Source organism: Glaciecola sp. HTCC2999, assembly GCF_000155775.1.
GTDB lineage: Bacteria > Pseudomonadota > Gammaproteobacteria > Enterobacterales > Alteromonadaceae > Opacimonas.
Genome location: NZ_DS989810.1, coordinates 697,843 through 755,513 on the forward strand (window position 1 = coordinate 697,843; position 57,671 = coordinate 755,513).

The 57,671-nt window shown below is 38.4% G+C and carries 51 protein-coding genes and 1 tRNA gene; 21 read left to right on the plus strand and 31 right to left on the minus strand.

All coding sequences use genetic code 11. The features are described from left to right. Window positions 1–34: 34 nt before the first annotated feature. On the minus strand, window positions 35–928 hold the full coding sequence (gene galU / locus G2999_RS03040; RefSeq protein ID WP_010178593.1) for a UTP--glucose-1-phosphate uridylyltransferase GalU: 894 nt from the start codon (window positions 926–928) through the stop codon (window positions 35–37). A gap of 608 nt (window positions 929–1,536) precedes the next feature. Here galU and G2999_RS03045 point away from each other — a divergent pair. Next, window positions 1,537–3,054 (plus strand): peptide MFS transporter, encoded by a 1,518-nt coding sequence (locus G2999_RS03045; RefSeq protein WP_010178595.1) that lies wholly within the window; start codon window positions 1,537–1,539, stop codon window positions 3,052–3,054. Window positions 3,055–3,171: 117 nt separating this feature from the next. Here the strand turns inward: G2999_RS03045 and G2999_RS03050 are convergent, their stop codons facing one another. Genes G2999_RS03050 through G2999_RS03060 form a run of 3 tightly spaced genes read right to left on the minus strand, consistent with a single transcriptional unit; the run spans window position 3,172 to window position 7,160 of the window. Further along, window positions 3,172–3,567: a diacylglycerol kinase gene (locus G2999_RS03050; protein WP_010178597.1), complete on the minus strand. Its 396-nt coding sequence runs from the start codon at window positions 3,565–3,567 to the stop codon at window positions 3,172–3,174. 15 nt (window positions 3,568–3,582) lie between these two features. Beyond that, the gene (locus tag G2999_RS03055) at window positions 3,583–5,208 is read right to left on the minus strand and encodes a phosphoethanolamine transferase (protein WP_010178600.1); all 1,626 of its coding nucleotides are present in this window, start codon (window positions 5,206–5,208) and stop codon (window positions 3,583–3,585) included. Between the two features lie 2 nt (window positions 5,209–5,210). Further along, window positions 5,211–7,160: a sulfatase-like hydrolase/transferase gene (locus G2999_RS03060; RefSeq protein WP_010178602.1), complete on the minus strand. Its 1,950-nt coding sequence runs from the start codon at window positions 7,158–7,160 to the stop codon at window positions 5,211–5,213. Between the two features lie 220 nt (window positions 7,161–7,380). Here G2999_RS03060 and G2999_RS03065 point away from each other — a divergent pair, with 220 nt between their 5' ends. Both G2999_RS03065 and galE read left to right on the plus strand, forming a co-directional pair. Next, window positions 7,381–7,680 carry a DUF6170 family protein gene (locus G2999_RS03065; RefSeq protein ID WP_010178604.1) on the plus strand — a complete coding sequence of 100 codons (300 nt, stop codon included), beginning with the start codon at window positions 7,381–7,383 and terminating at the stop codon, window positions 7,678–7,680. Between the two features lie 11 nt (window positions 7,681–7,691). Further along, on the plus strand, window positions 7,692–8,711 hold the full coding sequence (gene galE / locus G2999_RS03070; RefSeq protein WP_010178606.1) for a UDP-glucose 4-epimerase GalE: 1,020 nt from the start codon (window positions 7,692–7,694) through the stop codon (window positions 8,709–8,711). 59 nt (window positions 8,712–8,770) lie between these two features. On the opposite strand, the gene G2999_RS03075 is transcribed toward galE, so the two are convergent. From G2999_RS03075 to G2999_RS03130, 12 genes are all read right to left on the minus strand, one after another. Then, a complete protein-coding gene (locus G2999_RS03075) occupies window positions 8,771–9,565 on the minus strand; it encodes a VacJ family lipoprotein (protein WP_010178608.1) in 795 nt (264 codons plus the stop codon). Further along, window positions 9,562–10,812, minus strand: a complete 1,251-nt coding sequence (ccmI, locus tag G2999_RS03080) for a c-type cytochrome biogenesis protein CcmI (protein WP_010178610.1) — start codon at window positions 10,810–10,812, stop codon at window positions 9,562–9,564. The genes G2999_RS03075 and ccmI overlap by 4 nt, the downstream gene beginning before the upstream one ends. Continuing rightward, window positions 10,809–11,285 (minus strand): cytochrome c-type biogenesis protein, encoded by a 477-nt coding sequence (locus G2999_RS03085; protein WP_010178613.1) that lies wholly within the window; start codon window positions 11,283–11,285, stop codon window positions 10,809–10,811. The genes ccmI and G2999_RS03085 overlap by 4 nt, the downstream gene beginning before the upstream one ends. Then, complete coding sequence (locus G2999_RS03090; protein WP_010178614.1) at window positions 11,282–11,863, minus strand: redoxin family protein; 582 nt, start codon at window positions 11,861–11,863, stop codon at window positions 11,282–11,284. The genes G2999_RS03085 and G2999_RS03090 overlap by 4 nt, the downstream gene beginning before the upstream one ends. After that, window positions 11,860–13,830, minus strand: a complete 1,971-nt coding sequence (locus G2999_RS03095) for a heme lyase CcmF/NrfE family subunit (RefSeq protein ID WP_010178616.1) — start codon at window positions 13,828–13,830, stop codon at window positions 11,860–11,862. Before G2999_RS03095 ends, G2999_RS03090 begins: the two co-directional genes overlap by 4 nt. A 23-nt stretch (window positions 13,831–13,853) precedes the next feature. After that, window positions 13,854–14,342 (minus strand): cytochrome c maturation protein CcmE, encoded by a 489-nt coding sequence (gene ccmE / locus G2999_RS03100; protein WP_010178618.1) that lies wholly within the window; start codon window positions 14,340–14,342, stop codon window positions 13,854–13,856. 4 nt (window positions 14,343–14,346) lie between these two features. After that, the gene (ccmD, locus tag G2999_RS03105; protein ID WP_010178620.1) at window positions 14,347–14,550 is read right to left on the minus strand and encodes a heme exporter protein CcmD; all 204 of its coding nucleotides are present in this window, start codon (window positions 14,548–14,550) and stop codon (window positions 14,347–14,349) included. Further along, complete coding sequence (locus G2999_RS03110) at window positions 14,550–15,314, minus strand: heme ABC transporter permease (RefSeq protein ID WP_010178622.1); 765 nt, start codon at window positions 15,312–15,314, stop codon at window positions 14,550–14,552. The genes ccmD and G2999_RS03110 overlap by 1 nt, the downstream gene beginning before the upstream one ends. Further along, the gene (gene ccmB, locus G2999_RS03115; RefSeq protein WP_010178624.1) at window positions 15,314–15,988 is read right to left on the minus strand and encodes a heme exporter protein CcmB; all 675 of its coding nucleotides are present in this window, start codon (window positions 15,986–15,988) and stop codon (window positions 15,314–15,316) included. Before ccmB ends, G2999_RS03110 begins: the two co-directional genes overlap by 1 nt. Continuing rightward, on the minus strand, window positions 15,985–16,674 hold the full coding sequence (ccmA, locus tag G2999_RS03120; RefSeq protein ID WP_010178626.1) for a cytochrome c biogenesis heme-transporting ATPase CcmA: 690 nt from the start codon (window positions 16,672–16,674) through the stop codon (window positions 15,985–15,987). Before ccmA ends, ccmB begins: the two co-directional genes overlap by 4 nt. A 301-nt stretch (window positions 16,675–16,975) precedes the next feature. Next, window positions 16,976–18,010 carry a recombinase RecA gene (gene recA, locus G2999_RS03125; RefSeq protein ID WP_010178627.1) on the minus strand — a complete coding sequence of 345 codons (1,035 nt, stop codon included), beginning with the start codon at window positions 18,008–18,010 and terminating at the stop codon, window positions 16,976–16,978. Between the two features lie 170 nt (window positions 18,011–18,180). After that, complete coding sequence (locus tag G2999_RS03130; RefSeq protein WP_010178629.1) at window positions 18,181–18,681, minus strand: CinA family protein; 501 nt, start codon at window positions 18,679–18,681, stop codon at window positions 18,181–18,183. A gap of 35 nt (window positions 18,682–18,716) precedes the next feature. On the opposite strand from G2999_RS03130, the gene mutS reads away from it, so the two are divergent. From mutS to leuD, 8 genes are all read left to right on the plus strand, one after another. Continuing rightward, complete coding sequence (mutS, locus tag G2999_RS03135; RefSeq protein ID WP_010178631.1) at window positions 18,717–21,341, plus strand: DNA mismatch repair protein MutS; 2,625 nt, start codon at window positions 18,717–18,719, stop codon at window positions 21,339–21,341. A gap of 113 nt (window positions 21,342–21,454) precedes the next feature. After that, window positions 21,455–23,086, plus strand: coding sequence for a CTP synthase (locus tag G2999_RS03140; protein ID WP_010178633.1), 1,632 nt, complete (start codon window positions 21,455–21,457; stop codon window positions 23,084–23,086). A gap of 16 nt (window positions 23,087–23,102) precedes the next feature. Continuing rightward, the gene (gene eno / locus G2999_RS03145; protein ID WP_010178636.1) at window positions 23,103–24,395 is read left to right on the plus strand and encodes a phosphopyruvate hydratase; all 1,293 of its coding nucleotides are present in this window, start codon (window positions 23,103–23,105) and stop codon (window positions 24,393–24,395) included. A 130-nt stretch (window positions 24,396–24,525) separates the two neighbouring features. Beyond that, a complete protein-coding gene (locus G2999_RS03150; RefSeq protein ID WP_010178638.1) occupies window positions 24,526–25,167 on the plus strand; it encodes a hypothetical protein in 642 nt (213 codons plus the stop codon). Window positions 25,168–25,473: 306 nt separating this feature from the next. Next, window positions 25,474–27,027, plus strand: coding sequence for a 2-isopropylmalate synthase (leuA, locus tag G2999_RS03155; RefSeq protein WP_010178640.1), 1,554 nt, complete (start codon window positions 25,474–25,476; stop codon window positions 27,025–27,027). Continuing rightward, the gene (gene leuB / locus G2999_RS03160; RefSeq protein ID WP_010178641.1) at window positions 27,028–28,122 is read left to right on the plus strand and encodes a 3-isopropylmalate dehydrogenase; all 1,095 of its coding nucleotides are present in this window, start codon (window positions 27,028–27,030) and stop codon (window positions 28,120–28,122) included. It begins immediately after the preceding gene. 11 nt (window positions 28,123–28,133) lie between these two features. Beyond that, window positions 28,134–29,540, plus strand: a complete 1,407-nt coding sequence (gene leuC / locus G2999_RS03165; protein ID WP_010178643.1) for a 3-isopropylmalate dehydratase large subunit — start codon at window positions 28,134–28,136, stop codon at window positions 29,538–29,540. After that, window positions 29,537–30,136 (plus strand): 3-isopropylmalate dehydratase small subunit, encoded by a 600-nt coding sequence (gene leuD / locus G2999_RS03170; RefSeq protein ID WP_010178645.1) that lies wholly within the window; start codon window positions 29,537–29,539, stop codon window positions 30,134–30,136. Before leuC ends, leuD begins: the two co-directional genes overlap by 4 nt. 93 nt (window positions 30,137–30,229) lie before the next feature. Here the strand turns inward: leuD and hemW are convergent, their stop codons facing one another. The 4 genes from hemW to G2999_RS13765 are packed head-to-tail and all read right to left on the minus strand — an operon-like array spanning window position 30,230 to window position 34,424. Further along, window positions 30,230–31,378, minus strand: coding sequence for a radical SAM family heme chaperone HemW (gene hemW / locus G2999_RS03175; RefSeq protein ID WP_010178647.1), 1,149 nt, complete (start codon window positions 31,376–31,378; stop codon window positions 30,230–30,232). Beyond that, window positions 31,371–31,985 carry an RdgB/HAM1 family non-canonical purine NTP pyrophosphatase gene (gene rdgB, locus G2999_RS03180; protein WP_010178649.1) on the minus strand — a complete coding sequence of 205 codons (615 nt, stop codon included), beginning with the start codon at window positions 31,983–31,985 and terminating at the stop codon, window positions 31,371–31,373. Before rdgB ends, hemW begins: the two co-directional genes overlap by 8 nt. After that, entirely contained in the window at window positions 31,978–33,246 is a 1,269-nt protein-coding gene (srmB, locus tag G2999_RS03185) for an ATP-dependent RNA helicase SrmB (protein WP_010178651.1), read from the minus strand. The genes rdgB and srmB overlap by 8 nt, the downstream gene beginning before the upstream one ends. A gap of 41 nt (window positions 33,247–33,287) precedes the next feature. After that, entirely contained in the window at window positions 33,288–34,424 is a 1,137-nt protein-coding gene (locus G2999_RS13765) for a metal-dependent phosphohydrolase (RefSeq protein WP_010178653.1), read from the minus strand. Window positions 34,425–34,586: 162 nt separating this feature from the next. Here G2999_RS13765 and G2999_RS03195 point away from each other — a divergent pair, with 162 nt between their 5' ends. The 3 genes from G2999_RS03195 (at window position 34,587) to G2999_RS03205 (ending at window position 36,857) form a co-directional block, all read left to right on the plus strand. Further along, window positions 34,587–35,516, plus strand: coding sequence for an ExeA family protein (locus G2999_RS03195; RefSeq protein WP_010178655.1), 930 nt, complete (start codon window positions 34,587–34,589; stop codon window positions 35,514–35,516). Next, on the plus strand, window positions 35,506–36,582 hold the full coding sequence (locus tag G2999_RS03200) for a general secretion pathway protein GspB (RefSeq protein ID WP_010178657.1): 1,077 nt from the start codon (window positions 35,506–35,508) through the stop codon (window positions 36,580–36,582). Before G2999_RS03195 ends, G2999_RS03200 begins: the two co-directional genes overlap by 11 nt. Before the next feature lie 198 nt (window positions 36,583–36,780). After that, window positions 36,781–36,857, plus strand: a tRNA-Ile gene (locus tag G2999_RS03205). A 476-nt stretch (window positions 36,858–37,333) separates the two neighbouring features. On the opposite strand, the gene G2999_RS03215 is transcribed toward G2999_RS03205, so the two are convergent. The 8 genes from G2999_RS03215 to G2999_RS11710 form a co-directional block, all read right to left on the minus strand. Next, window positions 37,334–37,645 carry a hypothetical protein gene (locus G2999_RS03215; protein WP_010178661.1) on the minus strand — a complete coding sequence of 104 codons (312 nt, stop codon included), beginning with the start codon at window positions 37,643–37,645 and terminating at the stop codon, window positions 37,334–37,336. Window positions 37,646–37,655: 10 nt separating this feature from the next. Then, complete coding sequence (locus tag G2999_RS03220; RefSeq protein ID WP_010178663.1) at window positions 37,656–38,573, minus strand: ATP-dependent Clp protease proteolytic subunit; 918 nt, start codon at window positions 38,571–38,573, stop codon at window positions 37,656–37,658. Window positions 38,574–38,586: 13 nt separating this feature from the next. Next, the gene (locus G2999_RS11705; protein ID WP_010178664.1) at window positions 38,587–39,192 is read right to left on the minus strand and encodes an ATP-dependent Clp protease proteolytic subunit; all 606 of its coding nucleotides are present in this window, start codon (window positions 39,190–39,192) and stop codon (window positions 38,587–38,589) included. A gap of 57 nt (window positions 39,193–39,249) precedes the next feature. Next, on the minus strand, window positions 39,250–40,218 hold the full coding sequence (locus G2999_RS03230; RefSeq protein ID WP_010178666.1) for a DNA-processing protein DprA: 969 nt from the start codon (window positions 40,216–40,218) through the stop codon (window positions 39,250–39,252). Window positions 40,219–40,228: 10 nt separating this feature from the next. Further along, a complete protein-coding gene (locus G2999_RS03235) occupies window positions 40,229–40,846 on the minus strand; it encodes a hypothetical protein (protein ID WP_010178668.1) in 618 nt (205 codons plus the stop codon). 3 nt (window positions 40,847–40,849) lie between these two features. Beyond that, entirely contained in the window at window positions 40,850–41,422 is a 573-nt protein-coding gene (locus tag G2999_RS03240) for an HAD family hydrolase (protein ID WP_010178670.1), read from the minus strand. Between the two features lie 9 nt (window positions 41,423–41,431). Continuing rightward, entirely contained in the window at window positions 41,432–41,842 is a 411-nt protein-coding gene (locus G2999_RS03245; RefSeq protein WP_010178672.1) for a DUF4258 domain-containing protein, read from the minus strand. Window positions 41,843–42,757: 915 nt separating this feature from the next. After that, a complete protein-coding gene (locus G2999_RS11710; protein WP_010178675.1) occupies window positions 42,758–43,000 on the minus strand; it encodes a hypothetical protein in 243 nt (80 codons plus the stop codon). A gap of 249 nt (window positions 43,001–43,249) precedes the next feature. Between G2999_RS11710 and G2999_RS03260 the strand changes: the two genes are divergently transcribed. Genes G2999_RS03260 through G2999_RS03270 form a run of 3 tightly spaced genes read left to right on the plus strand, consistent with a single transcriptional unit; the run spans window position 43,250 to window position 50,486 of the window. After that, entirely contained in the window at window positions 43,250–43,942 is a 693-nt protein-coding gene (locus G2999_RS03260; RefSeq protein ID WP_156780192.1) for a hypothetical protein, read from the plus strand. Beyond that, window positions 43,942–44,490: a hypothetical protein gene (locus G2999_RS03265; RefSeq protein WP_010178679.1), complete on the plus strand. Its 549-nt coding sequence runs from the start codon at window positions 43,942–43,944 to the stop codon at window positions 44,488–44,490. The genes G2999_RS03260 and G2999_RS03265 overlap by 1 nt, the downstream gene beginning before the upstream one ends. Window positions 44,491–44,501: 11 nt before the next feature. Beyond that, on the plus strand, window positions 44,502–50,486 hold the full coding sequence (locus G2999_RS03270; RefSeq protein WP_010178681.1) for an ATP-binding protein: 5,985 nt from the start codon (window positions 44,502–44,504) through the stop codon (window positions 50,484–50,486). Between the two features lie 271 nt (window positions 50,487–50,757). On the opposite strand, the gene G2999_RS03275 is transcribed toward G2999_RS03270, so the two are convergent. The 3 genes from G2999_RS03275 to G2999_RS03285 form a co-directional block, all read right to left on the minus strand. Continuing rightward, window positions 50,758–51,969 (minus strand): hypothetical protein, encoded by a 1,212-nt coding sequence (locus G2999_RS03275; RefSeq protein ID WP_010178683.1) that lies wholly within the window; start codon window positions 51,967–51,969, stop codon window positions 50,758–50,760. Window positions 51,970–51,986: 17 nt separating this feature from the next. Continuing rightward, window positions 51,987–52,892: a hypothetical protein gene (locus G2999_RS03280; RefSeq protein ID WP_010178685.1), complete on the minus strand. Its 906-nt coding sequence runs from the start codon at window positions 52,890–52,892 to the stop codon at window positions 51,987–51,989. A gap of 249 nt (window positions 52,893–53,141) precedes the next feature. Next, window positions 53,142–54,659, minus strand: coding sequence for a hypothetical protein (locus tag G2999_RS03285; protein WP_010178687.1), 1,518 nt, complete (start codon window positions 54,657–54,659; stop codon window positions 53,142–53,144). 182 nt (window positions 54,660–54,841) lie between these two features. Between G2999_RS03285 and G2999_RS03290 the strand changes: the two genes are divergently transcribed. From G2999_RS03290 to G2999_RS12565, 4 genes are all read left to right on the plus strand, one after another. Continuing rightward, the gene (locus G2999_RS03290; RefSeq protein ID WP_010178689.1) at window positions 54,842–55,144 is read left to right on the plus strand and encodes a hypothetical protein; all 303 of its coding nucleotides are present in this window, start codon (window positions 54,842–54,844) and stop codon (window positions 55,142–55,144) included. A 10-nt stretch (window positions 55,145–55,154) separates the two neighbouring features. After that, window positions 55,155–55,529 (plus strand): hypothetical protein, encoded by a 375-nt coding sequence (locus G2999_RS03295; protein ID WP_010178691.1) that lies wholly within the window; start codon window positions 55,155–55,157, stop codon window positions 55,527–55,529. Window positions 55,530–55,770: 241 nt separating this feature from the next. After that, window positions 55,771–56,442 (plus strand): recombinase family protein, encoded by a 672-nt coding sequence (locus tag G2999_RS03300; protein ID WP_010178695.1) that lies wholly within the window; start codon window positions 55,771–55,773, stop codon window positions 56,440–56,442. A gap of 69 nt (window positions 56,443–56,511) precedes the next feature. Next, window positions 56,512–57,663, plus strand: coding sequence for a tyrosine-type recombinase/integrase (locus G2999_RS12565; RefSeq protein ID WP_010178697.1), 1,152 nt, complete (start codon window positions 56,512–56,514; stop codon window positions 57,661–57,663). Window positions 57,664–57,671: the final 8 nt, after the last annotated feature.

Sequence of the window (57,671 nt, forward strand, 5' to 3'; positions counted from 1 at the left end):
TTGAGGGTTATCATGAACATCTAGTGAAGTGAAATTATCCCTTCATCTGTGCGAGATACTCTTGAAATGCTTCTCCTAATTCGGGATGTCTTAACGCATACTCAACATTCGCTTTCATGTATCCCAATTTAGATCCACAATCATGACTTTTGCCCTTCATGTAATAAGCATCCACCTGTTCAATATTCATTAATGTCGCAATCGCATCCGTTAATTGAATTTCACCACCAGCACCTGGTGGAGTGAATGCAAGTAAATCCCAAATCTTCTCAGATAATACATAACGACCAACAACCGCTAAATTTGAAGGGGCTTCATCCTGTTCGGGCTTCTCTACCATAGCATGGATCTTAGCTGATTCGCCTAAACCAATTGTGGCACCATCTAAATCAACGACACCAAACTTACTCACATCTTCCTCTGGCACTTCTTCTACTAATACTTGAGATACACGAGAGGTGTTAAAACGCGAAACCATATCCGCTAGGTTATCTTTTTTGAGGTTACTTGCCGCGTCATCCATAATCACGTCAGGAAGAACAACGGCAAAAGGGGCATCACCCACAACCGGATGTGCACACATGATTGCATGTCCAAGACCGTTAGCCACCCCTTGACGCACTTGAATAATCGTCACGCCCTTGGGTACGATGGATTGTACTTCTTCTAACAATGAACGTTTAACCCGTTTTTCAAGGGTTGATTCAAGTTCATAAGACGTGTCAAAGTGGTTTTCAATGCTATTTTTAGATGCATGCGTCACAAGTACAATCTCTTTGATCCCTGCAGCAACACATTCATTAACAACATATTGAATGAGAGGTTTGTCTACCACTGGTAGCATTTCTTTTGGAATGGCTTTTGTCGCAGGCAACATTCTAGTACCTAGACCCGCTACCGGTATAACAGCCTTAGTAACTTGGCTCATAAATCTTTATCCTTAATTAATAATTCACAACCTTATCTGTATAGTGAAATAAAAACGACACTTTACTATAAATAGGTTTATATAAATTACGTCCATCAAATAGTACTTTAATTAAAAAGTAGTGACTAACGCATTAAAAAATAAGTGACACCATATGTTTCATATCGAAAGGATGAGACCACTATTTAATAATAGATGCTAAATGCATTTTCTATGCCTATTAAGCATATTCGTCAATACAACTCACTAATATACATAATTTCATATTTTTAACTTTATCACTTTTCAATAAATACCACCATCTCATTGATATCCCACACCTACAAAAAATGTCCCTATTCTAAGAATCATTACAAAACACTCAAGTACGCTCAAGGAACATGTTCTATTTATGCACTAAAAATAGGCAGTTGCACATCAGTATGAGCAACAACAGGCTTGCAATAACCGCTATATGAAATGTCAGTACCAACCTACTTTGACATCATTCACATATCTTAAACTAGTCGAATCTATGATATTTGTACAATACAGTGTCATGGGGTAACATGTTTTGCTCTAAAAAGACCTTATATTCATAAAAATAACATCCAGTCTTAGGAACAATAATGACAACAAATACAAACGACACGGGCTTTTTTGGCCATCCTCGCGGTTTACAAACCCTCTTCATGACAGAAATGTGGGAACGTATGAGTTATTACGGTATGCGAGCTCTATTAGTACTTTACATGACCCTCTCACTACAAGAAGGTGGCTTAGGCATAACCGTTGCTTCAGCTGGCGCTATTTATGGCCTTTATACTGGTGCGGTTTATTTCATGGGATTACCCGGTGGTTGGCTAGCAGACCGACTGATCGGCGGGCAAAAAGCCGTTTGGTATGGTGGGATCATTATTATGATTGGGCATATCATTCTTGCCATTCCTGCTGCATCTACATTTTACATTGGATTAATTTTTGTGGTGTTAGGCACCGGGTTATTAAAGCCTAATATTGGGGCTATTGTCGGTCAGTTATATGCACCAGAAGATCAACGTCGTGATAGTGGTTATACCCTCTATTATATGGGTATTAATATCGGTGCTGTGATTGGTTATACCGTCTGCGGTTATTTACAAGTTAATATGGGATACCACTGGGCCTTTGGTGCTGCGGCTGTTGGCATGGCGATTGGTCTTGTTCAATACAAAATGACGTTGAGCAATTTAGGTGAAGTCGCTGCCACCCCTACTCAACCTTTGACGCTTAAAGGTCAAAAGATGTCTTGGAATATCATTGTCGCATTTTTGATCATCGTCGCAGGCATGACATATGCTATTTACAATGGCATTATCACTTTTGACCCAGTGCCTGTTGCACAAGCTGTCGCAGTCATTTTTTGTTTAATCTTTTTGGGCTATTTTGCTGCCATATATTTCAAAGGTAACTTAAACCAAAATGAGAAAAAAGGCATGTGGGCCTTGTTTCTGATATGTGTTGCATCGGCATGTTTTTGGGCAGGTTTTGAACAGGCAGGTTCTTCATTGAATTTATTCGGTCGAGATTATACCGATAGGATGTTAGGTGCGTTTGAAATCCCAACAGCTTGGTTCCAATCAGCAAACTCCTTCTTTATTGTGATTTTATCACCGTTTTTTGCTGCCTTATGGATCAACCTTGCGAAAAAAATGATCACGCCAAGTTATTCAGTGAAATGTGCTTTAGGTTTAATCATCATGGCAACTGGCTTTATCGTGATGTTCTTCGCTGCACAGTACGCTGCCTCAGGTTTAAAAGTCGCGCCTTACTGGTTAATCGCTACCTACTTCCTACATACGGTCGGGGAATTATGTTTAAGCCCTGTCGCATTAAGTGCGGTCTCAAAATTATCACCACGCCGTTTTGCAGGTCAAATGATGGGTGTATTTGTCCTTACCTACTCTATTGGTAATGTTATCGCAGGCTTACTAGCGGGTAACTTTGATCCAGAAAACGTAGGTCAAATGCCAAACCTTTATCTACAAATTAGTTTGTTTGGTATTTCAGTAGGGATCATCCTAGTGTTACTAAGCTTCAAAACAAAATACTGGGAACAAGCAGCAGAATCAGCTGCTCAAGATGCTGAGAAAACAGCACAGGCTTAATCCTACTCAGTGAATAAAAACCGACATGCTTTGATTATAAAGATGTCGGTTTTTTTATTTGTCTTTTAGGTATCAAAGTTAGTCTTAGTAAAAATAATTTACAAATAAATGTGTTACTTATTCAATTAAAAAATCATCAATATAACTAATAAATACAGCAATCCAAACAGATGCACATATCAATATTGCAATGAATACAGCAGCAGACCCTAAATCCTTTGCTAATCCAGACAATGGATGTATATCTAAGCTAATTCTATCAATCGTTGCCTCTATTGCTGTATTCACAACTTCAGCAAATAATACAAATAACACAGAAATCAACAGCATCAGTTTTGCATAAATTTCGATCTGCCAGGTGACAATAATGATTAATGATACCACGAGTAAAATGAGCTCTTGTTTAAAAGCCGCTTCGTTTTCTGAAAGCCATTTAAATGCTCTCATTGAATTTGTAAAAGCTAAATAAATTCGATGAATGCCGGATGGCTTATTTGTTGAATCAAATTGCATTATAAAACCTCTTTATTAACTTGGAGCCTTACAGGCGTTAAATATATCGAATTCGGGTTGATATTCAGTACTCATTACTTGAGTTAATCCAAGTAGACTGTCAAAAATATTGTCATGTGAAAATGTGTTTGAGCGTACTAACTCAATACATTGATTATAGTTAGAATCAGCAAGCTTATTACTCCAAAATATGATTGGAATATGAGTCTGTTCTTCTGGAGCTAATGCATAAGGAAATCCATGCAAATATAATCCTTTTTCGCCAAGTGACTCTCCGTGATCAGACACATACAAAAATGCTTTATCCGTTACATCACTCGCTTGTAATACTTCTATCAACTTACTTAAAACAAGGTCAGTGTAAGCGATAGAATTATCGTATGTATTAACTAGTTCTGTTGTACTACAGTTTTGAATATCACTTTTTAAGCAATCAGGTTTAAACACACTGTTATTTTCCGGATAGCGACGATAATAAGTGGGTCCATGTGAGCCTATCATATGTAAAATCACTAATTTATGTTTAGCTTGGCTATCTGCTATCTTGTTTACTAATTTTGAGACCAATATTTCATCATAACAATAGTCACCATCACATAACGGGTTGACTTTAATCGGTTCAATATTTTCTGATTTGATACGACGACAGACACCTTTACATCCACTATTATTATCAATCCATGAAACTTCAACACCACTTCTCTGAATAATATCTAATACATTATCTTGGCTTTGTGCATAGCGTGAATCATATTCTTTTCGATTTAAGCGAGAAAACATACACGGTACTGAAATTGCAGTGGCAGTTCCACATGATGAAACATGATTAAAATACTTCACTCCTAATTTAGGAGTATTAGGATTAGTAACCCTTTTGTAGCCTTGTAGCGAAAAATTGGATGCGCGTGCGGTTTCACCTACCACCATAACCGTTAACGAAGAACTCGCTTTATTTTCTAATACAGGCGAATCATCAAGTACTCTAAAAGGTAATGGAGGAAACAAAAAATTATCTCTAAAATATTTATAACCGGCAGTATAAAATGCAAACGGCGTAATATAACTTGTAAGTTGTCTGTTATTCCGTCCAACTGAAGCATAATCTTCATAAAACGGTACTGCAATCAATGTACAAGTTACTAGTGCGAAGAAGTTTAGTTTAATAAAGCTTGTTAAATGCGCTCTAAAATTTCCTTTTATTTTCAAATGATGAAATAAATAACTAGGTAGAATACCGGTTAAAAAAATAAAAATGACAAGTTGAATATTTAAATATGAAAATGCTTCACTGGAATCAGTTTCAACTATATTTTGCAGCATACTTTTGTCAAAAATAACACCATAATTAAATGTTGAATAAAACAAGAATGAACAAATTACTATATTTAATAAAAGTATAGGTTTAACGAAAATAATAAGCGAAAACCAACTTAACACTAATACTATTAGTGAAAAAAGTAGGATTGGAATACTTAGCATGAACATCCAATGCAAATCGGCTGTTTGTGAAATTGCAATAAGCGTTTTATATAAAAACTGACTATTAAAAGCGATAAGAATATAAATTGAAACTAAGCAAACAAACTGACAATAACTTATTTGCTTAGAGAAAATACCTAGCCTTCTGTTAGTAATATACATAATTATTGTTCATCTTTAGGTTTATCTGCTGAACGATAAAGCTTCTCAGTGTAGGCTAAGTTACTAAATAATACATGTGCAAGAGCTTTATTTATCAAAGCGTTATCAAAGTGTTCGAGTTCTCTTTTTTCCTGTGTTTTGCTTTGTTTGTTATATTGCCAATAACTGATCTTTCGATTGGGCATCAGAATAACCATTTCATCGTTTTCAAGGTATGCAAAATTATCGTAGTACTGCATCATCGCCCGTTCAACCGGATAAGTTTTAGTCAGATCAAAACCAAGCATAGGCGTTGCTTTTTCAATACCAAGAAGTGATAACAATGTGACTGGTAAATCTATTTGACTTACTAGTCTTTTATCCCTGTGAGCTTCTATACCACTATTTAAAATTACAGCAGGTATATGAAACGATTTTACAGGCACAGGTTCAGAACCAAATACTCGTACATCATGATCAGCTACAACTAAAAATATGGTATTTTCCCAGTACGCTTGTGTTTGTGCTTTATCGATAAATTTTCCAAGTGCATAATCCGCGTATTTAATTGCAAGATCGCGTTTGTAATTGTCAGATTCAAGTTCGTTAGGTAAAGATACTTTTCCTTCAGGAATATCAAACGGATCATGATTGCTTGATGTGAATATCAAACTAAAAAAAGGCGCTGACGTTTGATTTAAAGTCGATAGTTCATGATCGGCTTTAATAAATAAGTCCTCATCACTTACCCCCCAAGATGAAATAAACTCAGGGTGTTCAAAATCATTAATATCCACAATATTGTTAAATCCATTTCCTAAGAAAAAACTTTTCATGTTATCAAAATGGCTTTCACCACCGTAGATGAATTGTGTTTCATATCCTTCTTGAGCTAATGTATCAGCTAACGAATAAAAACCATGCTGCGATTTAGAGAGTTTAACCACTGAACGAGATGGTGACGGTATAAATCCTGTCGTAACGGCTTCAATACCTCTTACTGAACGGATACCGGTAGCATAAAGATGATCAAACCCCCAACCTTGCTGGTAGAGCCTATCAAATTCAGGAGTAATTCCTAATCCTCCAAGCTCTCCTACAAAACGGGCGCCTAAACTTTCTTGAAGTATTATCACTAAGTTTTTTTTATCGCCAGACATGGATGGTTTGTTATGAGATAAGGTTGGAATATCATCGCTAACAAACCGTTTCCTATAAGAGGACTGTCTAACCGTATCTAAAATTTGTGGACGAGGCATGGAACCATAGAGATGACTGGCACTTTTTTCGTTGCTCATACTTTTAATTGCAAATGCAACACTATAAGTGGAATTGAGAATGAGGGAATTTACTAATGAATCCTGAGAAAAATAAACCAGTGCAGGGTTAAGCGGTCTATGACTCAATGTACCTCTAGCAGCCAATAAGCACAGGAATAAAGCACCTATTAATAAAGGTAAACTGGTTGTTTTTTTTAATGTATAGGTCTGTGTTTTATGTAATGAATTAAACAAAAATCGATAGCTGTAGACACCTGTTATTATAGCTATAAACAATGTACTCAGCATGGCTAATAAATGCCCTTGGACCAACATTGAAAATACTTCTTGAGGATAATCTAGGTACTCTACATAAAGTCGGTTAGGCCTTACATCATATTGAGTAATAAATGCGGGTGTTGAGGCCTCGATAATCACTACTAAGGTTGTGACTAAGCTCCCGTAAAGCAAAAATATACGCTGAAATAATGCAGTTTTATTTCTGAAAATCACATCTAATATCAATATAAGTACACCAACTGATACTAAATATCCAAGACTACTTAAGTCTATTTTGATAGCTCCAGATATAATGAAGCCGATATCTCCATCATTTAATCTTGGATACTGCCATATCAATAAGGCAATTCGAGACGTAACAAATATCGCTAACAACAACGTTGTTAAACGCACTAGGGGTTTTAGTATGAACATCATAAATCGCTTAATTGACTTATCTCTTATATATGATGACCAGATTAAGCTTCTAAACTTAATTAAGAATTAAATATACGATAAAAAAATAGATGAATAATCGGTTGAAAACAGACTGATGTTCCATATACAAATTAACAGTGTGACTAGGCAAGAATAAGCTTATTCTGTATCATCTCAGAATAATTATTTAAACTGCGTTTAATGGCGAGCTGTCTCTATGAAATTTTATTTTTCTACTAAGCATATTCCTGAATTACAAGATGTTCCGCTCACTGAACGAATTCAGCTGCTAGAAACCGCTACGACAAAATTAACCATTCCAGAAAAAACGCTGCTGAATATTTTAAAACTATGCGTCATTGCCCCTTTTTTCATCTTATTATTAAGAGTCGTCAATGACTGGACTTCATTGTTATGGGCGGGTTTAATTTTATTACTATACCCAATAGTGGTTCGGCCGATACAGTTTTCAATGAGTGCAAAGTATTTACCCACCCACGAAAAATCTAACGATTAAGGAAAATCATTATGTCTACTATTTTAGTGACTGGCGGAGCTGGCTATATCGGCTCTCATACTGTGTTGCAACTCCTAGAAAAAGGCGATGAAGTCGTTGTCTTAGATAACTTGTGTAATGCTTCACCTGAATCATTAGTGCGTGTTGAAAAGCTTGTGGGAAAAAATGTCACACTGATTGAAGGCGATATTCGCGATAAAACCGTGTTAAGAGATGTTTTCACACAATATCAGATAGATGCAGTGATTCATTTTGCTGGACTAAAGGCAGTCGGTGAATCAGTCGAACACCCGCTCAAATACTATGAAAATAATGTTTATGGCTCAGTACAATTATGTGCAGTAATGAGTGAATTTGGTGTGAAGAACATCGTCTTTTCCTCATCTGCGACTGTGTATGGTGATCCTGTTGAACTTCCATTGAAAGAGTCTATGCCGACCGGTATGCCAACTAACCCTTATGGACAGTCTAAACTCATGGTCGAACATGTACTACGTGATTTATTCACTTCAGATAATGAATGGAATATCGCCATATTACGTTACTTTAACCCAGTCGGTGCTCATGAATCGGGTCAAATTGGGGAAGATCCGAATGGGATCCCCAATAATTTAATGCCATTTATCAGCCAAACGGCAACGGGTAAACGAGAGTCGCTTGCGGTATTTGGTGATGACTATGACACGCATGATGGCACCGGAGTCCGTGATTATATCCACGTTGTTGATTTAGCCGAAGGTCACTTAAAAGCACTCGACGCACTGAAAAAGAAACCAGGTGTTTTGACCGTCAATCTTGGTACAGGGGTTGGATACAGTGTGTTAGATATGGTCCAAGCATTTAAGAATGCTAGCAACGTTGATGTTCCTTATCATATTGCACCGCGCAGAGCCGGTGATGTTGCTGCATGTTATGCTGACCCTAGCCATGCTAAGGCAATTCTAGGCTGGGAAGCCAAACTAGATTTACAAGCCATGTGTGACGATACTTGGCGTTGGCAATCAAATAATCCTGATGGCTATCCAACGTAACCATCTAATTGACAAACTAGCTGTGAATAATACTTGTTATCACAGCTAGGTCCTGACACTTACAAGTCGTCTAATAGTCCTTCAAATTCTTCAAAATCTTCCATCTCTTCCGCTTGTGCTTCAGGTGATTTTTGAATTTGACCATCATTGACTTTAAATTCTAAACGTTGAAAGTACGCTGTTTTAACAAATGAATATGGATCGAGTGAATTATTCAATGTACTTTCTTGAGATAGTAACTGGGCTCGCTTTTCTAATACGTCTACTACCCCAGTAAAAATCGTAAAATTACTCGCTAATACATTCATAGGAAACATCATATTATCGACCACGTCCCCTGTCGTAGAGCGAATATCTGTAGGCCCTCTAGCCGGCAGCATAAGATAAGGACCAGTATTTATGCCCCATACGCCAAGGACTTCACCAAACGATTCGTCTTTTTCATGTAAATCCATGGTGGATGCAACATCAAATACACCTAAAACACCTACCGTGGTATTGACTAAAAAACGGGCTAAACTGACCATTGAACCATCGACCTTTCCCTGTAGCATATTATTCAGAAAGTTAGCTGGCTCTGCTAAGTTATTGGAAAAGTTAACTAACCCACTTCTAACCGGTTGTGGAGTAACCGCGACATACCCTTGTGTCACTGGTTTTAACAGATATTTATCCAGAATATCATAGTTTAGATCCCACATAGTGCGGTTAAGACCTTCGATTGGATCCTTAGGGTCATTATATTGAGTTACTTGGTAGTTCGTCGTCTTGGATTGTTCTATCTGAGTTGATTTATTGCTGGCACAGCCAGTCATAAATAAAACAATACAACACAATATTAATAGGTGTTTCACTTAATTTCCTTATTGACCATGACATCAACGGGAATGATGGCATTGTTAATTTTAGTAAGTTTCGTCGCCCCCTCTAATTCCCCAGGGCTAGCTTGCACATTTTCATCAAATGATAACCGAGCAGTGACGATGACTTCACTGATATCATTGATTGAGTACGATGCCATCATGGCATCATCCGGAGTCAATGTAACTGTCATCGGAAGATTTCTTAAATCTAATTTACGAACGGCCGCTGGTAATGGATTATTCGACGCAGCATCTTTGATAAAGACAAAGAGAAATGAAGGTTGTAAACGATTATGTTGAGCTAACCGTTTATTAATTTCCTCGGTGGCGTTTATCGTAATACTAAAACCCGTCTTTTGTTGAGGTTGACCTTTTAGCTCGTTAATCTTAGCTTGAATTTGTACAATTGCAGGATTATTAGGTGGCAATAGTGGTTTTATCTGTGCAAAGTAACGCTCTGATGTCGCTAAATCTCCTAACTGCCCCGCCGTCATTGCTAACATTAATGCTGCTTGATTATTACCCGGCTCTAACGTTAACAAACGCTCTAATACGGTTTTCGCCTGACGTAAATATTCAACTTGGTTAGGGGTCATCAACGCTTGGGCGTAACTTGCTAATGTTTCGGTATCATTCGGTTTAATTAGCAACGACTTATCAAATGCTTGAAAGGATTGTTCGAATTGTCCTAGCGAATTATATAATCGCCCTAATAACATCCACCCCGTCGCATCTTCTTCATTATTTTGAATTCGTGAACGGATCGCTAACGTAAACGCTTGGACATCTTCCAAAGTAACGTCTTGAGAAGGGTCAACAATAATTTTTTGTGTAAGTGCTTGCATATTTGCTTGAGAATCAAATAAATGCGCCACATTACTGATGTGATTTACCTGCCAATACATCAATAATACACTCACTAATAACGCAGCAAAAATACCATAACCAATGAATTTTATTTGGCTCGAATGATGCGAGACTGCTTGACCATCAGAAGGTACAGTTTCATCAATTAATGCTAATTTAAGCTCTTTTTGCGCTTGTTGACGATGTTTATCAGATATCACGCCTTGGGAAAATTCTTCATCTAACTCAATTAAGCGCTGTTTTATGAGTCGAGTGTTAGACAGAATATAGGCTTGTTCATGAGTCTGTTTCTTATTTTTAAGAATAGGATAAACGATAAACAAAGCGCTAAGGAGCACTAGAACGATGGCAATAATATAAAACGTAATCACTTATCTTTCTCCAACATTGCTTCTGCCTTAGCGATGAGTGCATCCTGGTCAATAGCATGAACTTTATCTGTATCGCTGACACTATTATTTATATCAATAGGCTTACGTCTTACCAAAATCCATCCACCAAGCAATAATACAGAAAAAGGTAATATCCATAACCAAATAGTGGTGTTAGTCACGGGTGGTTGATAATGGACAAAGTCACCATAGCGCTGTTTCATAAAATCGATGACTTGATCATGGTTATTGCCTTGAGTGATTAACTGATACACTTTACGACGCATATCATGAGCAATCATGGCATCAGAATCAGCAATATTTTGGTTTTGACACATAGGACAACGTAATTCGGCCGTTAGACGCTTAAAATCGACACGCTGTTGATCAGTTTCAAAAGCATAATTTTCTTGCGTCGCCATCACACTAGTACTTATAATTAACGCTAACATTGTGGCAATAATTATCTTCATTGAGTCACTCCCTGAGCAATCAGCTCGTCATACAATGGCGCGAACTTCGTCTCCCATACACGTGGGTTGATATCACCAATATGATGGACGCGAATCACACCTTGTTGATCAATCAATAACGTTTCTGGTGCACCCGTGACACCTAAATCTAACGAGGTATCGCGGTAAACATCGAAAATATTAAACTCAAATGGGTTACCTAGTTGATTGGTAGTCTCGGTCACTTCTTGTTGAACGCGTGCTAGTGTCTTGGTACCGAAATCAGGGTCTAAGTCTTGATCATAATATAATCCTACAAATCTCACACCTTGCTGGCTCAACTCAGTTAAATAGGGCAGTTCAATGGCACAGGTAACGCACCATACGCCCCAGATATTGAGCAGTGTCACCTGTCCGATAAACACCTTATTAGTATGTATGACACTGGGATCCATCAAATCAGGTAAACTGAAAGTGGGCATGGGTTGCGCTAACACTTGAGAATCGCGTTCACGAGGATCAGAAAATAATCCTTGATACAAGAAAAATACCAGTGTCACAAATACCACTAATGGCACGATAAAACGTGTATTTATCATGCCGTTTGCACTCCAAAACGCGCAAGTTTTTTCATGCGATAGCGCTTATCCAGCATTGAGCAGATACCACCAATAGACATGATCCCTGCGCCTAGCCAAATCCAGATAACAAACGGTTTATAATATACACGTACTGCCCAAGCGCCATTCTCTAATGGTTCACCTAGCGCGATAAATAAATCTCGGACAAGTGTGGTGTGGATACCCGCTTCTGTCATCGTCATTCTAGTGACAGGATAAAAGCGCTTTTCAGGTTCTAAATGCACCACAAACTCATTATTTAAGAACACATCGAAAATACCACGGTCCGCACTATAGTTAGGTCCTTGTACCGTTTCTACATCACTAAATTTAATCTGATAACCGGCAATCATCACTTCATCGCCATAATTCATGCGCACATCACGTTCAAGCTCAAAATTGCTTACTAATGTAATACCAATTAAAGAGACTGCAAAACCAACATGTCCCAAAATCATACCCCAATGACTCGGTGTTAATTTTGTTATTTTCGTTTTTACACCATATTCAGTCGGCATCGCATTTACCCGCTGCGCAACTTCTTGAACTGTTGATACTAGTATCCAAAATGCACAAAGCATTCCCAGTGTTGCCACATAATCGGCTTTGGTCTCATAACTATTCACTACCAGTAATGCCGCACTAAAACCAATACCAAACGCAAGTAATACCTGGTTACGTAACGCACCGATAGGCTGTTGTTTCCAGCGACTCAAAGGTCCTATTGTCATAAACATAACAAATGGGACAATTAACCAAGTGAACATTTGATTAAAGAATGGGGCACCGATAGAGATGCTACCCATGCCTAGTTCTTTATGTACCAAAGGAAACAACGTCCCCAGTAACACCACCACAGTTGCAGCACACAATAAAATATTATTCCCCATTAGCATGACTTCACGAGAAGCAAGTGAATAAAATGATCGTGTTTTTAACTGCGGCGCACGAAATGCATATAATAGCAGCGAGCCGCCAATAACGATAACGAGCAAACCAAGAATAAATAACCCTCGAGATGGATCTGAAGCAAATGAATGTACAGACACCAGGATCCCAGAACGGACTAAGAATGTTCCCAACAGACTGAGAGAGAATGCTGCAATAGCCAATAATACAGTCCACGATTTAAAGACTTTGCGTTTTTCTGTTACTGCTAAGCTATGCATTAAGGCAGTACCGACAAGCCATGGCATAAAGGACGCATTTTCAACAGGATCCCAGAACCACCAACCGCCCCAGCCAAGTTCATAGTATGCCCACCAACTGCCTAAGGCGATCCCTACGGTTAAGAAACCCCACGCAGCAATGGTCCAAGGACGCGACCAGCGCGCCCAAGTCGAATCTAATTGCCCAGAAATTAGCGCAGCTATCGCAAAAGCAAACGCCACAGAAAATCCAACATATCCCATATATAACATAGGCGGGTGAATAATCATGCCAAAATCTTGTAACAATGGATTTAAATCAGCGCCATCTACGGGATAAAAAGGCAATAAACTATCGAAAGGATTCGATGTCATTAGCATAAATAAGTAAAAACCAATCGACACCATTCCTAATACAGATAACACTCGTGCCACCATGACTTCAGGAATGCCTTTACTAAACACTGCAACCGCAACTGTCCAAATCGAAAATATTAATACCCATAGTAAAAAGGAGCCTTCATGACCGCCCCATACTGCGGTGACTTTGTAATACCAAGGTAATAAGCTATTTGAGTGATTCGCTACATATGCTACGGAAAAATCGTCCGCTAAGAAGCGATTAGTCAAACACGCATAAGCTATCGCGGTAAATACAAATAAACCGACCGCAAGTGGTTTAGCAGATGAAATCATCAAACGATGATTCGTTTGCGCCCCCCACATAGGATAAATAGCTAATAAGCTGGCTAATAGTAATGCCAGTACAATCGCAATGTTTCCAATTTCTGCTATCATGTTTTTTTATGTACTCTAAATAATTAGTAACTAGGTGCAGGGTTTAGACCCGCTTCAGAAGGCTTCACATGCTGAATACCTTTAAGTTGCTCAGCTAATTCAGGAGGCATATATTCTTCATCATGTTTAGCTAAGACCTCCTCGGCCACGATCATATTATTTGCTTGTAACACACCGGTAGCAACAATACCCTGACCTTCGCGAAACAAATCAGGCAAAATACCGGTATAGGACACGGTTACTGTAGGTCCTATATCCATTAGGTCAAACTCCACCGCGAGTGTATCTTGGTTTCGTTTAACAGATCCTTCCACAACTAAACCACCAATACGAAGACGTTGACCGACCAATGGTTTTACACCGGTCTCGTCTTTGCCCTGTACAATTTCTGTCGGCGTATAAAATAAATCAATATTATCATTTAAAGCGAATAACATTAGCGATACGGCGCTGATGACCATCCCACCAATCACGCCAACTGTAATTAATCGTTGCTTACGTCGTGGATTCATCTAGTTACTGCTCCTGGATTTTTTTGGCTTCAGCAATACGTTGCTTTCGTGCTACTTGTGCTTTAACAGCTTGAATTAATGAACGTCTTTCATGGCGCATATATAAGACCATCAGCATGATTGATAAAGCTGAAATACCATAAGACAACCACACAAAGAAGCCATATCCGCCCATATCTAAAAACGCTGCTAATGAATTAAATTGCATTATTTAGCTCCTTTTTTCGAAACCGGTTTAGATGAGGTTAATAACTCAGTTACCCAAGGTCTGTGAAGCTCTCGACGTAGTATCTGATTTTTTAAATTCATTAGTGATAATGTACCAATAAGACCAATAAAGCCGGCAATAGAAATCAAAAGAGGCCACAACATTGAGGTTGCGATAGAAGGCTGGCCAAATTTGGTAATCGTCGCACCTTGATGGAGTGTATTCCACCACTCAACCGAAAAATGAATAATAGGGATATTAATTACCCCTACCAGTGCCATGATTGCAGCAGATTTACCGGCTTGAGTTTTGTCACTAAACGCTGCATATAAAGCCATTACGCCTAAATATAAGAAGAAAAGTATTAATTGTGAAGTTAAACGCGCATCCCAAATCCACCAAGTTCCCCACATTGGTTTACCCCAAGCAGCACCTGTGAACAATGAGATAAACGTAAGTACGGCGCCCACCGGAGCAATCGCAATCATGCTCATATAAGCAGTTTTCCATTGCCATACTAACCCCACAAATCCTGCAACCGCCATCGCAACATAAGTACTCATCGATAAAATCGCAGAAGGTACATGGACATAGATAATTCTGAACGAATCACCTTGCTGATAATCACTTGGGGCAAATAGCAATCCCCAAACAAATCCTACCAATAGCCCTGCCACAGCGGTGATAAAGAAATAAGGTAGTAAAGTATTACACAGCGCATAAGCACGTTCTGTTTTTGCGTAAGGATGTAACCAAGTAAACATTAATGATGACTCACTCTAATAGCATAACTAATTGCAAACGGGGTAATAGCTATGGCAAAACATAACATGGCACCGATAATAGCAATTTGAGGTAAATAATTTAATCCCAAAGCTGCGCTCTCTACAGCGGATGTTGCAAAAATCAGTAAAGGAATAAATACAGGAAGTAGAAGCAAGGATAATAAGACCCCTCCGCGTTGTAAACCAACCGTTAGTGCAACAGCGATCGCTCCGACCAACGATAGTAATGGCGTACCTAACACTAATGTAAATACCAATGACCAATACATAGGTGTGGTTAGATTCAAAAATAATGCTAATAATGGTGAAATAAATAACAAAGGTAGAAATGAGACACACCAGTGCACTAATACTTTGACGAACATACCCCAAGATAAAGAAATATTAGATAATTGAAGTTGCTCTAAACTTCCATCGTTAAAATCATCTCTGAATAGTTTATCCATTCCTAAAAGAGAAGATAAAATGGCTGCGACCCAAATTACACCGGGTCCAATTTTTTGTAGGGTGTCAGGTCCAGGTCCGATACCTAAAGGAAAAAGTGTAATCACCATGACAAAAAATAACAACGGTTGCAATAATTCAGCTTTTTGACGAAACGCCAATAATAAATCACGTTTCATTACACTCATAATAGGACTGACAGTATTCATAAGCGGTACTCTAAGGTGATATCAGTCACTGGTAATCGACTTTGCAACGGTTGATGAGAAGTCATTAAGACGGCTCCGCCGCTCTCTACAAAATCATCAATCAACTCTTGAATAAAAGTAACCCCTTGAATATCGAGAGAAGTGTAAGGTTCATCCAATACCCAAATATTAGCGGGTAACAACTGTGTCCGAGCTAAAGAAACTCGTCGTTGTTGTCCTGCAGATAATTCTCCACTAGGCACATCTTCTAAACCAACCAAATTGAAACGCGCTAATAGTAGATACAACTCATCGGTTGTGGTGACAACGCCATGCATGTTCGCCCAAAATTGAAGATTTTCGACACTAGATAGGTGTTTATTTAGACCTAATTTATGACCTAAATAGATCAGCGGATAGGGCTCAGAGGTACTGTTTGATAAAGTTACTGTGCCCGAATCCGGCGAAGATAAACCGACTAGAATTCGAATTAAACTAGTTTTACCCGCTCCATTAGGACCAAGTAGATGAATAAGCTGACCACTGGACACAGTCAATGAGATATCTTCAAACAAAACACGGTCTTGTTTGTGACATGATATCCCTTGAGCAGATAGCAACACCTTATTATCTTGTGTAATGGTACTGTTATCTAACATTGCCTGATTAGCTGTTGATTTAGCAGCTAAATGAGTCTTGCTATTCACGTGAAATTTCCATCTTTTTTAACGATGATAGGATATCATAATCAAGGACTTATACAGTATTATTTAATCCATAATTGGTAGTAGATTGAGTCATTTACCATAGATTTTTTTGGGAAATATCTAAAAAAACTTCATTTTGGTCATTCAAGTTAATGTCACAGCATAAATTTGAAAATGCACCACCGTTTGATACACATGCATAAATTATATGACGCTTTAGCAATCTGGTAATAGTTAAGCAGATATAAAAAAGGTCATCTTTAAGATGACCTTTTTAAGTAACTATTTATGTAGCAGTAGCTTATGCTTCTTCAGCTTCGTTTTCGCTTTCTGAAGTAGGTTTAGCTTTACATAATAACTCAGCACGGATACGGGCTTCAATGTCATTAGCCATTTCTGGGTGTTCTTTCAAATATTTAACGACATTCGCTTTACCTTGGCCAATACGTTCACCATTATAGCTATACCAAGCACCTGCTTTTTCCACTAATTTTTGTTTAACACCTAAATCAATTAATTCAGCTTCTTTGGAAATTCCTTGGCCATACATGATTTGGAATTCAGCTTGTTTGAAAGGTGGTGCAACTTTATTTTTCACCACTTTGACTCGCGTCTCATTCCCAACAATCTCATCACCGTCTTTAATTGCACCTATACGGCGAATATCTAAACGAACTGATGAATAGAATTTGAGTGCATTACCACCAGTAGTCGTTTCCGGATTACCGAACATCACGCCAATTTTCAAACGAATTTGGTTGATGAAAATAACTAACGTATTTGAACGTTTAATATTACCCGTTAATTTACGTAAGGCTTGAGACATCAAGCGCGCTTGAAGACCTACATGAGAATCACCCATATCACCTTCGATTTCGGCTTTTGGTGTTAAGGCAGCAACAGAATCGACGATCACAACATCTACTGCGCCTGAACGTACTAACATGTCACAAATCTCTAGCGCCTGCTCACCTGTGTCTGGTTGAGACACTAGCAACTCATCTATGTTAACCCCTAATGCTTCTGCATATACTGGATCTAGGGCATGCTCAGCATCAACGAAGGCACAGGTTTTACCCACTTTCTGAGCTTCAGCAATAACTTGTAATGTCAGTGTTGTTTTACCTGAAGATTCAGGACCATAAATCTCAACGACTCGACCACATGGCAAACCACCTATACCAAGAGCGATATCAATTGATAGTGAACCTGTTGATACAGATTCGATATCCATAGCTTGGTTATCGCCAAGACGCATAATTGCACCTTTACCAAATTGCTTTTCAATCTGACCAAGTGCTGCGGACAATGCGCGTGTTTTGTTATCTTCTGCCATGTGTGCCTCAATATAAAATGTGAGTTAAGATGTAATTCTATGAAGTCGATTATAATACTGTATAATTATACAGTGCAACAAAAATATTGTTATTTTTTCACTTCACTAGAATTGAGTATGATAAATATAGTGCTTTTTATTACGAGTGTCTGCTGAGCTTTTGATCAGTTTTATTTGTGAATGCTTAATAAATGCACAACCTGCTCAATTGCATATTCTATTGACTGTAATCGCACAGCATCACGGTCACCGGCAAAACATAGCTGTTTAGTATTCACCACATCATTTACGACAAAACCAAACCAAACTGTACCGACAGGTTTATCAGTACTTCCCCCATCGGGCCCTGCTATCCCACTAATGCTGATACCAATATCAGCACCCACTTGAGACACCACACCCAGCGCCATTTCCGCAACCGTTTGTGCTGACACCGCGCCATATTGCGCTAATGTTTCTTCTGAGACACCTACCATCGCCTGTTTTGCCTCATTAGAATACGTCACTACGCTATGTTTGAACCACGCTGATGATCCTGGCAAAGAGGTGAACGCATAAGCTAGGCCCCCACCCGTGCAGGACTCTGCACACGATATCGTCAAATGATTCGTCGTTAAATACGTCGCTAACTGTACTAGCGCATTTTGTGTATTTTCTTTTAGATAGCGCATGAATTTATTGTTATGCTATATGTATGGATTCATGAATGAAGTATAAAAATAAATTGAGCTCAGCACAAACGCAACATACTCCAATGATGCAACAATATTTACGCATCAAAGCCCAACATCCAAATGAATTACTTTTCTATCGGATGGGGGATTTTTATGAATTATTTTTTGATGATGCTAAACGTGCTGCACAACTTATTGATATTACATTAACTGCTCGTGGTAAAGCGGGTGGCGAACCTATCCCAATGGCGGGTGTCCCCTACCATGCCGTGGAAGGTTATTTGGCTAAACTTGTACAAATGGGCGAGTCTGTCGCTATTTGTGAGCAAGTAGGTGATCCTGTTACAAGTAAAGGTCCTGTTGCGCGTGAAGTCAAACAAGTCCTCACTCCCGGCACAGTCACTGATGAAGCTTTACTCCAAGACGCTCAAGACACATTAATTGTCGCAATTACAAGCCAATCATCGTCTAAATCTGCTGGTCAAATCCACTACGGCTTAGCTGCACTTGCATTGAGTACTGGACAGTTTCTCATTACTCAACCACTTAGCGAAGAAGCATTATTAGCTGATTTACAACGTTTCAACCCTGCTGAGTTATTGTATGATGAAACCTTAATCGCACCGCAAGTACTCGCCACTTATCCTAAGTCTGTTAGACGCCCACAATGGGAATTCGATACTGATACTGCGGTGAATCATTTGAATATGCAATTTGGTACCAAGGAACTCACTGGCTTTGGTGTGGCAGATGCAACTCTCGCGCTCGGCGCAGCGGGTTGTTTATTGCAGTATGTCAAAGATACTCAAAAACGTTCACTGCCCCATATCAAACGCATTAGTTTACAAGCACAAAGCGACACTGTGCAGATGGATTTTGCCACTCGTAAAAACTTAGAGCTGACGCATAATTTATCCGGCGGGATTGAGAACACTGTTTTCGATGTACTCAATAATACGCAAACACCGATGGGGGCACGCTTATTACAACAATGGATCCATCGCCCCATTACCCAACAAAATTTACTCGAACAACGTTATAATGTTATCGATAGTTTAGTTGAGCACGATGTCGCTGCTCCGGCTCAAATATTGAAAAAAATGGGTGATGTCCAACGTATATTGGCGCGATTAGCATTACGCTCCGCTCGTCCGCGTGATTTTGCACGTTTACGTGATACGCTAAACTTACTACCTGAGCTGCAAAACATATTAGCTGAGCATGATGAACCAAAACTCCAAGCACTCGCCAATACCATCTCAACATTTCCTGAATCAGCAGATTTACTCACCCGTGCAATCATAGATAATCCTCCAGTCGTCATCAGAGATGGGGGCGTTATTGCGCCTGGATACAATGTGCAACTTGATGAACTCAGAGCCTTATCACAAGGTGCGACAGACTTTTTAACCGTATTAGAAGAGCGAGAAAAAGACGCGACGGGGATTAATACATTAAAAGTCGGTTATAACCGTGTTCACGGATTTTTCATTGAAGTCTCAAAGGGTCAAGCTCATCTTGTACCGGGACATTATATTCGCCGTCAAACACTGAAAAATAACGAACGCTATATTATTGAAGAGCTCAAAGCCCATGAAGAAAAAGTCTTAAACTCGCAAAGCCAAGCTCTTGCCTTAGAAAAACAATGCTATGAAGCATTATTTGATGAACTACTACCTCATTTAGATGCGTTAACGCTAAGCGCAAATGCTTTAGCAGAACTCGATGTATTAATCTGTTTTGCGAGTCAATCTGTGGCACTGAACTTATATCGTCCTGAGTTAACTTCTACACCGGGTATTGAGTACCAAGACGGTCGTCATATTGTAGTAGAACATGTGACAAAACAACCGTTTATTGCTAATCCTCTGCAGCTTGATGCACATCAAAAAATGCTCATGATCACCGGCCCAAATATGGGAGGTAAATCCACCTATATGCGTCAAACCGCATTAATTGTCCTATTAGCATATATTGGTTGCTATGTCCCTGCTCAACGCTGCCAAATTGGCCCAATTGATCGGATATTTACCCGTATTGGTGCTTCTGATGATCTGGCGTCTGGGCGCTCTACTTTTATGGTTGAGATGACAGAAACCGCTAATATTTTGCACAATGCCAGTGAACACAGCCTTGTGTTAATGGATGAAATTGGACGCGGCACGAGTACTTATGATGGGTTATCCTTAGCATGGGCATGTGCTGAATATATCAATAATACGATTAATGCCTTTACCTTATTTGCTACCCATTATTTTGAGTTGACCCAACTTGCTGAAAATACAGAAGGTATGTGTAATGTTCATCTTAATGCTATTGAACACAACGATACCATTAAATTTATGCACAATGTCCAACAAGGCGCTGCGAGTAAAAGTTATGGATTACAAGTTGCACAGCTTGCTGGCGTCCCCGAACATGTTATTCAAGTAGCGAAACAAAAACTGACTACACTTGAGACTCAGTCAATAGCAGTGGACTCCAACAAGACAGATTCAGCAACGGAAACTAACGCGGCAAGCCTGGTTGAACCGGTACAATTGGCCTTGGATAATTCACATCAAGCATTAATTGATACCTTAGACCAAATAAGTGCAGATGAGCTATCTCCAAAACAAGCCTTAGATTTCATTTATGTACTTAAATCCATGCGTTAAAAGCACAACTTCAGATTGTTATTGAATGGATATTTGCGTATAATCACACTCCAACCAAGAAGAGTGTTTCAACTCTTTACACTCGTTCATAATTAGACGCCTTTAGGTAAAACATGACTCAATATATCTTCGTCACCGGTGGGGTGATTTCGTCATTAGGCAAAGGAATTGCTGCAGCATCATTAGCAGCGATCTTAGAAGCCCGTGGGTTAAAAGTTACGATGTTAAAACTTGACCCTTATATCAACGTTGACCCAGGTACTATGAGCCCGATCCAGCATGGTGAAGTATTTGTCACCAATGATGGCGCAGAAACTGATCTTGATTTAGGTCACTACGAACGCTTTATTCGTACACGTATGACCAAGCGTAATAATTTTACTACCGGTCGAGTTTATGCATCTGTTTTAGAGCGTGAACGTCGTGGTGATTATCTCGGTGCGACTATTCAAGTCATCCCTCACATTACCAATGAAATTAAACAACGTGTGATTGATGGTGCGGAAGGCAATGATATTGCTATCGTTGAAATTGGCGGCACAGTGGGTGACATTGAATCGCAACCGTTCTTAGAAGCGATTCGCCAACTCGGTACAGAACTAGGTCGTGACCGTGCTATGTATATGCACTTAACCTTAGTACCATATATGGCGGCTGCCGGTGAAGTGAAAACAAAACCCACTCAGCACTCAGTGAAAGAACTACGTTCAATCGGTATTCAACCTGATATATTAGTCTGTCGCTCTGAATCAGCCTTACCAGCAAATGAACGTGCAAAGATTGCATTATTCACTAACGTCATCGATAAAGCGGTTATTTCATTAAAAGATGTCGATAGTATTTATAAAATACCTGCAGCTTTGAAATCACAAGGAATGGATGAACTGGTAGTTGAACGCTTCAAGTTAGATTGCCCAGAAGCAGATTTGTCCGAGTGGGAACAAGTGTTATACGCCGAATCAAATCCGACTAAAGAAGTCGTTGTTGGCATGGTCGGTAAATATATTGAATTACCTGATGCTTATAAATCTGTCAATGAAGCACTCAAACACGCAGGACTAAAAAACCGTTTAAGTGTTAAAATCAAATACATTGATTCATCTGACATCATTTCTAAAGGACCACATATCCTTGAAGAGTTGGATGCTATCTTAGTGCCTGGTGGATTTGGTGAACGTGGTGTAGAAGGTAAAATCGAAGCTGCACGTTATGCCCGTGAGAATAAGGTCCCTTATTTAGGTATTTGTTTAGGTATGCAAGTAGCGTTAATTGAATTTGCTCGAAACGTAGCTAATATGCCTAACGCAAACTCGACTGAGTTTGATCCAGAAACGCCTTTCCCTGTTGTCGGTCTTATCAATGAATGGTTAGACTCTGATGGTAGTGTCGAGCAGCGTGACGAAAGTTCTGACTTAGGCGGCACGATGCGCCTTGGTAGTCAGTTATGCCACTTAGTTGAAGGCAGTAAAGTACATCAGTGCTATGGCGAAAAAGAAATTTATGAACGTCATCGTCACCGTTATGAAGTAAATAACACCCTACGTGATAAAATTGAAGAAGCAGGCCTAAGAGTCAGCGGTTTATCTACAGATAAACAATTGGTTGAAGTTATAGAGATCCCAGAACATCCGTTCTTTATAGCAGGCCAGTTCCACCCAGAATTTAATTCTACACCGCGTGATGGACATCCTTTATTTGAAGGGTTTATTGCAGCCGCGGGTGAATTTCAAAAATTGAATCATTAAAAGGAAAATATCAAACATGGCAACAATTAGCCGAATTATTGGTCGTGAAGTACTTGACTCACGTGGTAACCCAACTGTAGAAGCTGACGTTTATTTAGAATCAGGTGTGATGGGACGAGCAGTAGCTCCTTCTGGTGCATCTACAGGTTCACGTGAAGCACTAGAACTACGTGATGGCGATAAAAGCCGTTACTTAGGTAAGGGTGTATTAAAAGCCGTTGCTGCAATTAATGATAAAATCACTCCAGCATTGATTGGTTTAGATGCAGCTGACCAAGCTAACATTGACCAAGTGATGATTGATTTAGATGGTACTGAAAATAAAGAAGTATTAGGGGCTAATGCAATTTTAGCTGTATCTTTGGCCGTTGCTAAAGCAGAAGCAATCGCAACCGGTATTCCTTTATACGAGCACATTGCTAATCTTAATGGCACGCCAGGCCAATACTCAATGCCTGTTCCGATGATGAATATCATCAATGGTGGTGAGCACGCTGACAATAACATTGATATCCAAGAGTTTATGGTACAGCCTGTTGGCGCAGCGAACTTCAAAGAAGCCCTACGCATGGGTGCTGAGATTTTCCATAGTTTGAAGAAAGTTTTAAATGCAAAAGGTTTGAATACTGCTGTTGGTGATGAAGGTGGTTTCGCGCCAAATTTAGGTTCAAATGAAGAAGCGTTATCTACCATCATTACAGCGGTTGAAAACGCTGGTTATAAAATGAATGACGACATCACTTTAGCGCTTGATTGTGCGGCATCTGAGTTCTACAAAGATAATCAATATGTATTATCTGGCGAAGATAAGTCGTTTGACTCTGAAGGTTTTGGTGACTATCTTGCTGAATTATCACAACGTTACCCTATCGTATCCATTGAAGATGGCTTAGACGAAAGTGATTGGGATGGTTGGGCAAGCTTAACGAAGAAAATTGGTGACAAAGTACAGCTTGTCGGTGATGACTTATTTGTAACCAACACAAAAATCCTTAAGCGCGGTATTGATAACGGTATTGGTAACTCTATCCTAATCAAATTTAACCAAATCGGCTCATTAACTGAAACGCTAAACGCAATCAAGATGGCAAAAGCAGCTGGCTTTACCGTTGTAATTTCTCACCGTTCTGGTGAAACTGAAGATGCAACGATTGCAGATTTAGCTGTTGGTACTGCTGCGGGACAAATCAAAACAGGTTCATTATGCCGTTCTGATCGTGTTGCTAAGTACAACCAGTTATTACGTATTGAAGAAGCATTAGGTGCAGAAGCTAAATACCTAGGTCGCAGTGAAATTAAAGGCCAGTAAGCTTTACCATACGCTGTCGATTTAATGACTAAGCCAGTCTTAGAGACCCTGTTCTTTTGACTGGCTTTTTTATGGCATTTCATGCAAAAATCAGTAGTATTACACCCCTTAATTCATTAAAGCAGATACTATGGTCGAACAAAGCGATATCTTTTTTCAAGATCCCGATTCAGCAGCTTTTGCTGAGTTGTGTAATGCTTTGTATCAAAGAGAATGTTTATTTTTAGCGGAATATGGACCAAATCATACGGCATTACTCAAACGTAAACTCAAACATTTACATATCCACGTCACACAATCTGCCGAACAGTTACTTAATAACACCTCCCCTCTTGTGGTAGATCGTCATAACGCCAGTTATCAAGCTAAACAAAGTTCGAAATGCCCTAGCACTAAGCAAACAAGTGAAACGATAAAAGAATACTTCGCTCAACATCAAACGATTGGTGCTATTTGCGCAGTGAGTATTAATGAGATGGGGATGACGCATTTAGAAATAGATTCTCTAGATCGCGTCGATGCAGAAAAAGCACTCATTCATGTGAATAAATTTGGCTGGTTTAATATTTCTGGGCAACCGACAAATCGCGAGGGTGACATTCTAAATCAACATGGAATACAACAAATCACGCTGCTAAAACCGACTAAAGCGATCATGAGTGCAGCATGCTGTGGACATCGTTGGTCACATTCAGGAAAAATCTCGCCACGTGTATTAACCATGCGCGAACTGAGGTTATCTTTCAACATTAAATGGAAAGGCCTACGTTAATCATATTTTTAGGATAAAAATCCTATCGATATTCCTAATTTAAATAATAATCAGCCATTAGATATATCATTTATCAAATTCTTAGTATAAAAATCCTATTAAACGCTATTTGCATGCAAGTTTCCCTTGACCCACTGCCGACTTAAACGTACAGTTAACCTATGAAAAATACATTTCACACATATTTATTATCTGACCTTCTGTTACTGGTAGCATGACTACACGGGTGAGTAATAATTTAGAATAAATTAACCCGTGTAACCCACGGGTTTTTTTATACGTAGCGTACATTCAGAGGAGTACCACATGACGAACCATGTGAAAATTTTCGATACGACTTTAAGAGACGGTGAGCAAGCATTACCTGCAAGCTTGACGGTGAAAGAAAAACTACAAATCGCATTAGCGTTAGAAAAGCTCGGTGTTGATATCATAGAAGCTGGATTTCCAGTTTCATCTCCTGGTGATTTTGAATCGGTTCAAACTATTGCGCGAGAAGTAAAAAATGCAACCGTATGCGGATTATCTCGTGCGTTAGCAAAAGATATAGATGCTTGCGGTCAAGCACTCGGTGTAGCTGAACAATTTCGTATTCATACTTTTATTGCTACCTCTGATATTCACGTCTCTACTAAGTTACGTAAATCTCAAGATGAGATTGTTGAGATGGCAGTGGCTGCGGTCAAACATGCCCGCAAATATACTGATGATGTCGAGTTTTCGTGTGAAGATGCTGGTCGTACCCACATAGATTATTTATGTCGAATGGTAGAAGCCGCGATCAACGCAGGTGCCAAAACCGTCAACATCCCAGATACTGTCGGTTATACTACGCCCACTGAGTTTGGTGGTATTATCGGTCAATTATTTAATCGTGTACCAAATATCGACCAAGCCATTATTTCGGTTCATTGCCATAATGATTTAGGATTAGCCGTTGCCAATTCATTAGCCGCGGTAGAACAAGGTGCTCGCCAAGTAGAATGTACTATTAACGGCATTGGTGAGCGAGCTGGTAATTGCTCTTTAGAAGAAATAGCCATGATTTTGCAAACACGTAATGAACGTTATGGATTGCAAACCGGTATTCGTAGCCAAGAGATCTCACGTACCTCAAAATTAGTCAGTCAATTATGTAGTATGCCAGTCCAAGCAAACAAAGCTATTGTTGGTGCTAACGCATTTGCTCATTCTTCTGGTATTCACCAAGATGGTGTACTCAAAGGACAGAATACTTACGAGATCATGACCCCAGAATCTGTGGGTCTCAATAAGAATCAATTAAACCTAACCTCACGCTCTGGTCGTCATGTCATTAAACATCGATTGCATGAATTAGGTTATAATGAAACTGATTACGATTTAGACGAAGTTTATGCTTCATTTTTACGCCTTGCCGATAAAAAAGGTCAGGTCTTTGATTATGATTTAGAAGCATTACTATTTTTTAATCAACAAAAACATGAACATGCTTTTTATTCATTAGAATATTTACAAGCAAGTTCAGGTAAAGAAATTATCCCTAGTGCCACAGTCTCATTGAATATTGGTGAAGAAACCGTTACACATAGCGCCACAGGTAATGGTCCTGTCGATGCCGCGTATAACGCTATCATGCAGATCATTAATGAAGATGAAATTAACATTGTTGATTTCAAACTCGGCTCTAAAGGTGAGGGAGCAAACGCACTTGCCCAAGTCAGTATTGTCGCTAAATATAAAGATCGCCGTTTCCACGGCATTGGCCTAGCAACAGATATTGTAGAATCCGGTGTAAAAGCACTAATTTTCGTTTTAAATAATATGCATCTTGCTGATCAAATTGATGAGCAAAAACAACACATTTCCACAGGAGTATAAATGTCTTCTTATCAACTAGCCGTATTAGCCGGTGATGGAATCGGCCCAGAAGTCATGGCCGAGGCTGATAAAGTATTAAACGCGGTTGAGCAAAAATTTGGCTTTACATTAAATAGAACAGCTTATCCGGTTGGTGGCTATGCCATTGACCACCATGGTCATGCTCTACCCGATGAGACATTAGCGGGATGTGAAGCTGCTGATGCCATTTTATTTGGTTCAATTGGTGGGCCTAAGTGGGATGAACTACCGCTGGATCAACGTCCAGAGCGTGCCGCTTTACTTAAGTTACGAAGCCATTTTGATTTATTTTCAAACTTCCGCCCAGCTAAAATTTATAAAGGTTTAGAAGATTTATCTCCACTGAGAAAAGATATTGCCCAAAGTGGGGTGGATGTCTTAGTGGTGCGTGAACTCACCAGCGGGATTTACTTTGGGTTTCCAAAGGGATTAGAGGGTGACGGTGAAGATGAATTTGCTTTTGATACTATGCGCTACACACGCGGTGAAATCCGACGTATTGCTATTTCAGCTTTCCAAGCAGCGCAAAAACGCGACAAGAAAGTTACCTCTGTCGATAAAGCCAATGTATTAGTATGCAGTCGTTTATGGCGTGAAGTCACCGAAGAAGTCGCTAAAGACTACCCTGATGTTGAACTTGAGCATATCTACATTGATAACGCGACGATGCAGTTATTGTGTAATCCGTCACAGTTTGATGTCATGTTATGTTCGAACCTTTTTGGTGACATTATCTCTGATGAATGCGCTATGTTAACCGGTTCGATGGGCTTATTACCTTCAGCTAGTATTAATGCTGATGGGTTTGGTTTATATGAACCTGCAGGCGGTAGTGCGCCAGATATCGCCGGCAAAGGCATTGCTAATCCTATCGCACAAATTCTTTCAGCCGCCATGTTATTACGTTATTCATTAAATTTAACAGACGCTGCAGATGCCATTGAACAAGCGGTCATCAAAACGCTTGAAGACGGTATTTTGACGGGCGAATTACTCAGCAGTGAGGAACGCCACAAAGCGAGTAACACGTCACAAGTCGGCGATTATATTACTCAACAAATTTTACAGGCATAAGGACACTCCTCATGGCTAAGACCCTTTATGATAAAATCTGGGATGCGCATATCGTATCTCAAGTAGGCGCAGATATCCTACTGTATATAGACCGTCACTTGATCCACGAAGTGACCACTCCACAAGCGTTTGCTGGTTTGAATGACAAAGGCAGAAAAGTTCGTTGTCCAGAAAAAACTGTGGCAACCATGGATCATTCAATCTCAACACGATCATTAGCATTAGATGCATGTGGTCCGGCAAACCAGTTACAATTACAAACGTTATTACAAAACTGCGAAGATCATGGCATTACCCTCTATCCTGTAGGTCACCAAAAACAAGGTATTATCCATGTTATGGCACCTGAGCTAGGAGCCATTTTACCAGGGCACACCGTGGTTTGTGGTGATTCACATACAGCGACCCATGGTGCTTTTGGTGCGTTGGCGTTTGGAATTGGTACATCTGAAGTAGAACACGTCTTTGCTACGCAGACGTTACGCCAATCTAAAGCGAAAAACCTAAAAGTAGAAGTCAAAGGTAAACTGCCTATTGGCGTGACTGCAAAGGACATCATCTTAGCGATTATTGGTGAACTAGGTCATGCCGGTGCGACGGGTTATGTGATTGAATATTGTGGTGAAGCAATCAGCGCACTTTCGATGGAAGAGCGCATGACAATTTGTAATATGTCGATTGAGGGGGGTGCCAAAGCAGGTTTAGTTGCCCCTGACAATACCACATTTGAATACATCAAAGGTCGTGAAAAAGCCCCTCAAGGTGCTGACTGGGACGCTGCTGTGGCCTATTGGGAAACATTATATTCTGATGCAGATGCGCAGTTTGACCGAGTCGTCACATTACAAGCAGCTGACATTAAACCGCAAGTGACTTGGGGGACCAATCCTGGTCAAGTCATTGGTGTAGATGATGCCATTCCTGCACCAACTGATTTTACTGATGCAGTGACTCAAGAGTCAGCATCAAAAGCTTTAAAATACATGGCCTTAGAGCCAGGTCAAAAGCTAAGTGATATTGCTATTTCACATGTGTTCATCGGTTCATGTACTAATTCTCGTATCGAAGACTTACGTGCTGCCGCGAGTGTAGCTCAGCGTGGCAACGTGGTTGAAAATGTTACAGCTATCGTCGTGCCCGGCTCGGCGGCAGTCAAAAAACAGGCTGAAGCAGAAGGTTTAGATAAAATCTTTGAGGCAGCTGGATTTGAGTGGCGCTTACCAGGTTGCTCAATGTGTTTAGGCATGAATGATGATTTACTTAAAGAAGGCGATCGATGTGCATCTACATCAAATCGTAACTTTGAAGGTCGTCAAGGCCGTGGTGCACGTACTCACCTAGTCTCACCAGCAATGGCTGCTGCTGCAGCGATTAACGGCAAATTTACCGATGTCCGTCAATATGAGGAACAAGTATGACCCCTATTACCGTGCATACCGGCACTATGGTGCCTCTGGATATCGCTAATATCGATACCGACCAAATCATCCCTAAACAGTTTTTAACGGGTGTTACCCGCCAAGGTTACGGCAAGCATTTGTTTCATGATTGGCGGTATTTAGACGAGCATGAGCAAGTCTTAAACCCTGAGTTCAACCTCAACAAACCTGAGTATCAAGGGGCAAGCGTGTTGATCACTCGTGAAAACTTTGGCTGTGGTTCTTCTCGTGAACATGCACCTTGGGCACTGATGGATTTTGGCTTACAAGTGATTATTGCGCCAAGTTTCGCTGATATATTTTATGGCAATGCCATCAATAACAGTATGCTTCCGATCCGTTTAACTGACGCACAAATGGATATTTTATTTGCAGAACTAGCTAAAAATGACAAATTGATGCTGACTGTTGATTTAAATCTTCAATTAGTTAAATGTGCGGATCACGAATTTGATTTTACGATTGCTGAACATCATAAGCATAATTTAATCAAAGGTTTAGATGCTATTGGTCAAACGCTTGAACATGCAGATGCCATTACTGAGCATGAAAAGGGGCTTGCGGATTGGTTTTAATTAACTAAAAGCGCCTTCATCTTTATCATGTTGACTTGATATGACTTGCAGTACGTCGAGTTAACATGATGAAGCTATCAGTAACCCCTTATTCTAAGCAATAAGCTGCTCTAATAAGGTATTAAGATATCGTCTACCTAACGCGGTCACTTGCCAGTCTTTTGCAGTGATAATCATTGTTCCTTTATCCTGAGCTTGTGCCATTAATGATATTGTACTTGCAGGCAACTTCATCCCCGTCAGCATTTCATATTCATCAACCCCGCAAGCTTCAACCAACCTAAGACGGTTCATAAAAAATTCAAATGGATAGTCATCCTTATCTACAAGCCATTGTTTAAATACATAACTTTGACCGATGTTCATATAACCTTTAGGGTGTTTGATTTTTTCAGTACGTTGAATGCCATGCGATGTCGTAATCTTACTGTGAGCGCCACAACCAATACCTAAATAATCACCAAAGCGCCAGTAATTCAAATTATGCTGACATTGGAAACCAGATTGTGCGTAACCCGATATCTCGTATTGTTCAAAACCCGCTTCAGCAAGCAGTACTTCGCCCTGCTCTTGAATATCCCATAACGTATCATCATCAGGCAGTTGCGGTGGTTTAGAATGAAATGAAGTATTCGGCTCAATGGTGAGTTGATACCAGGAAATATGTTTGGATTGATGGTGAATAGCCTGACGTAAATCATCTAAACCATGCACAACAGTCTGCTCCGGTAATCCATGCATAATATCGATATTGAAGCTATGAAGCCCGGCATCATGCGCTTGTGCAATGGCATGATGAGCTTGTTGATCGTCGTGTATACGCCCTAATGCCTTTAGTTGCCGAGGATGGAAGCTTTGCACCCCAATCGATAGTCGATTCACGCCACCGGCGACAAACCCTGCAAACTTACCCGCTTCAACCGTTCCCGGATTAGCTTCTAATGTGATTTCAGCGTCGAGTGTTACCGGTATTATTTGTTTAACACCATTAAGTAAGATCGTTAATGCTTCAGGGGATAATAAACTAGGCGTTCCACCACCTATAAATATAGTGCGTATTGAGCGGCCTTGGGCAAGATGCGCATCGGCTCGTAAATCATCTAATAAATGGGCAACATATTCTTTTTCTGGAATGCCGCCTTTTAAGGTATGTGAATTAAAGTCACAATATGGGCACTTTTGCACACACCACGGCACATGGATGTACAAAGATAACGGTATGGCAGATACATCATCAACCAAGTAACGACTCCATTTCTGCAACAAGTAGCGCTAGCGCTTTAGCACGATGACTCACCGTCGATTTTTCTGATTTGTCACATTGGGCAGCATGTTTTTTCAATGTTGGACAATAAAACACAGGATCATAGCCAAACCCTTGCTCACCAGCGCGCTGTGTCGCAATTTGACCATGCCAACGCCCTTGGCAAATGATCGGTGTTGGATCATCAGCATGACGCATAAACACCAATACACAGATAAAATAAGCATGACGAGCATCTGCAGGCGTATCTGTTAAAGCGTGGAGTAATTTATCAATATTGGTCGCGTCAGTAGCATCTCCAGCATCAGGTGTCGACTCACTATAGCGAGATGAATAAATACCCGGTGCGCCAGCTAATGCTTCTACCACTAAACCAGAGTCATCTGATAATGCTGGCAACCCTGTTATTTTGGCGGCATGTCGCGCTTTGATTATAGCGTTTTCAACAAAGGTGGTACCTGTTTCAGGTACATCTTCCACCCCTAAAGACCCCTGAGCAACAATGCTGATATCATAACGCTCAAACAAATGGGCAAACTCATTAAGTTTCCCTTGATTACCGCTGGCTAGGACAATCTTATCCATTGTCTTGCTTCCGTGAAGTGATGTTCTTGCCACGGCCTTTTTTCTTAGGTCCAGAAGATTTTTTACCGCCTTTTTTAGTATTTTTCTTTAACGTGCTTTTCTTTGGCTTTTTGATTGTGGGGGCTTTATGTTTAGGACGCAATTCATCGATAACCCGTGGCTTAATCACTTCTTTGATGTACCGCGCAATTCTTCCCAGCATCGCAAAGTCATGAGCTTCTACAATGGATATCGCAGTGCCTTTGGCGCCAGCACGTCCAGTACGACCAATACGATGTAAATACACATCACTGGTACGTGGCATATCAAAGTTAATAACATGACTGATATCGTCTACGTCGATGCCTCGTGCAGCGACATCCGTTGCTAATAAGATTTTGACTTCCCCGTTTTTGAAGCGGCTCATGGCTTGGTTACGTTTATCTTGTGGCATTTCACCTTGCAACCAACAGACATCAATATCATCACTGGCTAAGCGATCTTTTAGTTGCTGCAACCGCTCCCGTGTTTTGACAAACACGATCGCAGATTCAGCTTGTTCACTGAGGATATGTTTGAGTAATTGATATTTGTGTGAAGCATCATCGGCTAAATGGTACCACTGATGGATTTTCGCTTTTTCTTTACGAGAAGGGTCGACAGTTATGGATTCAGGATTCACAAGTAAATCTTTTGAGAATTGAGCTATCCCTGGGCCTTCTAATGTCGCGGAAAATAGCATGGACTGTTTACGCCAGCGAGCTTCACTGGCTATTTGATTAACAATACTGCGAAAGCCCATATCGAGCATCCGATCAGCTTCATCTAAAATCATGACTTCAATATCACGACAATCAAAGGATTCTTTCTCGATATGTTCAAACAGACGACCCGGCGTCGCAACCAATATATCCAAATTTTTTGCCAAAGTATCACGGTCTGTACCATAGTTAATACCGCCGGTAATAACACCACATACTATATTGGTATGTTGGGTAATTTCTAGGGCATGTTCGTAGGTCTGGATCGCCAACTCTCGGGTCGGGGATAAAATCAAAATACGTGTGGCACCGTGGTACTCGCGAGGAAAATCGAGCAAAAATTGTGCAGCGGGTAATAAAAACGCGGCGGTTTTACCGGTTCCAGTAGGCGCGGAAGCTAAAATATCGCGCCCTTCCATCGCCTTAGGGATCACTGAGGATTGGATGCTGGTGGGTGCTGTAAAGCCCATATCACCTAGCGCATTACATAAATCGGCATGTAGTTCTAACTGTTCAAACATAACATCTTCAACTGAATAATATACTTTGATAGTTTACCACATCAGCGGTTAAGTAGAGTGCTAATTTGTGCAAGCTGAGCGTGTTGTAATTGTGTTTTAATGTCAGCGCCCTGATAGCCTTGAGCAATAATGTCTTGGACGTTCACAGACTTTGCCGCTTGCACCACATTTTCTAAAAATAAATAGTTAAGCGTAAAGTCACTCACCTGCTCATAACAACTCAGCACTTTTATCATCAGAGCCAGCCGTTGAGGTCGACGATGTATGTCACATTGATTTAAGCATTCGAGTAATTGCTGAGCCTCCAACGTATCGAGCTGCTCCATGGTATTCATGTGGCGATGCGTTAATAAAATACAATCTTGCACAAATGTGGGTAAGGGCAATAATTGAGTCCAAGCCGATACATCTTGTGGCTTATTACCTAACGTTAGTAAGGTCGTTGTGATGGCTAAATGCTCATCTTGCGTTACCTCACCGCTTTCAAGTAACCCCTTGGCATGTTGAAACGCTAACGCAAGGCTTTCAATGTTCCTGATACTCGCTGATAACTGATCAAACCAAGGGGATAAACATAAAGTATCTATTAACACTGAAAAATAGATTTCTGGCGCAAACTCGCCCAATGCCAAGGCAGTTTCTTGCCATACACGTGGGGCAGATAATGCAGCAAGCTCACCTGAATGACCGATTTTCTTCATTAATTCAACAGTTTCAGGGGCTATTGTAAACCCATATTGGTGGTAACGTGCCATAAAACGGGCGATGCGTAAGACACGTAACGGATCCTCGACAAACGCAGGTGATACATGCTTAAAAATCCGGTGTGCTAAGTCGGCTTGACCATTAAAAGGGTCAATAATATTGCCTTGGTCATCCATCGCCATTGCATTGATAGTTAAATCTCGACGCGATAAATCTTCTTCTAGTGTGACCGTAGCATCCGTCACAAAACTGAATCCACCATATCCTAAACCCACTTTACGTTCTACTCTAGCAAGCGCATATTCTTCTTGGGTTTCAGGGTGTAAAAATACTGGGAAGTCTTTACCTACCGGTTTATACCCCAGCGCAACTAGCTGCTCAGGACTTGCCCCGACCACCACGTAGTCTCTATCTTTGATACGCCGTTTTAACAGAGTATCTCTAACGGCGCCACCGACTAAATACGTTTGCATACTGGGTTCTTAACATCCTTTATATTGAAACGCTATTATGCCCTTGCTTAATGTCAATATTCAATAATTCACTGATTTTATTTACCTAAACTTTGACTTATGGGGCAAAGCGCTTTAGCTTATAGGCAACAATAATAACAGGTAAAAAGTGAACAAGTATTTATGTACTTATCTTATTTTGGTTTATCTGATAATCCTTTTTCGATTGCCCCTAATCCGGCCTATTTATATATGAGTGCTCGTCACAAAGAAGCACTGGCACATTTAAATTTTGGTCTACGTGAAAGTGGTGGATTTGTAATGCTTACTGGTGAAGTGGGTACAGGTAAAACCACCGTTTCTCGCAAACTGCTGCAACAATTACCAGAAAACACCCAAGTCGCCATGATCCTCAATCCAACTTTATCCGCATTAGAGTTATTAGCGACGGTATGTGATGAGTTATCGATTAAATATGAGCATCAGCGCAGTAGTTTAAAATATTTCACAGATTTAATATTAGGGCATTTAGCGCAAAATCATGAAAAACAAATCAATACAGTATTGATTATCGATGAAGCCCAACACTTACTACCTGAGGTGCTTGAACAACTCCGATTACTCACTAATCTAGAAACTAACCGTGAGAAATTATTAAAAGTTGTTTTGATAGGACAGCCTGAATTACAAGCATTGCTCAAGCGCAACGAACTGCGTCAATTAGCTCAGCGCATCACCGCCCGATACCATTTATTGCCACTTAATGAAGATGAAGTACGCCATTATATTGCGCATCGACTCTCAGTAGCAGATGGTGATATTAGTATGTTTGCACCGGCCACCATTAAGGCGGTGTTCCAGATCACTGCAGGTATACCAAGGGTCATTAATCTATTGTGTGATAGAGCATTAACACTGAGTTTTACTAAACAATCCGCAGTCGTGCCTAAATATCTATTTGTAGCGGCAGCGAATCAAATTTTAGGTGAAGATGTGGTCGCACAACGGATCCAATTGCCGCATAAATGGCTGCTTATCGCAACCCTCATCGTGACAACAGCCATTGGCTTTTTGATTGGTAGTGGAATGAATGGAGGGAGTTATGGTGGCTAAAAATCCATTATCAATTGATGAGCTTAAGCCTGGCATGATGATTGTTCAAATTGAACAACAAAATGGCCCTGTTAAACTGCGTAAATCAGGGTTAGTCAAAAGTTACGACATGGTCAAAGGTTTGAAAGAAATGGGGGTGTTGTCGCTGACCATTGATTGGGAAAACTCATTAGAGATTGATACCTCATCAACGTCAGTCACACCGACTAATACAGTAGTCCAAACTAACACTCGACAATTATTTAATAATGAAGAGCAGTCAGTTAACAATGCTATGTCAGATCAATTTAACCGCAGCTTATTTTTACCTAGTCTCCAAGCCCTACCCTCACAATTTTCAGTCTGGAGCCGTTATGCTATTCAATATATCGGAGTCAGTGTGATTGGGCTGGGGATCGGAATTGGGAGCGCGCACTTATTATCTCCTCCCATAGAAAGTTCAAATACCGATATGAGTAGTGTTACTACACGCTCGTCTGAACAAATTCAGATTACCCCTACGCCAGACATTGCCTTAGCTGAGGCGGTAACTAACGTGATAGCGGATGAAGAAGCGGCGGTTGAGCCGGTTGAGCCGGTTGTTTTGCAAGAAACGAATGAACCTGAAAATACGTTTGACATTGATGATATAGATAACGGTACTTTAGTCACACAACGTACTGACGATAACATAAGCACCTCCCCGTTTATCGCGGCAAAAGTCAATGAAGCATTAGCACAACTTGGTGGGCTTGAAGAGCTGACTCAAGCCATGTCAGATGAACCCAATATACAGCCAATGAAAAATGATCCATCTGAACGCGAAACTACGGTCGAAGTAGTGGATAAAACCCCTCGTGTATCAGAGCTACCTGAGCATATTTTGGTGCAACTACCCGCGATGGTATTTTCTGCTCATATGTTCAGCTCAAATGATGAGGATCGTTGGGTCAGAGTCAACAATCGTCGATTACAAGAAGGCGATAGCGTTGATAATAATGTTACGATTATCAAAATTGAACCGCAATTTGTTGTGCTTTCATTTCGCGGCACCCAATTTAGGATGAATGCGTTAACTGATTGGTAATATGGAATGGATTAGATTAGCTTAGTTTTATCAGTTCTGTTACTGATGGATACAGGCCATGAGTAAATGACACGCTATTTTGCTGAGTTTTTAAGCATATCTTTAAAATTTTTTACTGTATAGCAAAGTAAGGATGACATTTGCAAAAAAACTGCTTATACTTCGCTCCGCATTATTTCAATGCATCTACAAAAATACGGCCCGATAGCTCAGTTGGTTAGAGCATCCGACTCATAATCGGCAGGTCCCCTGTTCAAGTCAGGGTCGGGCCACCATTTTTTTCTTCCTTTTTTAGCGATTCCAAACAAAAGAACTTTGAGTTTGAACGATTTTAAATAACTAGAGTTATTGTAAATATTATTTTTTAAAATGGAATGTCAATATCGGAGTCGCATTGGGCCCACCTTGTCAACTCTGAATCAGTTGGTAATGGCATACCAGTTAAACTGAAATTTTCGCTATCCTTTCCACTCTCGTCTATCACTGCTATTTCGATAAGCGAACTTGGGAAATTAACGCATTGATTAAGGCTTACTGCAACTAAAAGTTCCTTATGGCTCTTACACCTATGCACTTCTCTTTCACAGTATTGGCAAAACCTAATATTTTTATTTGCTGTAAAAGCAAGCTCGCCCCAAATAGCAAGGCATTTATACCCCCAAATACAGTTCATTGTAATGCCCTTCATATTTTCAACCTCAAAATTCCTTAAAAATTTAAGTCTCAACAGTCACATAGATATTTCTTAGGTTTATCTAAATATAAATTCATCCATATTGGCTTTGAGAGCTATTGAAACTACTTTTTCATTTTCATTAATTGTAATAAGAAAAACCGTTGAGCTTTCTTTATGCACCCAGAACTCCAGACTATTCTGTTTATCTATATAATTAGTCTTTAATGGTAAATCTAACTTTTCAATCTCTTTACTTTGAAGTGATAATAAAGCTGCTTCTATCCCTTTGCAGTCATCAACAGTATTAATCTGTTCTTTGAAATAGTAGACAACATATTTTGAGATGTTTATTTTACCTATATTAGGCGTTGCAATATTTGTAAGCATAATTATCCTACTATAAATAAAAAGGTATATTGTCGTTAGCTACAAAAAGTCGCTGAGTGCGGTTCGCTATGCCTTCTTTTAAAAGTTCATCATAGGTAGGGAAAAACCCACCGTATGAATCTCTAATCTTGGTTTTGTGTATGAAACTTTTGCTTACCTTTAATCTTTCTAGTGCAGTGTAAAGGTTTTCATTAAAAAAACGCAGGTGTGGGCTATCATAACTTACTAATTGAGTAGTTTTTTTGATGTAAGTGGCATGAAAACCTATCCATGCTTTTGAGTGTATATATCTTGAGTCACTTGCCAAAAGTAATCTAGTACAAGCACTAATGCATTGACCTAATACCTCTATTTGAATGTTATATTGCTTAATAAATGAAGCCATTATTATAGCCTCTTGGGGACTACCTCCACCTGAGTGTATTTCTAATGCTATAGGTTTATCCCAATCCACATTATCTGCATTCATTATTTTTCGGATTAGAGTGTTAGCAGAATTTATTTCAATCGCACCTTTGTATAAAAACTGGTTTGGTTTATCGTTGTCTTGAATTATTACAAAGTCGGGTTGATAGTAATTTGAAAACGAAGCGTGCTTATGCGACGTATTACTGGCTCCCCAGCCAAACATTGCTATGCAGCCTACCAAAGCCAACCAAACTAATGAACTAAAAACTTTAAAGTTATATGTTTCGAATGCTAAGCGGTTTGCTTTGAAAAAAGAGACTAATCCTGCAATCGAGAATAAAGCATATGCTGCTAATGCTTCGAAAAGACTAAATGTTTCTTCCTCAATATACACAGTAAGAAGATATCCAACAACAGGCAGTATGAATACATAAAGTATTAATACTGTAGTTCGTGTTGATTTAATTATAAGAAGTTTTCTTTGGGACTGAGAAATGAGTGTTAGGTCAGTATTAATCAATGAGAACCACCTACTATAATGAAGTTTTAGCTATTTTTCTTAGACTGGTGCTTGCTAGTCGGCTCTTCCAACGTTCATTAACTTCAGATGTGCCCATCCATAAGTCCGTACCATCTATAACACTATTCATTTCTTCACTTGTTAAAAACCCATGGTAAAACGATTTAAATGCTTCGTTTAAATGTAAATCAGTAAAGCGTTGTCTAGCTTTCATTTCGTGACCTTTACCTGCCATGCCGCCTGAATAGTTATGGATCATAAACGATAAATGCTCAGATACTTCGAGGTCATGGCAGGCCATGGCAATTATTGTTCCTGCGGATGCTACGGTGCCTGACAATTTCCCGATGACCTTCGCTTTAGAATGATGGATAGCATCTACAATCATAAATGCAGAATCAATAATCCCTCCCGGTGTATTTATATGTAAGATAATAGTAGTGTCAATTTCAGCAGTATGCAGTATGAAGCAAAGCTCGTTGTAGAGCTTCGGTTCATCTATGCTGCCCGTAATAAATGCATGGGTATTATTATTTTTGTCTATAATTATAGGTACATCCCAATCCCAAAGTCGATTTGATGAGATTTTTGGTAATTCAAAAGTAGGCAAATCTGCCATGGCATTCTCCGAAGAATAAAAAGAAGGTGTTAAACAATATTTCAATATAAATTCTCTCTAAAATAATGAATATTGAATATTTTTTGATTTTTCTGTAATTAGTTTATCTAACAGGTTACCCGCAAGACACATAGTATCCTCAGGCTTAATCACATGGATGTTTGTATCTTTTAAAATTAGTTGTCGGTTTAGGTCATATTTTGGATTCCGAGAATCTATTGATATGTTATACATGACAGCTCTTTTAATATCGTATTGGAGAGCATACTCCATAGCTAATCGTGCCCCACTATCATTTCCCTGATTATTTTTGGCATAGCTTGCCACTAAAATAACTGCGTCACTAAAAAGAGCTTGTAGTCGATCTCGTTCTTGATAACGAGCTGTGAATTCGAGTTTTGAAGAGGCATCATGCATATATTCAGTGACCAATAAACCTCCGCTTTCAACTATCTCCTTTGCGAGCGATTGATTTCCTCTAGGTAAAATATTATGTAATGAGCTCGGTAATACAGCTACTGTTTTCCCTTGTTTTATAACAGCTTGTTTGTGTGCAATAGCATCACATCCATTGGCTAAGCCACTTACAATAATAATATTTTTTGATACCAGTTCATCAACTAAAGAAATTTCTGATTTTTCTGTACTAAAATCTGGATCTAAAAGACCAATTACAGCTACGCTTGGTTTACATGGATCAAGTAATCTAATATCTCCTTGATAAAATAAAGCAACTGGTTTTTGGCTATTTTTAACCGTACCTCTGTGAATTGGGAAATCTTCGTCGACAATAGTTGTAAGTCCATCGATAACGTCTTTTCTTTTTATTAACTCAGATAATATTGCAGCCTGTTTATCATTAAAACGGCATAACGAAACTAATTTGTCTTTAGTTGATAAATTAAGGCAATCAATTAGGGACGCTTTACAACTCAATACATCTTGATGCTTGATTATCCAGGCTTTTCCAATGCCTTTAAAGCTAAGGGCTGTAAGAACATTTAGTGCTTGTTGAGAATATTTCATATCTATTACCTTAATGACAGCGACTAGTTTTAGACACTACGTAAGACACGACTTTGTTTGCACCAGCATCTAGAAGAGTTTGAAGCATATCTTCAATTACATTCACATCAATGGTGTAAACATCATCCACTAGAATAATATCTCTACCTTTAATTTTTGGAGAAATAATACATGTATCTTTTGTTATACCTTCATATGGAAGAATACCTTTATCTCGAAAGGAATAAGAGTATCTCAGGTGTGTAGTTTGTGTTGGCTTCATTCTAGTTATCCACTGTGTACCGTTTTTCATGCCAGACATGATTTCCACTGCATTAGAAACAGCATCTAAAAATAGTAATTGAGCATCAGTATATTTACTGTTTTGTTTAGCCCTTGGCATCACGCACACTACAGGCCTATTTAAACATTCTTGTATAACGACATTAGGTAAATCCTTGCATAATACATCGCAGACCATCTCTGCATCTTGCATCAATTCGTTAATACCTCTGCTGTGATTATCATTTTTTAAACGATTGATAAAATCAGGGTTACCCGGTCGATTCATACCAAGATATTTATAATGGAAAAAACCGGGAACGGAATGTTTAAGATATGAATTTGGTTTTATCGTAAATGTATTCAAATTTTATACCTTTTGTATGGAGTTAGCTGGAATGCCGATATCTTGGGCAAGTTTAATTTGTGCTGATTCGTTTTCAAATACCATCATGTTATTTACATCAACACTCAAAAACTCAATAGCATGTTGATATTTATTGATATTGAGAGGTCTGTCATTTTTGGATAATACCCCATTAAAATAGGGCATTAAGTTATGTGCACTAAGTGTCATTTCTGCTCTAACTCTACTTGCATTTGTAATCAGAAAGATATCGCAGTTAAATCTGAGGTTTTTCAGTTTAGCTACAACAGGCTGGTTGATGTGGGTTGAAGAGATAAACTCAGCATCAAACTTCACTTTTAATTGAGTAATTCTTTTAAGTTCAAAAATAGAAATGCTAGGCAGCTGTTTACGGAGCTCATTTCTGTTAAATCGAGCATATACTGGCTTTCTTAAAACCGTTTTATATGGTAACACTACATTAACTGCTTTTTGATAAGCTAAAAAATTAGCTTCATCGGTATGCACAAGTGTACCGTCTAAATCAAAAAAAACTGTCTTTCGAGGATTATGTACAAGGCTATTAATATTTTGCATTTTCAGCTCCTATCTATACGCACAAGTTATTAATACATTATCGTGAGTCAACACTAAATAAAGGCGCCTTAATTTGTTGATATCAACAGAATTACCAAAACAGCGCTTAATTTTCTTAATACCGTGTTTTTTGAGCGAGACACTGATAGTGTTCTTAGTATGTTGAAATTTTTCATCTCCATACTCTAATACCAACTGTATCCATTCATTTTTGATACCGCGTTGTTGAATTCGTGTATCAGCATGCTTGGTGTTAATTAATCCAGTATTTACATCATATTCAGTTTCATCTCTAAGGCGCTCAATGGCCTCATGGTGATAATATGTTGCTGACTGACGACTTATGGTTTGTTCATCACTCGTGCTTTTCCCTTTATTTGATTGGGGAATGTTAATTAGACTATTTGACCGATTTATCATAATTGATATTCCTTTTATGGTTTCAATTACATAAACGTTCTATCATCCGAGAAATTAACAATTTATATATGTAATTTTTTTACCTTGGATGAAATTGCCTCAAATAGTAAGTAAATGTACATCTCACAAAATCGATTTAATTAAGAACAATCATTCTTCAAGCCCATCATTAATGAGAAATATGACTATAGCTAATATAGAAACTAGTTTTAATGGTTGGAAATTTAAGAGTTTTTCGTAAAATTGATCTCTTCTAGTAGTAAATTTGAAATCTTTAGAGTTGGCTAATTGTAATCAACCAACATAACTAAATTAGAAGAACAGCAGTATGTTATAACCAATTTAATAAATTGGTTTCGTGTATCATTTGGTATTGTTTTTAGTCTTTTGTTTCGAAAAATTATACTTACCAAGCTTGAACCATATAATTATTGTGATAATTGACGAGAAACCAATTATTCCGTAAAATTCAGCAACATGAACATTGCCTACCAATGATAATAGCCCTAAGAAGATAATTAAAAAACTTGATATTGTTATGATTGTTCTTATGCTCATTTTTTTCCTACGATTAAAATATTCACGTTGTTCCATATCTATTTCACCTAATTGAATAACAGCTAAGCAATAGCATAAGGTGAACGGTTAAACTCCTCAGCGATTTGGTTTACAAGTTGAGCTTTAGAGTAGATTGTAACTACTTATAATCTCTGATTATGATTCCAATTTTGACAGTGTCTGCTTATTTTTACTTGGAACTTTTTTTCATAGTTACTATCTCCCTTTTCACACCAAGAGTCATGCATTAACCCGCCATGCTCTTCTGTGTAACCCAAATTTTACATATCATCGGCCCATTCCCCTTTGACATTAAGTTGTTGTTGATTTAATAAATGTTTACCAAGTAGTTTTATATTAATCTAGTTTTAGTGGCCTAATTACTTTTCCTCGTTGCCAGATAACTTCGCCGTTAGGTTTGAACCCTATTACTTTATAACCAATAGATTTGTTGTTACCTTCTAACCATACAACTTGGTTAAGCTTAGGATTTGGGCAAGCTAGTTTCATTCGACTAACCCAACTATTTAAATCGCCTTTTAGGTTAAGTGGCTTTGCAATCCATCGATTCGTCTCGATGATGCTTTGTTGATAATTCATATAATGACCTCTATGTGCGTTTATGTAATAGCTAACTAATAGCCTCAATGATACAAACGAAACGAGAGCGATAAAGTTAACAAATATTTCTACAATATGATTAGATTACTTCTCATTGTTAGATAAACTGGTTTGTGTTGGGATTAATAATTTGTGGATCAAGAAGATTATGTAAAACAGTTTTATAAAAATAATATAAATGTTTTAATATCAACTATGTGATGATGAAAATTCAATATGGGGGGTGTTGTGAACGATGAAAAAAAACTAGCTCAGTTTCTATCACTTATTATAAAACAAGTTGGATACGTATTGAGACACCCAGATCATGAACAATATAGAGAAGATATTGTAAATGAAACGTTTATTAAGCTATTCAAATCAGGTGCATTTGAAAAATATTCATTAGATACTTCTGAAAATGGAAGAATAGCGGCTGCTTACATAAAAAAAACAATTCATAGTTGCAGTATGGATTACTTCAGTAAGTCAGGTATATATCGACGTTTAACTAAGCGAGAACAAGAAAGCACGGGTCTAAAGACTCAATCAATAACGAATGAAAATTTTGATGATTTATCAGCAAATGCGACTTTTTTCCAAGAAGATACAAAAACTTACACATCTGAACAATATCTTATAGCTAAAGAAGCTTATGGAAATATTCAAAAATGCTTTTCATTGATTACTGCTTCAATAACAAATGATACTCGAGCAAAATTTTTAAAGGAGGCTTTCTGGAATTCTGATTATTATGATGTGCCTATCAAACAACTTGCTCAAATATTAGGTTACCTAAAAAGTAATCCGACCCAGGATTTTAATCGTTTTGTTGATAAAATAAGTAACTGTACACAAAAATATAATATAAAAATTGTTAATTCTGGGGAACAAATTGAGTTTCTAAGGCAAATAATATCATTCGGTGGAGAACAAACGTAATGGCTGACGAAAACTTAACAAAACTCATAAAAATGGTGCATGAAGATGAGATAAATAAATCTCTAGTACAAGAAGTTTTGAATGAAACCGAATTAAGTATCGATAACAATTTAATAGAGTTAGTCCATACTTTAGTTAAAAGGGCAAATAGTAATATTTTATCTTTCCCAAAAAAATCAATTAGTATCGCTCAAAGTCAACTTATGGCTGCTGCTGGACAAAATCTAGGGAACTGGTTTGACTATCCTTTAATTTTCGCTTCTTCTGGGATCATGGTCGATATTCGAAAGGTTTTAAGTAGTAAGGACGAAGTTGATGTGTATATTCAAGCATATGGTGAAGACAAAAAACAAATTCATGATATTTTACTACCATTTAAAAATAAAAATTTACAAGTTCGATTGACCGTTGAGGGACAAGAAGTTCTCAAAGCAGACATTTATGTGGATGAATCAGCAACTGCCGCTGAAGGTACTGGGTTACTTCTTTCTTTTGAAGATAAAGAATTACATGGAGTTATAGACTTTCAAATCATAGAAAGTAATTAAAGGCGTTGAATATGATTCATGTACTTACCAGTACTGGCGATAATCTAAAAATAGACGTTCGTCTTCAAGAAGTGCGTAAGGGTGATCCTGCTGTGACTGCAACTTTGTCTTTAGCTCTAAAGCCCATTCTCTCAAGTACTGTATTTACTGAACAACAAGAATATCTCTCAACATCGGCTAAAGCTGCTTATGTTGCTCTTAATAAAATTGATCAACGCAACCGTTTTAAAGCTTCTGTAACGTTTCACTCAACTTCTTTAAGCAATGTTAATTTAATAGCCGGCAGTACAAGTGCTACTTTAGGGTATACGCTAGCATTATTTAATGCATTTTGGACAAAACAGCTAGGGAAAGGCGAAGGTATAACAACTCCTATTTTCGCAACTGGAGAAGTACATGGTAGTGGGAATATCATCTCAATTAGTTATTTACAGGAAAAACTTCAAAATACCATAAAAGTTGTTAGAGACCAGCAGATATCAAAGTTTACTATTTGCATACCACAATCCAATATATCGGATATTTCTGAGGTACAAAAAAAAGAAATCGAAGAAATTGGTGGAACTGTTATATCAGCAAATACAATTCCTGAGTTATTAGAACAACTTTTGCACAATGAATATGATGGAGAAGCACTTGGTCGGTGGACACCTTTTAAAGGATTGAAAAGTTTCGAATATGAAGATTCAATTAGGTTTTTTGGGCGTGATAGGGAAATTGAGAGACTGTATGAAGATTTAGAGCATAATCGTGGAATTCTTATTGTTTCAGGGCCTACTGGTTCGGGTAAATCATCATTGGTTAAAGCAGGATTGATACCGAAGTTAGCAAATCAAAAAAACAATTTTAATTGGATTTCTGTGACTCCTACTTCACTTGATAAACCGTTGATTACCTTTTTATTAAATGAAAGCCTTAACATGAATTCAGAATGTATTTCAGATAAAACTAACATAAAAGCCTTACTCGCCCAGCCTGAAATTTACTTAGATGAGTTAGTTTTGCAGATAAATAATCATAGGAGCCTATTTTTACTTCATATCGATCAATTTGAAGATTTTTTCAATCAAGAGAATAAACATACAAGTATTGAAGATTTGCAGCTGATCCATAAGATCACAAAAGCGACAGAAAATATAAAAGTCGTTTTATCCATAAGGAACGAATACCTATCCACATTATTAGAATCAGGATTTATTGCTTCACCAGTAATCACCAATGTATCAGAGAATTTATCTATTGATGCTTGGCGAGATATCGTCATTAAACAGGCTGCTTTTTCGGGTCTAACCTTTGAGAACACACCTGAAAACTTGGCACAAAGAATTATCAATGACGCCATTCAAACCCCTAATGCGCTTCCAATGGTTGAGTTTGTTTTAGAACAACTTTATGAAAGTGTCAAGCAAGAAAATAGTAATATTAACTATCTGCGAAATAATGATTATGATTTCTTAGGAGGAATTTCAGGTGCTATAGCGCAAAGAGCAGAGGATGCAGTGTCGCTAGCACATTCAAAAGATAATACAGTTCACCATTTATTTAGTGTTATTGTAGGGGTCACTACTGATGGAATACCTTATTCAAAGCAAGTCGCTATCAATGAATCAATTATTGATAACAACATAGAATTATCTAATTTAATTCAATCCCTTCTAGACAGTAATATTCTAATGAAGTTTGACTCAAATGACAAAATTGTGATGAAACTTACTCATGATAGTTTATTTGAAAACTGGGCAAGACTTAAAAGTTGGCTGGAAAGTTCAAAATTATTTTTAGACTGGAAGAATACAATTGAATTAGGCTACCGAAGATGGCAAAAAAATGAGTTCAATACAAAACATCTAATCAATGACACCTCATTACTTAATGAAGGGGTGGAATTTAAAAATGAGGGATTCCTCTTAAACCATGAACTAAGTCACTTTATAAAGAAATCAATAAAGAATAAGCGAAATAAAGTCATTTCTAATTTCAGCTTGTTTTTAATATTTCCCATCATAGTTGCAATGGTTTTTTGGTGGGATAAAAACATTAAAAGAAGCGAGTATTATGCTGCTGTAGGATATAAATGGGAGGTGCCTTTTGGTGTTGGCGAGCTAAGCGCTGAACAAATGAAGAAAAAACAATTTAGGTATCATTTCATCTACCAAGGTGGGTTGTTGGCTAAATATCTTGGATACGGTAATAAAGTAATCGAATTGCGACATGAAAATTCTTTAGGTTACATGTCTGAACTTAATTCCTTAGCTGAGCAGAAAGACGCTAGAATTCAATATTATTATAAAGAAAATGGAGAGATAGACACAGCCTCAACATATAGTTTGACAGATATGTTGCTTAATAAAAAAAGTTACGAATTCTCAAAAAATCGTGTAACAGTAACTTTTTTAAATAAAAATAACAATTCAGCAAGTTTCAATGGTCCACCTCAAAATCATGAATCAGTTTTTTTCAAACGCAGTAATGTTACTCGAATAAAAAAATACTTTAATACCCAAGGATATGTAGAAAAAGAAATTTATCAAAAAGATAGCTTCGGCGGTATTGGGAATGATGAATTTGGTCGAAGTGGTTACAGTTACTCATATAATAAATATGGCTTAGTTAATGAACTTACTGACATATCTACAGATAAATTACATCTTGAAAAGAACAAAAAAAGAATCATAACGAAATATAATTACAACTCGATGGGACTGATAGACACTATTGAGTTTAATAACAATAGTTCTATAAGTTCTAAAAATAATAATGAGGTAGCTAAAAAATCATACATTTATGACTCTTATGGAAACATACTAAAAACTCTCCACTTTAATGAGAATAACACCCTGTCAAATAATAAAAATGGTGTAGCAGTTACAAAATCACACATTAATAAACAAGGCTGGATAGTAGAATTACAATTTTTTGATAAAGATTACAAGCAAGTAAAAAATGAAGAGGATGTTTACCGCTACGTCATAGATTACACTACAGAGGGTTATTTAAGATCCATAAAATCTATTTATTCTGAATCAATACCTAATGAAAATAATGTTATATTTTCGTTGAAGGAATACTCATATGATAAAAATTTTAGGATTATTAAAACACTCTTTTCAAATGAAAAGGCAGAATATAATAACAGTTTTGAAACTAAGTATAATGAAAATGGAAATATTGTAGAGCAAATATATATTGACGAGCATGGTCAACCCATAACAAAAGAAAATAAAGTTGCAAAAATAATTTACGAATATAACGAAAACAACCATATTGTTAGCTCTACTTATTACGACATTTCAAATGCTCTCATAATAAACCCAACTAATGGTTGTGCTATACACATAACAGATCGTAATCATTTGGGTTATTTGCTTTCAGAAAAGTGCTTAGACACTCAAAAAGCACCTACAATTATGTCTGATGGTAGCGCTGGCTTGAATATATCCTATGACGATAATGGCAATTTGATAAAAACAATGTTTTTAGGCATAGATGAAAAACCGATGATTCACCCTGAATATGGCATCGCTGGATATGAGAACGCCTATGACGATAGTGGCAATGTAGTAAGATTTTTGAACTTAGGCACAGATGAAAAACCAATGATTGATCCTAAGTATGGCTATGCTGGCTTGAATAAATCCTATGATGATAATGGCAATGTGATAAAAACAATATATTTAGGCATAGATAGAAAACCGATGATTCACCCTGAATATGGCATCGTTGGATATGAGAACGCCTATGACGATAGTGGCAATGTAGTAAGATTTTTGAACTTAGGCACAGATGAAAAACCAATGATTCATCCTAAGTATGGCTATGCTGGATATGAGAAAGCCTATGACGATAATGGTAATGTGGTAAAAGATTTCAACTTAGGCACAGATGAAAAACTAATGATTCATCCTAAGTATGGCTATGCTGGATATGAGAAAGCCTATGACGATAATGGCAATGTGATAAAAACAATGTTTTTAGGCATAGATAGAAAACCGATGATTTACCCTGAATATGGCATCGCTGGATATGAGAAAGCCTATGACGATAATGGTAATGTGGTAAAAGATTTCAACTTAGGCACAGATGAAAAACCAATGATTCATCCTAAGTATGGCTATGCTGGCTTGAATAAATCCTATGATGATAATGGCAATGTGATAAAAGAAATATATTTAGGCATAGATAGAAAACCGATGATTCACCCTGAATATGGCATCGCTGGATATGAGAACGCCTATGACGATAATGGTAATGTGGTAAAAGAAATATATTTAGGTACAGATGAAAAACCAATGATTCATCCTAAGTATGGCTATGCTGGCTTGAATAAATCCTATGATGATAATGGCAATGTGATAAAAGAAATATATTTAGACACAAATGAAAAACCGATGATTCACCCTGAATATGGCATCGCTGGATATGAGAACGCCTATGACGATAGTGGCAATGTAGTAAGATTTTTGAACTTAGGCACAGATGAAAAACCAATGATTCATCCTAAGTATGGCTATGCTTGCTTGAATAAATCCTATGATGATAATGGCAATGTGATAAAAGAAATATATTTAGGCATAGATAGAAAACCGATGATTCACCCTGAATATGGCATCGCTGGATATGAGAACGCCTATGACGATAATGGCAATGTGATAAAAGAAATATATTTAGACACAAATGAAAAACCGATGATTCATCCTAAGTATGGCATCGCTGGTTTTGTGCAATCCTATGACGATAATGGCAATGTGATAAAAGAAATATATTTAGGCATAGATAGAAAACCGATGATTCACCCTGAATATGGCATCGCTGGATATGAGAAAGCCTATGACGATAATGGTAATGTGGTAAAAGATTTCAACTTAGGCACAGATGAAAAACCAATGATTCATCCTAAGTATGGCTATGCTGGATATGAGAAAGCCTATGACGATAATGGCAATGTAGTAAAATTTTTGAACTTAGGCATAGATGAAAAACCGATGATTCACCCTGAATATGGCATCGCTGGATATGAGAACGCCTATGACGATAGTGGCAATGTAGTAAGATTTTTGAACTTAGGCACAGATGAAAAACCAATGATTCATCCTAAGTATGGCTATGCTTGCTTGAATAAATCCTATGATGATAATGGCAATGTGATAAAAGAAATATATTTAGGCATAGATAGAAAACCGATGATTCACCCTGAATATGGCATCGCTGGATATGAGAACGCCTATGACGATAGTGGCAATGTAGTAAGATTTTTGAACTTAGGCACAGATGAAAAACCAATGATTCATCCTGAGTATGGCTATGCTGGATATGAGAAAGCCTATGACGATAATGGCAATGTAGTAAAATTTTTGAACTTAGGCATAGATGAAAAACCAATGATTCATCCTAAGTATGGTTATGCTGGATATGAGAAAGCCTATGACGATAATGGCAATGTGATAAAAGAAATATATTTAGACACAAATGAAAAACCGATGATTCATCCTAAGTATGGCATCGCTGGTTTTGTGCAATCCTATGACGATAATGGCAATGTGGTAAAAGATCTCAACTTAGGCATAGATAAAAAAACAATGATTCATCCTAAGTATGGCTATGCTGGCTTGAATAAATCCTATGATGATAATGGCAATGTGATAAAAGAAATATATTTAGGCACAGATGAAAAACCAATGACTCATCCTAAGTATGGCTATGCTGGCTTGAATAAATCCTATGATGATAATGGTAATGTGATAAAAACAATATATTTAGGCACAGATGGAATACCGGTGATTCATCCTAAGTATGGCGATGCTGGATATGAAAAAGCCTATGACGATAATGGCAATTTGATAAAAATAATATATTTAGGCACAGATGGAAAACCGATGATTCATCCTAAGTATGGCGATGCTGGATATGAAAAAGCCTATGACGATAATGGCAATGTGATAAAAATAATATATTTAGGCACAGATGGAAAACCGATGATTCATCCTAAGGGGTTATAATCCCCAGGAAAAAAGAGCCTTTATAGCTCAATCAGAAGATAGTTTTGCTAATTTAGAATATTAAATTTTAGAAAAATTTAATATTAATATCTTTGAATCTCAGATTAACTCAAGAGAATCATAATATTTTGTCAAATAAAATTTTTGTTTTTCTCGTTGAAAATCAAAATATGAATGTAGAGTAGTTATTAGTGGCCTTCTACTTAGCAACCTTTAACATGCGGTGAAGTAATTTAGTTATTATAAAAAGGTGTTTTTCTAAATACCTAATTTAAAAACTCATAGATATCTCTAAGTCATGAATAAGAATTTTGTTAGATACAATTTCATGTCTAATGATACGTTTTTGTTTTATTGCTGATTTTTCACCAAATTCTGCAAATCTATCATTACTAATTATATACGATGTACTATCACTTCCTGCTAAATCCAAAACTGTTTCATCAGCTTTAATACTAGTGGCAACAACGTGGAGGTCAATTTCACCCTTTATTTCGTTACTGATTTCATTATCACTCATGCTGAGAAGGCGTCGAATTGAAGCGTCAAAAACTAATACAACTTTATACTGCTCTACAAGGCTAACAATGAGTGGTTTTAAAGCTACAAAACCAATAAAGGAGCCTCCCTGATAACATAAGTTATTACCATCGATGATTAATTTTTGAACCACTCTTGCGGCTTTAGTTGCAATAGATTTTGCTCTTTTGTTAAGTTTGGATAGATCACGATTTAATTTTGTAATTTCTCTTGAAGTTTTTGCGATGACTCTCTTAGGGCTACTTGTATGAAATTTATGCTCACAATCTTGATGAATCATGGCGCGCTCATAAGAATTGCTAGCACTAGATAAATCCTCGTCCAGATTCTTTGCCTCGATTAAGCGTCTCTCCAACTTAATTATCTTGCCTTCTAGTGAAGTAATTTGTGTTATCACTGGCTGTAATTTATGATCAATTTTTTCTTTCTGTTCCTTTATTGCTTCAAGATCCTTTAATTGTTTGGACAGTAAATTAGCTAGCTCTGCAACTTCTGAACTTTTCGTATAAATATCAAAGCATTTGTAATCCGCTATTTCTATTAAACTTTCTTCCTTTCTTTTTTTTAACCTTTTGAAGATTCCTTCTTGCTTTGTCTTTTTTATTGAAATTTCATTAAGAAGCTGTTTTTTCTCTGCTAGCTCAGTGCGCATGCGACGCTGTTGAATATCAAACCAATTTTTTGGGTTCCATAAGCTTTTAATTGATTTATTTAATAACTCGGATGATGATTCAATTTCATTTGCGTTTGTCTTTAGCCGTTTGATTAATTTTGCTTGCGTTTCAAGTTTGCCTTCCAGCTCCAAGTAATGGAGATTGAGGGAGTTAAGATCGGTTCTTTGATACCAATGAATTTTTTGCTTTTTATCTTCAAGCGTGATGCTGAGAGCTTTGAGCTTGTCATTAGCAATCTCATAATCTTGCTCATATGGATTTAATCTCATGGTTTACCTTTCAAATATTATATTAAGCTTATTTTTAATTTACCTGCAAACTCCCTAACCATAACAGACCACCCATCGGCATCCGTTATTGCTAGGTTATTTAAGCTTTCAAGTGTTTTATCAGAAAGTGTACCAGTTACTCTTAGTTCTTGAGGTAAAGTTTTAGTGATGCTAACAACCCTCGCAATATATTTACGTAGTTCAACCTCATCCATATCTTGAGTAAGTTGTTCTGACATCAAGGTTTCTATACTTTTAGAAACAATATAATCGTGGGTATGATTACGGCCAGTAAACGCATCAGTTATACTATTTGTCACTCCAGCGGCAATTTCACCGATTGATTTTGACATAGTGCTCAACCAACTTTCTTCCACTTCTACCATTTCAACTGGTACTAATGCGGTTTCAGAGGATATCTCATAATGACTGATTTGCTCTTCGGTAATAGCGTCAAAATCACCTCTGGATTTTTTCATTGATTTAATGTAATCCAACACCTCATCAAATAAGTCTGCGGGCTCATTGAAAGGCTTCAAGCCTGCAGATACCCTTTCATGGTTTATGTCTTCTAACTGCTCCGTGATGGCCTCAATAATTTGACCTCGTTTGTAATATGCAAACCCACCGGAAGCGACCAGTGCAATCCCAGAAGCAATGCTAACAGGCATGACCCAAGCAGGTGTTGTTGAAATTAGACCAAGACTAGCAGCCACCCCTGTGGCTGATGATTTGGCACCAGACAGGAACCCTCCAATAGAAGTAGCCGTAAGAGCTGAAGCACCAGCAAGTAATCCAGAATTCCCTAATACAAATGCACCTAGCCAACTAGAGCTAAGGGTACCAGCTAAATAACCAGTGCCGCTGTAAGCAATGAATGCGCCAGAAGAATGTAAAACAGGTACCGCCAATAAAGGTAACATAGGATATCTTTTTGTTTATTTAACATTACCTTTGAATATAGCTTAGTGCCAGCATCACTTCTATAAGAAATATGCTTATATTAAAAATCATGTATAAGATATGTCATTAAATTTTTTTAATACCCTATGATTATAAATAGAAAGTTGGGGCCACTTATGAGGGATACCTAGAGAGTCCCTTGATGCTTTCCCTTAGGGATATCTTAGGGACCATTAAAGGCCTATTGTTATTATCTCTTCTTATTCTTATTAAGTCTTATAAGAAGTACATCTATTAGTATCATTAAAGGTATCTTTATAGCTCTTAAAGTAGTTCTGCATTAAGTTCCCTTGCTGACGGTATTCGTATTCGTTGAGTAAGTCTTCATTAGAAAGAATATCTGAGTCTATAGGACGACTGGCCATATCTTTATTCTTCGTCGTTAAGGTGCGATGGGATTTGATGACTTCATCTTTTATCGCTATTGATGCCCCCATGACCTTTTGGTAGCTTTCAAACATTTGCTGTTCGAGTATTGAGTAGTGAGAGACAGTCACAATGAAACTATCATGGATAGGCAAGCAGGTTATCCCTAACTTTAGTAGGCTTAGCATCACATCCTCTGCCACACAGCTATCAAGATATTGAGCTTGAAGTCCGATATCAGTTCCAAATACATCGCTCATCACTGGGTGAGTTTGAATGATTTTATCTTTTAGCGCTTGAGTATTACATCCTAGTACTTTGATAGCAGCACCTGATAAATGGTAATTGCCTTTTTCATCATTAATAAAGGCATTAAATGCCTTTTTAATCATGGGACGGCGTTTGTCATTCTTACCTTGCCAGTTTAGTAATCCGATATCATAGACATCTTTATTAGGGTCCAGTGTCATGTTTTTAAGGGCGTAAATGATATTAATCGCTATCCCTGAGTAATCTACTTCAATTGTTTTTTTGTTGTTGATGCGGATAACCGGACGATGCTCCCCTGATACCCCCTGCCACCATCCACCATAAAAGCGACCACCTCTATCTAAGCGCCCTTTTGCAAATATACGCCGCAATTGCACCATACTCATATCAATAAAATGCTCATAAGGAGCTTGAGTCTCCTCATTGATACTCTTGCGTGTTAATACTTGAGCCAGTTGCTCATCGGTGACATCAAGGTGTATGCATTGCTGGACAAGATGGGCATTAATGGTATGTAGGTTTTGTTGATAATCATGTAGTAAGGTCTGCTCAGGTAAGCTATCTAAGGGTATTAAGCTGGCTTGCTTGGTTTCTATATCTTTGTCTCTGACTTCCACTAATTTAGCTAATGGTAAAGGGACTTGCTCCAGCCAGTGAATATTTAACGCAGCAAATTTAGTCGCCAATACGTCCTGGACTGTCATCACTGTCACGCTCATTTTGTATGAAGAGCTGTATCTCCCTTTTACTACTTCTATCCAATTTAATGCCTCCAGAGCTTTAAATACCACTTCAACCTTGTTGGGGTATACATAGGAAATTTTGTTTATATCGCCGAGACTATAATGACGTTTATGCAGCGGGATACTGACTGACAAGGGGTGTTTGTGCATGCCTGTTTGCTGATGAGTAATGAATAAGGCGCACAATATATGTCGAGCAATCTGTGTTAATGCGTGTTCTCGCTTTTCCCTTGAGCCTCCTTGGTCACTTCGATTCAGCATCACAATGCTACTGTCAACCAACTCATCAACTAACGGGGTGAAGCTGTCATTATTAAACACAGGAAACCAATCGAATCTTTTATCCATTTATCTGCCTTTGCAATATCAATCACTCTAATGAGGAGCGGAAAAAGGTATTTTGAGCATCTGTAACTGATTAATTAAACCGAGAAAAAATCAGTATCTATATTGGAAGATGTCCTTCCGCATTAGCCAGGGTCACTCACAGTGGCCCTATCTCAATATATTTACTTATCGGAAATACCATTATGTATATCACATCATTATGGCCAGAGCGTGTTGCTCTTGGTCTATCTAAACACGTCTATAAAGCGTTAATCAACAATCTTACCACACCCTTTGAGTCTCTCGAACAAGCACAATCCTTTTGGGATGAAGGCGCCTGTCAATTGATTCATATCAACCCTAGTGAACTATCGATGTTAGATGAGCAGCAATGGCTTTGTATGACTGAGCCTGATTTCATTGATGTATTAGCTGGCTATTCACTGCATTGTCGTATCACCAACGATATCGGTGGTGGTTTGTTTATTTTGATAAAGAACAATTAGGAGTACCACCATGACAACTATCATCAAATCTGGGCAATGCTCAATGCTCAATCGTCAATCAAAAGGCAAAATACACTATGACATTACCCTGAATCAATCCGGTGAACGTTTCATTCGCTTAACTAAAAGCACCGGAGGTGGCTTTCTTAGTCAAGACGATATCGCTGAGAGTGACATATCAGCTTGTTTACTGGCCATTAAAGGTAACAGTCACTTCAGCTCCACAATCTTTAATCCGTTATTCATAGGTAAAAGTGCCAATAATGCTGCTTTTTTAGCGGCAGTATTACGGGCTGAGCATGTCATTTCAAAATCCAAAACGCATCTATATAAACACACCGTGTTAAACCTCGATGCGCTCGCTTTACTCAAACCAGCTAAATAACTGATTCTAAACCCACATTGTGCATATCACTAAATGTCCCTTTAGCGACAATGCACTTTTATCATATTCAAAGGAGACCCTCGATGCTCTTGATAATATTGTCATTCATCATCTATCTAACTATTCAACACCCTCACATAATACTTACATTGTTACGCCTTAGCATAGGGATCATTACTGCCCTTATTGCCATAGTGACAAAGCTGTATTCATTGTATCAATCTGTAGCTAAGGAACGACGATGAAACACACTAACTATGTAGCCTATTACCGCGTGTCTACTTCAAAACAAGGTCAGACGGGATTAGGTATGCAAGCGCAACAACAAGCCATCACTGATTTTTTACATCATCATGGAGGCAAGCTGGTTGCCGAGTTTACTGAAGTAGGCTCTGGTAAAAAAGCAGACCGCCCTGAGTTTGAAAAAGCCGTCGATTATGCACACCTTGCCAATGCAGTGTTATTGGTGGCTAAACTCGATAGGCTCAGTAGAGACTTACACTTTATTACTGAGCTACAGAAAAAAGGCATACGTTTTAAACTCGCCGATTTTCCTGACATCGACCAGCTCACCATTCATATCTTAGCCGCAATGGCTCAACATGAAGCTCAGATGATTTCACAACGCACTAAAGCGGCACTTCGTGCTGCCAAGGCTCGAGGTGTCACACTCGGTAACCCTCAGCTTGATACCTATCGCAATCACAACCCTCAGCTCGCCACACTCGTTCGCACGACTGCACAACGTCAATGGCGGCAAAAAATCATCAAAGTCATTCATCACATCCAACAGTTACAGCCTCAAGTAACGAGTGTAGAGATAGCTAAAACACTCAACCAACGTGGGTTATCTAGCTATCGCAATAAGCCTTTTACAGGTGCCATTGTTTCTCGCTTACTGCGCCAACAATAATCATACATGGCAGGTTTATCCTGCCTGTATATCTATGTAATCGTTAATCATTTCATACTGGAGATACACATGAAATATACCCATATCGACCAAACCTTTATTGATAACCTTCCTACCCCTACAGATAAAATTAAAGCTGAATATAGAGCCGATAATTTACCTAAAGGGTTTCGGATTGAAATACGTAAGACATCCAAAGGCATTGGTACTTATCGGTTTCGAACCAAAGTAAAAGACCACAATCTTGGCCGTACTAATGCATTGTCATTGGAGCAAGCCTTACAACAAGCCGCACAACTTATCCCTTCCCCAACGCCCCCCCATATCCCCCTTTCACCACCCATCGCCCAAGCATCCCCCACTTGCACATTCACCCTCAATGAGTTTTGGGAGCAGTACTATTGGCCCCACATTAAAACCCGATTACGCACCTGTCGTAATATTGAATCCATGTGGCGTATACGCATTCAGCCCACCTTTGGTCATCAACGGCTCGATGACATCAAAGTACTAGAATTAGAACGCTTCCAGACGAGCTTAATCGAAATGCAGTTATCCGGCAGTCATGTCACAGGCCATATTAAGCTGCTCAGTCGTATGTTTACCCTTGCTATTCAATGGGAGCTTATTACCAAAAACCCTTGTGATAAAGTGGAATACATGAAGTTTGATAATCAAAAGGAACGCTTTTTAAGTAGCGATGAACAGACGCGTTTTATTAGTGTCCTGATGGAACACCCTGAGCGCCCTGTGAATCTATTGATGATTTTCTTACTCGTCACCGGTGTAAGAAGCGGTGTGGCTAAATCGTTGCGATGGTCATGGATCAATATGGAGAAACAGATAATTACTGTACCACCTAGTATTGCTAAGAATAAGAAACAAAATACTATTTTTCTCAATACAACTGCGATGGACATTCTCAAACGCCTAGCTGGAATCAATCCAACATATGTGTTTATCAATCCAATGACACAACTGCCCTACAATGATTTTAAGAAATCGTTTAAAACCGCACTCAAAGCAGCACAGATTTCAGATTCTGTGAGGATCCATGATTTGCGTCACACCTTTTGTAGTAACTTAGTGTCTAACAATGTGTCTCTCGCCAGTGTGCAGCAATTAGCAAATCATGCCTGCTATTCAACGACACTTCGCTACGCCAAAGTATCACAAGATACACTCAGAGAAGCTTGTCAAATTGCAGCGATTCAAATCTGAAAACTAAC

What these genes read in the sequence shown, in the direction of transcription:
- galU (WP_010178593.1), bottom strand. Translation starts at nt 928, where the DNA reads ATGAGCCAAGTTACTAAGGCTGTTATACCGGTAGCGGGTCTAGGTACT.
- G2999_RS03045 (WP_010178595.1), top strand. Translation starts at nt 1,537, where the DNA reads ATGACAACAAATACAAACGACACGGGCTTTTTTGGCCATCCTCGCGGT.
- G2999_RS03050 (WP_010178597.1), bottom strand. Translation starts at nt 3,567, where the DNA reads ATGCAATTTGATTCAACAAATAAGCCATCCGGCATTCATCGAATTTAT.
- G2999_RS03055 (WP_010178600.1), bottom strand. Translation starts at nt 5,208, where the DNA reads ATGTATATTACTAACAGAAGGCTAGGTATTTTCTCTAAGCAAATAAGT.
- G2999_RS03060 (WP_010178602.1), bottom strand. Translation starts at nt 7,160, where the DNA reads ATGTTCATACTAAAACCCCTAGTGCGTTTAACAACGTTGTTGTTAGCG.
- G2999_RS03065 (WP_010178604.1), top strand. Translation starts at nt 7,381, where the DNA reads ATGAAATTTTATTTTTCTACTAAGCATATTCCTGAATTACAAGATGTT.
- galE (WP_010178606.1), top strand. Translation starts at nt 7,692, where the DNA reads ATGTCTACTATTTTAGTGACTGGCGGAGCTGGCTATATCGGCTCTCAT.
- G2999_RS03085 (WP_010178613.1), bottom strand. Translation starts at nt 11,285, where the DNA reads ATGAAGATAATTATTGCCACAATGTTAGCGTTAATTATAAGTACTAGT.
- G2999_RS03090 (WP_010178614.1), bottom strand. Translation starts at nt 11,863, where the DNA reads ATGATAAATACACGTTTTATCGTGCCATTAGTGGTATTTGTGACACTG.
- G2999_RS03095 (WP_010178616.1), bottom strand. Translation starts at nt 13,830, where the DNA reads ATGATAGCAGAAATTGGAAACATTGCGATTGTACTGGCATTACTATTA.
- ccmE (WP_010178618.1), bottom strand. Translation starts at nt 14,342, where the DNA reads ATGAATCCACGACGTAAGCAACGATTAATTACAGTTGGCGTGATTGGT.
- ccmD (WP_010178620.1), bottom strand. Translation starts at nt 14,550, where the DNA reads ATGCAATTTAATTCATTAGCAGCGTTTTTAGATATGGGCGGATATGGC.
- G2999_RS03110 (WP_010178622.1), bottom strand. Translation starts at nt 15,314, where the DNA reads ATGTTTACTTGGTTACATCCTTACGCAAAAACAGAACGTGCTTATGCG.
- ccmB (WP_010178624.1), bottom strand. Translation starts at nt 15,988, where the DNA reads ATGAATACTGTCAGTCCTATTATGAGTGTAATGAAACGTGATTTATTA.
- recA (WP_010178627.1), bottom strand. Translation starts at nt 18,010, where the DNA reads ATGGCAGAAGATAACAAAACACGCGCATTGTCCGCAGCACTTGGTCAG.
- G2999_RS03130 (WP_010178629.1), bottom strand. Translation starts at nt 18,681, where the DNA reads ATGCGCTATCTAAAAGAAAATACACAAAATGCGCTAGTACAGTTAGCG.
- mutS (WP_010178631.1), top strand. Translation starts at nt 18,717, where the DNA reads ATGAAGTATAAAAATAAATTGAGCTCAGCACAAACGCAACATACTCCA.
- G2999_RS03140 (WP_010178633.1), top strand. Translation starts at nt 21,455, where the DNA reads ATGACTCAATATATCTTCGTCACCGGTGGGGTGATTTCGTCATTAGGC.
- eno (WP_010178636.1), top strand. Translation starts at nt 23,103, where the DNA reads ATGGCAACAATTAGCCGAATTATTGGTCGTGAAGTACTTGACTCACGT.
- G2999_RS03150 (WP_010178638.1), top strand. Translation starts at nt 24,526, where the DNA reads ATGGTCGAACAAAGCGATATCTTTTTTCAAGATCCCGATTCAGCAGCT.
- leuA (WP_010178640.1), top strand. Translation starts at nt 25,474, where the DNA reads ATGACGAACCATGTGAAAATTTTCGATACGACTTTAAGAGACGGTGAG.
- leuB (WP_010178641.1), top strand. Translation starts at nt 27,028, where the DNA reads ATGTCTTCTTATCAACTAGCCGTATTAGCCGGTGATGGAATCGGCCCA.
- leuC (WP_010178643.1), top strand. Translation starts at nt 28,134, where the DNA reads ATGGCTAAGACCCTTTATGATAAAATCTGGGATGCGCATATCGTATCT.
- leuD (WP_010178645.1), top strand. Translation starts at nt 29,537, where the DNA reads ATGACCCCTATTACCGTGCATACCGGCACTATGGTGCCTCTGGATATC.
- rdgB (WP_010178649.1), bottom strand. Translation starts at nt 31,985, where the DNA reads ATGGATAAGATTGTCCTAGCCAGCGGTAATCAAGGGAAACTTAATGAG.
- srmB (WP_010178651.1), bottom strand. Translation starts at nt 33,246, where the DNA reads ATGTTTGAACAGTTAGAACTACATGCCGATTTATGTAATGCGCTAGGT.
- G2999_RS13765 (WP_010178653.1), bottom strand. Translation starts at nt 34,424, where the DNA reads ATGCAAACGTATTTAGTCGGTGGCGCCGTTAGAGATACTCTGTTAAAA.
- G2999_RS03195 (WP_010178655.1), top strand. Translation starts at nt 34,587, where the DNA reads ATGTACTTATCTTATTTTGGTTTATCTGATAATCCTTTTTCGATTGCC.
- G2999_RS03200 (WP_010178657.1), top strand. Translation starts at nt 35,506, where the DNA reads ATGGTGGCTAAAAATCCATTATCAATTGATGAGCTTAAGCCTGGCATG.
- G2999_RS03215 (WP_010178661.1), bottom strand. Translation starts at nt 37,645, where the DNA reads ATGCTTACAAATATTGCAACGCCTAATATAGGTAAAATAAACATCTCA.
- G2999_RS11705 (WP_010178664.1), bottom strand. Translation starts at nt 39,192, where the DNA reads ATGGCAGATTTGCCTACTTTTGAATTACCAAAAATCTCATCAAATCGA.
- G2999_RS03230 (WP_010178666.1), bottom strand. Translation starts at nt 40,218, where the DNA reads ATGAAATATTCTCAACAAGCACTAAATGTTCTTACAGCCCTTAGCTTT.
- G2999_RS03240 (WP_010178670.1), bottom strand. Translation starts at nt 41,422, where the DNA reads ATGCAAAATATTAATAGCCTTGTACATAATCCTCGAAAGACAGTTTTT.
- G2999_RS03245 (WP_010178672.1), bottom strand. Translation starts at nt 41,842, where the DNA reads ATGATAAATCGGTCAAATAGTCTAATTAACATTCCCCAATCAAATAAA.
- G2999_RS11710 (WP_010178675.1), bottom strand. Translation starts at nt 43,000, where the DNA reads ATGAATTATCAACAAAGCATCATCGAGACGAATCGATGGATTGCAAAG.
- G2999_RS03265 (WP_010178679.1), top strand. Translation starts at nt 43,942, where the DNA reads ATGGCTGACGAAAACTTAACAAAACTCATAAAAATGGTGCATGAAGAT.
- G2999_RS03270 (WP_010178681.1), top strand. Translation starts at nt 44,502, where the DNA reads ATGATTCATGTACTTACCAGTACTGGCGATAATCTAAAAATAGACGTT.
- G2999_RS03275 (WP_010178683.1), bottom strand. Translation starts at nt 51,969, where the DNA reads ATGAGATTAAATCCATATGAGCAAGATTATGAGATTGCTAATGACAAG.
- G2999_RS03280 (WP_010178685.1), bottom strand. Translation starts at nt 52,892, where the DNA reads ATGTTACCTTTATTGGCGGTACCTGTTTTACATTCTTCTGGCGCATTC.
- G2999_RS03285 (WP_010178687.1), bottom strand. Translation starts at nt 54,659, where the DNA reads ATGGATAAAAGATTCGATTGGTTTCCTGTGTTTAATAATGACAGCTTC.
- G2999_RS03290 (WP_010178689.1), top strand. Translation starts at nt 54,842, where the DNA reads ATGTATATCACATCATTATGGCCAGAGCGTGTTGCTCTTGGTCTATCT.
- G2999_RS03295 (WP_010178691.1), top strand. Translation starts at nt 55,155, where the DNA reads ATGACAACTATCATCAAATCTGGGCAATGCTCAATGCTCAATCGTCAA.
- G2999_RS03300 (WP_010178695.1), top strand. Translation starts at nt 55,771, where the DNA reads ATGAAACACACTAACTATGTAGCCTATTACCGCGTGTCTACTTCAAAA.
- G2999_RS12565 (WP_010178697.1), top strand. Translation starts at nt 56,512, where the DNA reads ATGAAATATACCCATATCGACCAAACCTTTATTGATAACCTTCCTACC.